Annotated in this window: 55 protein-coding genes and 1 tRNA gene (1 of these 56 running past the window's edge); 25 read left to right on the top strand and 31 right to left on the bottom strand. The window is 62.4% G+C overall.

The window, feature by feature from the left end; all coding sequences use genetic code 11:
- The 7 genes from argB to H7C86_RS26525 all read right to left on the bottom strand — a co-directional run.
- A protein-coding gene (gene argB, locus H7C86_RS26555; protein WP_019748607.1) for an acetylglutamate kinase crosses the window boundary here: on the bottom strand, positions 1–791 show its 5' portion. The gene continues 133 nt to the left of window position 1, outside the view; only the first 791 of its 924 coding nucleotides appear in the window; the start codon lies at positions 789–791; its stop codon lies beyond the left edge, outside the window.
- On the bottom strand, positions 788–1999 hold the full coding sequence (gene argJ, locus H7C86_RS26550; protein ID WP_020907877.1) for a bifunctional glutamate N-acetyltransferase/amino-acid acetyltransferase ArgJ: 1212 nt from the start codon (positions 1997–1999) through the stop codon (positions 788–790). Before argJ ends, argB begins: the two co-directional genes overlap by 4 nt.
- A 59-nt stretch (positions 2000–2058) precedes the next feature.
- Complete coding sequence (argC, locus tag H7C86_RS26545; RefSeq protein WP_019748609.1) at positions 2059–3129, bottom strand: N-acetyl-gamma-glutamyl-phosphate reductase; 1071 nt, start codon at positions 3127–3129, stop codon at positions 2059–2061.
- A 38-nt stretch (positions 3130–3167) separates the two neighbouring features.
- Positions 3168–3629 (bottom strand): hypothetical protein, encoded by a 462-nt coding sequence (locus H7C86_RS26540; protein ID WP_021344370.1) that lies wholly within the window; start codon positions 3627–3629, stop codon positions 3168–3170.
- 131 nt (positions 3630–3760) lie between these two features.
- Positions 3761–4696 (bottom strand): SDR family oxidoreductase, encoded by a 936-nt coding sequence (locus H7C86_RS26535; protein ID WP_182262527.1) that lies wholly within the window; start codon positions 4694–4696, stop codon positions 3761–3763.
- A complete protein-coding gene (locus tag H7C86_RS26530; RefSeq protein WP_182262533.1) occupies positions 4693–5604 on the bottom strand; it encodes a bile acid:sodium symporter family protein in 912 nt (303 codons plus the stop codon). Before H7C86_RS26530 ends, H7C86_RS26535 begins: the two co-directional genes overlap by 4 nt.
- The gene (locus H7C86_RS26525; protein WP_182262526.1) at positions 5604–6923 is read right to left on the bottom strand and encodes an NAD(P)/FAD-dependent oxidoreductase; all 1320 of its coding nucleotides are present in this window, start codon (positions 6921–6923) and stop codon (positions 5604–5606) included. The genes H7C86_RS26530 and H7C86_RS26525 overlap by 1 nt, the downstream gene beginning before the upstream one ends.
- A gap of 56 nt (positions 6924–6979) precedes the next feature.
- On the opposite strand from H7C86_RS26525, the gene H7C86_RS26520 reads away from it, so the two are divergent.
- Positions 6980–8044, top strand: coding sequence for an Lrp/AsnC family transcriptional regulator (locus H7C86_RS26520; protein ID WP_182262525.1), 1065 nt, complete (start codon positions 6980–6982; stop codon positions 8042–8044).
- 58 nt (positions 8045–8102) lie between these two features.
- On the opposite strand, the gene pheT is transcribed toward H7C86_RS26520, so the two are convergent.
- The 6 genes from pheT to infC all read right to left on the bottom strand — a co-directional run bounded on the left by pheT (position 8103) and on the right by infC (position 14128).
- On the bottom strand, positions 8103–10589 hold the full coding sequence (gene pheT / locus H7C86_RS26515) for a phenylalanine--tRNA ligase subunit beta (protein WP_182262524.1): 2487 nt from the start codon (positions 10587–10589) through the stop codon (positions 8103–8105).
- Between the two features lie 60 nt (positions 10590–10649).
- Positions 10650–11720 (bottom strand): phenylalanine--tRNA ligase subunit alpha, encoded by a 1071-nt coding sequence (pheS, locus tag H7C86_RS26510; RefSeq protein WP_047888963.1) that lies wholly within the window; start codon positions 11718–11720, stop codon positions 10650–10652.
- A 170-nt stretch (positions 11721–11890) separates the two neighbouring features.
- A complete protein-coding gene (locus H7C86_RS26505) occupies positions 11891–12721 on the bottom strand; it encodes an RNA methyltransferase (RefSeq protein WP_141488898.1) in 831 nt (276 codons plus the stop codon).
- A 23-nt stretch (positions 12722–12744) separates the two neighbouring features.
- On the bottom strand, positions 12745–13134 hold the full coding sequence (gene rplT / locus H7C86_RS26500) for a 50S ribosomal protein L20 (protein WP_019748616.1): 390 nt from the start codon (positions 13132–13134) through the stop codon (positions 12745–12747).
- A 63-nt stretch (positions 13135–13197) separates the two neighbouring features.
- The gene (rpmI, locus tag H7C86_RS26495; protein WP_003944043.1) at positions 13198–13392 is read right to left on the bottom strand and encodes a 50S ribosomal protein L35; all 195 of its coding nucleotides are present in this window, start codon (positions 13390–13392) and stop codon (positions 13198–13200) included.
- A gap of 43 nt (positions 13393–13435) precedes the next feature.
- Positions 13436–14128, bottom strand: a complete 693-nt coding sequence (gene infC, locus H7C86_RS26490; protein ID WP_003944008.1) for a translation initiation factor IF-3 — start codon at positions 14126–14128, stop codon at positions 13436–13438.
- 370 nt (positions 14129–14498) lie between these two features.
- Here infC and H7C86_RS26485 point away from each other — a divergent pair, with 370 nt between their 5' ends.
- The gene (locus H7C86_RS26485; RefSeq protein ID WP_020907885.1) at positions 14499–14867 is read left to right on the top strand and encodes a DUF1844 domain-containing protein; all 369 of its coding nucleotides are present in this window, start codon (positions 14499–14501) and stop codon (positions 14865–14867) included.
- A 1-nt stretch (position 14868) separates the two neighbouring features.
- Entirely contained in the window at positions 14869–15285 is a 417-nt protein-coding gene (locus tag H7C86_RS26480; RefSeq protein WP_182262523.1) for a DUF1801 domain-containing protein, read from the top strand.
- A gap of 5 nt (positions 15286–15290) precedes the next feature.
- Here H7C86_RS26480 and H7C86_RS26475 read toward each other — a convergent pair whose 3' ends face one another.
- Positions 15291–16001, bottom strand: coding sequence for a YafY family protein (locus tag H7C86_RS26475; RefSeq protein WP_182262522.1), 711 nt, complete (start codon positions 15999–16001; stop codon positions 15291–15293).
- Between the two features lie 80 nt (positions 16002–16081).
- Here H7C86_RS26475 and H7C86_RS26470 point away from each other — a divergent pair, with 80 nt between their 5' ends.
- Positions 16082–16792, top strand: coding sequence for an alpha/beta fold hydrolase (locus tag H7C86_RS26470; RefSeq protein WP_182262521.1), 711 nt, complete (start codon positions 16082–16084; stop codon positions 16790–16792).
- Positions 16793–16864: 72 nt separating this feature from the next.
- On the opposite strand, the gene uvrA is transcribed toward H7C86_RS26470, so the two are convergent.
- Positions 16865–19825, bottom strand: a complete 2961-nt coding sequence (uvrA, locus tag H7C86_RS26465) for an excinuclease ABC subunit UvrA (protein WP_024487477.1) — start codon at positions 19823–19825, stop codon at positions 16865–16867.
- Between the two features lie 174 nt (positions 19826–19999).
- On the opposite strand from uvrA, the gene H7C86_RS26460 reads away from it, so the two are divergent.
- Positions 20000–20686 (top strand): MBL fold metallo-hydrolase, encoded by a 687-nt coding sequence (locus H7C86_RS26460; protein WP_182262520.1) that lies wholly within the window; start codon positions 20000–20002, stop codon positions 20684–20686.
- A gap of 28 nt (positions 20687–20714) precedes the next feature.
- Here H7C86_RS26460 and H7C86_RS26455 read toward each other — a convergent pair whose 3' ends face one another.
- Positions 20715–21179 (bottom strand): DUF2716 domain-containing protein, encoded by a 465-nt coding sequence (locus H7C86_RS26455; protein ID WP_259349301.1) that lies wholly within the window; start codon positions 21177–21179, stop codon positions 20715–20717.
- A gap of 217 nt (positions 21180–21396) precedes the next feature.
- Between H7C86_RS26455 and H7C86_RS26450 the strand changes: the two genes are divergently transcribed.
- From H7C86_RS26450 to H7C86_RS26440, 3 genes are all read left to right on the top strand, one after another.
- On the top strand, positions 21397–22329 hold the full coding sequence (locus tag H7C86_RS26450; RefSeq protein WP_003944048.1) for a DoxX family protein: 933 nt from the start codon (positions 21397–21399) through the stop codon (positions 22327–22329).
- A gap of 132 nt (positions 22330–22461) precedes the next feature.
- A complete protein-coding gene (locus H7C86_RS26445) occupies positions 22462–24744 on the top strand; it encodes an ATP-binding domain-containing protein (protein WP_070797305.1) in 2283 nt (760 codons plus the stop codon).
- Between the two features lie 83 nt (positions 24745–24827).
- Positions 24828–25289 (top strand): DUF732 domain-containing protein, encoded by a 462-nt coding sequence (locus tag H7C86_RS26440; protein WP_020969734.1) that lies wholly within the window; start codon positions 24828–24830, stop codon positions 25287–25289.
- Between the two features lies 1 nt (position 25290).
- Here the strand turns inward: H7C86_RS26440 and H7C86_RS26435 are convergent, their stop codons facing one another.
- The 3 genes from H7C86_RS26435 to uvrB all read right to left on the bottom strand — a co-directional run bounded on the left by H7C86_RS26435 (position 25291) and on the right by uvrB (position 29015).
- Positions 25291–25743 (bottom strand): universal stress protein, encoded by a 453-nt coding sequence (locus tag H7C86_RS26435; RefSeq protein ID WP_019748627.1) that lies wholly within the window; start codon positions 25741–25743, stop codon positions 25291–25293.
- A 188-nt stretch (positions 25744–25931) separates the two neighbouring features.
- The gene (locus H7C86_RS26430) at positions 25932–26807 is read right to left on the bottom strand and encodes an SCO6745 family protein (RefSeq protein ID WP_029538185.1); all 876 of its coding nucleotides are present in this window, start codon (positions 26805–26807) and stop codon (positions 25932–25934) included.
- A 45-nt stretch (positions 26808–26852) separates the two neighbouring features.
- A complete protein-coding gene (gene uvrB / locus H7C86_RS26425; RefSeq protein ID WP_019748629.1) occupies positions 26853–29015 on the bottom strand; it encodes an excinuclease ABC subunit UvrB in 2163 nt (720 codons plus the stop codon).
- An 86-nt stretch (positions 29016–29101) separates the two neighbouring features.
- On the opposite strand from uvrB, the gene H7C86_RS26420 reads away from it, so the two are divergent.
- Positions 29102–29620 carry a DUF402 domain-containing protein gene (locus H7C86_RS26420; protein ID WP_069147187.1) on the top strand — a complete coding sequence of 173 codons (519 nt, stop codon included), beginning with the start codon at positions 29102–29104 and terminating at the stop codon, positions 29618–29620.
- Between the two features lie 4 nt (positions 29621–29624).
- Here H7C86_RS26420 and coaE read toward each other — a convergent pair whose 3' ends face one another.
- A complete protein-coding gene (gene coaE, locus H7C86_RS26415; protein WP_021334024.1) occupies positions 29625–30839 on the bottom strand; it encodes a dephospho-CoA kinase in 1215 nt (404 codons plus the stop codon).
- A gap of 159 nt (positions 30840–30998) precedes the next feature.
- Between coaE and H7C86_RS26410 the strand changes: the two genes are divergently transcribed.
- The gene (locus H7C86_RS26410) at positions 30999–31214 is read left to right on the top strand and encodes a hypothetical protein (protein WP_003944056.1); all 216 of its coding nucleotides are present in this window, start codon (positions 30999–31001) and stop codon (positions 31212–31214) included.
- 173 nt (positions 31215–31387) lie between these two features.
- Here H7C86_RS26410 and rpsA read toward each other — a convergent pair whose 3' ends face one another.
- Positions 31388–32875, bottom strand: coding sequence for a 30S ribosomal protein S1 (gene rpsA, locus H7C86_RS26405; RefSeq protein WP_019748632.1), 1488 nt, complete (start codon positions 32873–32875; stop codon positions 31388–31390).
- Positions 32876–33213: 338 nt separating this feature from the next.
- Here rpsA and H7C86_RS26400 point away from each other — a divergent pair, with 338 nt between their 5' ends.
- Positions 33214–34059 (top strand): class I SAM-dependent methyltransferase, encoded by an 846-nt coding sequence (locus tag H7C86_RS26400; protein ID WP_007728737.1) that lies wholly within the window; start codon positions 33214–33216, stop codon positions 34057–34059.
- A gap of 3 nt (positions 34060–34062) precedes the next feature.
- On the opposite strand, the gene H7C86_RS26395 is transcribed toward H7C86_RS26400, so the two are convergent.
- The 4 genes from H7C86_RS26395 to H7C86_RS26380 form a co-directional block, all read right to left on the bottom strand.
- Positions 34063–34824, bottom strand: coding sequence for an amino acid ABC transporter ATP-binding protein (locus tag H7C86_RS26395; protein WP_019748634.1), 762 nt, complete (start codon positions 34822–34824; stop codon positions 34063–34065).
- On the bottom strand, positions 34821–35777 hold the full coding sequence (locus tag H7C86_RS26390) for an amino acid ABC transporter permease (protein WP_042952004.1): 957 nt from the start codon (positions 35775–35777) through the stop codon (positions 34821–34823). Before H7C86_RS26390 ends, H7C86_RS26395 begins: the two co-directional genes overlap by 4 nt.
- On the bottom strand, positions 35777–36649 hold the full coding sequence (locus H7C86_RS26385) for an ABC transporter substrate-binding protein (RefSeq protein ID WP_024487476.1): 873 nt from the start codon (positions 36647–36649) through the stop codon (positions 35777–35779). Before H7C86_RS26385 ends, H7C86_RS26390 begins: the two co-directional genes overlap by 1 nt.
- Before the next feature lie 206 nt (positions 36650–36855).
- Positions 36856–37953 (bottom strand): isocitrate/isopropylmalate dehydrogenase family protein, encoded by a 1098-nt coding sequence (locus H7C86_RS26380; protein ID WP_021334021.1) that lies wholly within the window; start codon positions 37951–37953, stop codon positions 36856–36858.
- Here H7C86_RS26380 and H7C86_RS26375 point away from each other — a divergent pair.
- Positions 37919–38494 carry a 2'-5' RNA ligase family protein gene (locus tag H7C86_RS26375; protein ID WP_223257901.1) on the top strand — a complete coding sequence of 192 codons (576 nt, stop codon included), beginning with the start codon at positions 37919–37921 and terminating at the stop codon, positions 38492–38494. The two genes, H7C86_RS26380 and H7C86_RS26375, sit on opposite strands and share 35 nt — an antisense overlap.
- Here the strand turns inward: H7C86_RS26375 and H7C86_RS26370 are convergent.
- A complete protein-coding gene (locus tag H7C86_RS26370) occupies positions 38439–39368 on the bottom strand; it encodes a DMT family transporter (RefSeq protein WP_182262519.1) in 930 nt (309 codons plus the stop codon). The genes H7C86_RS26375 and H7C86_RS26370 overlap by 56 nt on opposite strands.
- A gap of 213 nt (positions 39369–39581) precedes the next feature.
- Here H7C86_RS26370 and H7C86_RS26365 point away from each other — a divergent pair, with 213 nt between their 5' ends.
- Both H7C86_RS26365 and trxA read left to right on the top strand, forming a co-directional pair.
- Positions 39582–40577 carry a helix-turn-helix domain-containing protein gene (locus H7C86_RS26365; protein ID WP_182262518.1) on the top strand — a complete coding sequence of 332 codons (996 nt, stop codon included), beginning with the start codon at positions 39582–39584 and terminating at the stop codon, positions 40575–40577.
- Between the two features lie 74 nt (positions 40578–40651).
- A complete protein-coding gene (trxA, locus tag H7C86_RS26360) occupies positions 40652–41023 on the top strand; it encodes a thioredoxin (RefSeq protein ID WP_003944106.1) in 372 nt (123 codons plus the stop codon).
- A gap of 74 nt (positions 41024–41097) precedes the next feature.
- On the opposite strand, the gene polA is transcribed toward trxA, so the two are convergent.
- Positions 41098–43845, bottom strand: a complete 2748-nt coding sequence (polA, locus tag H7C86_RS26355; protein WP_182262517.1) for a DNA polymerase I — start codon at positions 43843–43845, stop codon at positions 41098–41100.
- A gap of 303 nt (positions 43846–44148) precedes the next feature.
- On the opposite strand from polA, the gene H7C86_RS26350 reads away from it, so the two are divergent.
- The 4 genes from H7C86_RS26350 to H7C86_RS26335 are packed head-to-tail and all read left to right on the top strand — an operon-like array spanning position 44149 to position 48278.
- Positions 44149–45459, top strand: a complete 1311-nt coding sequence (locus H7C86_RS26350; RefSeq protein WP_229756989.1) for a branched-chain amino acid ABC transporter permease — start codon at positions 44149–44151, stop codon at positions 45457–45459.
- Positions 45460–45464: 5 nt separating this feature from the next.
- Complete coding sequence (locus tag H7C86_RS26345) at positions 45465–46454, top strand: branched-chain amino acid ABC transporter permease (protein ID WP_003944088.1); 990 nt, start codon at positions 45465–45467, stop codon at positions 46452–46454.
- A complete protein-coding gene (locus H7C86_RS26340; RefSeq protein ID WP_182262516.1) occupies positions 46447–47475 on the top strand; it encodes an ABC transporter ATP-binding protein in 1029 nt (342 codons plus the stop codon). The genes H7C86_RS26345 and H7C86_RS26340 overlap by 8 nt, the downstream gene beginning before the upstream one ends.
- Positions 47472–48278 (top strand): ABC transporter ATP-binding protein, encoded by an 807-nt coding sequence (locus H7C86_RS26335; RefSeq protein WP_007728720.1) that lies wholly within the window; start codon positions 47472–47474, stop codon positions 48276–48278. The genes H7C86_RS26340 and H7C86_RS26335 overlap by 4 nt, the downstream gene beginning before the upstream one ends.
- 56 nt (positions 48279–48334) lie before the next feature.
- Here the strand turns inward: H7C86_RS26335 and H7C86_RS26330 are convergent, their stop codons facing one another.
- Together H7C86_RS26330 and H7C86_RS26325 are read right to left on the bottom strand one after the other, a co-directional pair.
- Positions 48335–49666: an ABC transporter substrate-binding protein gene (locus H7C86_RS26330; RefSeq protein WP_003944031.1), complete on the bottom strand. Its 1332-nt coding sequence runs from the start codon at positions 49664–49666 to the stop codon at positions 48335–48337.
- A gap of 218 nt (positions 49667–49884) precedes the next feature.
- On the bottom strand, positions 49885–50502 hold the full coding sequence (locus tag H7C86_RS26325) for an ANTAR domain-containing response regulator (RefSeq protein WP_003944029.1): 618 nt from the start codon (positions 50500–50502) through the stop codon (positions 49885–49887).
- A 107-nt stretch (positions 50503–50609) separates the two neighbouring features.
- Between H7C86_RS26325 and H7C86_RS26320 the strand changes: the two genes are divergently transcribed.
- Positions 50610–50683, top strand: a tRNA-Leu gene (locus H7C86_RS26320).
- 44 nt (positions 50684–50727) lie between these two features.
- Here H7C86_RS26320 and H7C86_RS26315 read toward each other — a convergent pair.
- Positions 50728–51855, bottom strand: a complete 1128-nt coding sequence (locus tag H7C86_RS26315) for a site-specific integrase (protein WP_182262515.1) — start codon at positions 51853–51855, stop codon at positions 50728–50730.
- The gene (locus tag H7C86_RS26310; RefSeq protein ID WP_182262514.1) at positions 51855–52565 is read right to left on the bottom strand and encodes a helix-turn-helix domain-containing protein; all 711 of its coding nucleotides are present in this window, start codon (positions 52563–52565) and stop codon (positions 51855–51857) included. Before H7C86_RS26310 ends, H7C86_RS26315 begins: the two co-directional genes overlap by 1 nt.
- Before the next feature lie 114 nt (positions 52566–52679).
- Between H7C86_RS26310 and H7C86_RS26305 the strand changes: the two genes are divergently transcribed.
- The 6 genes from H7C86_RS26305 to H7C86_RS26280 all read left to right on the top strand — a co-directional run bounded on the left by H7C86_RS26305 (position 52680) and on the right by H7C86_RS26280 (position 56712).
- Positions 52680–52892 carry an AlpA family transcriptional regulator gene (locus tag H7C86_RS26305; RefSeq protein ID WP_231915199.1) on the top strand — a complete coding sequence of 71 codons (213 nt, stop codon included), beginning with the start codon at positions 52680–52682 and terminating at the stop codon, positions 52890–52892.
- Positions 52893–52981: 89 nt separating this feature from the next.
- Positions 52982–53200, top strand: coding sequence for a hypothetical protein (locus H7C86_RS26300; RefSeq protein WP_182262513.1), 219 nt, complete (start codon positions 52982–52984; stop codon positions 53198–53200).
- Positions 53197–53550, top strand: coding sequence for a hypothetical protein (locus H7C86_RS26295; RefSeq protein ID WP_182262512.1), 354 nt, complete (start codon positions 53197–53199; stop codon positions 53548–53550). Before H7C86_RS26300 ends, H7C86_RS26295 begins: the two co-directional genes overlap by 4 nt.
- A gap of 489 nt (positions 53551–54039) precedes the next feature.
- Positions 54040–54318, top strand: a complete 279-nt coding sequence (locus tag H7C86_RS26290; protein WP_182262511.1) for a hypothetical protein — start codon at positions 54040–54042, stop codon at positions 54316–54318.
- A gap of 122 nt (positions 54319–54440) precedes the next feature.
- Positions 54441–55313 (top strand): bifunctional DNA primase/polymerase, encoded by an 873-nt coding sequence (locus tag H7C86_RS26285; protein ID WP_182262510.1) that lies wholly within the window; start codon positions 54441–54443, stop codon positions 55311–55313.
- A gap of 382 nt (positions 55314–55695) precedes the next feature.
- Positions 55696–56712 carry a DUF3631 domain-containing protein gene (locus tag H7C86_RS26280; RefSeq protein ID WP_182262509.1) on the top strand — a complete coding sequence of 339 codons (1017 nt, stop codon included), beginning with the start codon at positions 55696–55698 and terminating at the stop codon, positions 56710–56712.
- The last annotated feature ends 269 nt before the right edge of the window (positions 56713–56981 follow it).

Genomic DNA, 56981 nt, shown 5'->3' with positions numbered 1-56981 from the left:
ACACCTCCGCGCACCGCGCGAAGGCAGGCCTCCATCTTGGGCACCATGCCGGCATCGAGACTCGGCAACAACTGGGCCAGGGCGTCGGTGTCGATTTCGGTGGCCAGCGAGGATCGGTCCGGCCAATCGGTGTACAGGCCTTCGACGTCGGTGAGGACAACGAGCTTCTCGGCACCGATCGCCTCGGCCAGTGCGGCAGCGGCGGTATCGGCGTTGATGTTGTGGACGACGCCGTCGGCATCGGGCGCGATGGTCGAGACCACCGGAATGCGTCCTGCCGCAATCAGATCGAGTACCGCGTCTGGGTTCACGGTGGTGACGTCTCCGACCAGGCCGATGTCGGTCTGCTCCCCCTCGACCGCAACAGTGCGTCGAGTAGCGGTGAACAGGTGCGCATCTTCACCGGAGATACCGACCGCGTACGGACCGTGCGCGTTGATCAGGCCGACGAGTTCACGGCCCACCTGACCGAAGAGCACCATCCGGACGACGTCCATCACCTCGGGCGTCGTGACCCGGAAACCACCGCGGAACTCACCCTTCATGCCAAGGCGTGCCAGCATCGCGTTGATCTGCGGGCCGCCGCCGTGCACGACGACGGGGTGGATGCCGACAGTCCGCAGGAACGCCATGTCCGCGGCGAAGGCGGTCTTGAGTGTCTCGTCGATCATGGCGTTTCCGCCGTACTTGACCACGACCACCTTGTCTCGGAATCGCTGCAGCCACGGCAGCGCGTCGGCGAGGACATGCGCCTTCTGATGCTCGCTGATCACGGGATACGTCTCGGTCATGACGAGTACGCCGAGTTCTCTTCGACGTACGCGTGCGAGAGGTCCGTGGTGCGAATGCTCACGGACTCGTTGCCGATTCCCAGGTCGATGTCGAGTTCGATGTCGATCCCGCTCAGGTCCACCTCACGCGCTCCCGGAGCGCCGACGCCGTCGATGCAGACGGGACTCCCGTTGAAGGACACACTGATTCGATCGGGATCGAGCTCGATGGGAGCGATACCCACTGCTGCGAGGACGCGGCCCCAGTTCGGATCGGATCCGAACAGTGCCGTCTTGACCAGGCTGTCGCGGGCGATGGTGCGGGCGCCGATCAACGCATCGGACTCGGACGCTGCGCCGCGAACCGTCACCTTGACCCGCTTGGTGACGCCCTCGGCGTCTGCCATCAACTGATCCGCGAGATCGTCGCACACTGCGAAGACCGCGGCGTTGAGTTCGTCCTGGGTCGGTGTGACACCGCTGGCGCCGGAGGCCAACAGGAGCACCGTGTCGTTGGTGGACGTGGCGCCGTCGACGTCGAGGCGATCGAAGCTCAGGTGGGTGGCGGCGCGCAGAGCGGTATCGAGCTGCTCGGCCGTTGCGACAGCATCGGTCGTGACGACGCACAGCATCGTCGCCAGCGCGGGCGCGAGCATGCCTGCACCCTTGGCCATTCCGCCGACGTTCCACTTGTTCGCGTGGTGCAGCGACGCCTGCTTCGGCACGGTATCGGTGGTCATGATCGCGTACGCCGCGTCGGTGCCGCCGGAGATTCCGCCGGCCAGTTCGTGCACTACCTCGGTGACACCGGGGATCAGCTTGTCCATGGGCAAGCGGTCACCGATCAGGCCGGTCGAACAGACGGCGACCTCGATCGCGCCCGTCTCGGTTCCCCAATTGCTCAGTGCCGACGCAACTTCCTCGGCAGTCTTGTGCGCATCCTGGAATCCACCCGCGCCGGTACACGCGTTTGCGCCGCCCGAGTTGAGCACGACCGCGCGCAGCTTGCCCGTCGTCAAAACCTGCTGAGACCACAGCACCGGAGCAGCCTTGACCTTGTTCAGGGTGAAGACACCGGCAGCGGCCAGATCGGGTCCCTCGTTGAGCACCAATGCGAGGTCCGACTTGCCACTCTTCTTGATACCGGCAGCAATTCCGGCACCGCGGAATCCGGCAGGTGCGGTGACGCCCTGTGTGCGGAGCAGCCGTCCCCCGGCGACGTGAACCACGTCTGCAACGGTCGCGTCAGGCTCGGTTGCGTTGTCGATCTGCTGCGGATTGTCGGTGCTCACGGAGCTACTCCCACGGTAGAGAGACCTGCGGTCTCGGGTAGGCCAAGGGCGAGATTCATCGATTGCACCGCGCCACCGGCGGTGCCCTTGGTGAGATTGTCGATTGCCGAGATGACAACGAGCTGACCGGCGTCGGCGTCAACGGTGACCCCGATCTGCACGGCATTGGATCCGATCACGGCACCGGTCTGCGGAAAGACTCCGGCAGGCAGCACGTGAATGAACGGCTCGTCGTTGTATGCCTTTTCGTAGATTTCGCGCGCTTGCTCTTCGGTGGCCGTGGTGGCTGCCGTGCAGGTCGCGAGGATGCCGCGCGGCATGGGCGCGAGGACCGGAGTGAAAGAAACACTGATGTCCTTGCCGCCTGCGGCCGAAAGATTCTGAATGATCTCAGGGGTGTGGCGATGGACACCTCCGACACCGTATGCGCGGACGGAGCCCATGACCTCGGAACCCAGCAGATCGGCCTTCGGCGCCCGGCCGGCGCCCGAAGTGCCACTGACCGCAACCACGTTCACGTGTGAGTCCACGATCCCCGCGGCAACGGCGGGGGCCAGCGCGAGGCTCGCTGCCGTCGGGTAGCAGCCCGGAACGGCAATGCGGGTTGCGCCTACCAATTTCTCACGGGCACCGGGCAATTCAGGAAGACCGTATGGCCAGGTACCGGCATGAGTGCTCTTGTAGTACTTCTCCCAAGCTGCGGGATCCTGCAGCCGGAAGTCCGCGCCGCAGTCGATGATGACCGTCGACTCGGGCAGCAACTTGGCGTACTGAGCCGAATTTCCGTGTGGGAGACCGAGGAAGACGACGTCGTGACCCGAGAGGATTTCGACAGTGGTCTCTTCGAGTACCCGCGAAGAGAGTGGGAGCAAGTGCGGATGATGCTCACCGAGCGTCGAACCGGCGTTGCCACCGGCGGTCAGCGAACCGATCACCAGACTGCCGTCGGCGTAGGACGGGTGCCCGAGGAGCAGACGCAGAACCTCACCACCGGCGTACCCACTGGCGCCGGCAACGGCGACTCTGATCGGCTTGCGTGCGTTCTCGGTCGTACCACCTTCAGTCATGTCACACAGTATGCATCATTGTGCATCGGAATGCATAATTACTTACCCATGGATCGCCGGATCTCCTCGAGCTTGGCTTTTGCGGCCTTCTGGCGCTCGTCCCACTGCTCGTCGACGGATTTTCCGGCAGGACTCTCGTGTGCCAATTCGGCCGAACCTATGGAAGTACCGAAGCGCCCCTCTATCTTCTCCCGAACACGGTCGAAAGTGGGGACTCCCCCTTCGGTGTAGTCGGGTTCGGGAATTCTCGGGTCGGTCGCAAGTACCACCGGGACGTCGATGATCTCGTCGACCTCCACAACGGTGTCGGGCAGTTCGACTTCTTCGGCGTCGGTGATCGTGTTGTCGTCCTCTACACGGTGCGGCTCGAGGCTCGCGGCAGCGGTGTCCACCACGGAAAGAAGGACCGACAAGCTCGGACGACGCTCGACCACTGCGCGAACGACCGCGAGGAAGTCCTTGTCGTCGAGTGCACTGGCGGCCTCGACCACCTGGTGCACGGACCCATCGTGCTCGGACCCATCGTGCTCGGACCCATCATGTTCGGGCCCATCATTTCGTGACACTGTCAGTCCCTTCTCGAAATGCCGACGGACAACTCCGATCCTTCCACGACTGTCTGCCGAAGGGGTCAGCGTGAGGCGAGGTAAGCGGCAAACGCGTCCTCGCTCGAATATTCGGGGACGTACCCGAACTGTTCCTTGAGCCGCCGATTGTCGAGAACGGGTCGGTATTGGAGAAATCCGACGCGCTCCGGACCGTGTTCCGTTACGCCCAATCGCCGTCCGACGCGTAGAACGCCTCGCAACAGCCATGCAGGAAGCGTCACCGTGCTCTTGCCCATCCGGGAAGCCAACTCGTCGACGGTCATTGCGCCGTCGCCCGCGACGTTGAAGATGCCCACTTGGTTTCCGGTCACGGCCTCCGCAAAAGCGCCCGCGACATCGGTGTGCCAGACAAACACGAAGGGGCTGTCGCTCCCGGCAACCTTGAGCAGCTTGCGGCGATCGAACAACGCGGTGATCTGATTGTCGACGCTCTCACCCAAGATCGTGCCGATCCGGAAGACAACTTGTTCCAACTCCGGGTGTTCGACGCGATATTCGGCGAGCATCTCTTCGACCAGGCGTTTGTGGCGACTGTAAGTGAATTCGTCGTTGCCTCGGACAGGTACGTCCTCGGTGATCCACGGTGGGTTGTCGGAGTGGTAGCCGTACGCCGCTCCAGACGAAGACACGACGATCCGTCCAACCCCGTGTTCGACGCAGGCCGCGAGCACGTTTCGTGTCCCGTCGACGTCGACGCGGTACTCCTGCTCTGCTGTCGTGTTCTTGCCGGGATTCACGATGGACGCAAGGTGGATCACGACGTTCGGTCGGTACTGACCGAACACCCGCCCCAATTCTGTGGGGTCGCAGACGTCCGCCCTAACGCGGCGGATGCGATCGTCCGGCGTGTCCTTGACCGTGAGGTCGGCACAGACGACGGTGATGCCCTGCGCGATCAGTGCGTCGATGACAGCGGTACCCAGGAACCCGTTCCCGCCCGTGACGAGTGCGACGGTCATGCCGGTACCGCCTTTCGGGCGCGTCGCTTGGACCAGATCGTCGCCAGAGCCAACCCGGCGATGATGTCCCAGATCCCCCACCAGCCGGCCACGACGGCCATGCCACCGAGCCCGTCGAAGAACGAGAACACCAGGCCAAGCCCCAGTCCGGCATTGCGGATGCCGACCTCGAAAGAGACGGCGCGACGGCTGTATTCGTTCAACCCGGTGACGGCGCCGCAGAAGTATCCCAGTGCGAGGGCAACCGTGTCGTGCAGGAAGACCGCGAGCAGTACCACCCCGATGTAGTCGACGAAGTACGACGCATTCCCTGACACACCCGCGACGATGAAGATCAACAACGCCACCAACGAACCGTTTTTCACCCAAGGCTGCGCTTTCGCGGCGATCTCCGGGAACTTTTGTGCCGCCCAGATGCCGAGAACGAACGGCACGCCGATGATCAGGGCGATTTGCGCGACCATCTCGAGCGCATTCAGATTCACGGACTGCAACAGAGCGTCGGTCTCCGGGCGTCGGCTCCCCCAGAACGCGAGATTGAGCGGCATGAGGAAGATCGCGAAGACGTTCGACACCGCCGTCATGGACACCGAGAGTGCGACGTCGCCGCCCGCCCGGTGAGTCAGGACATTCGAGATATTGCCCGGCGGGCAGCACGCCACCAGGATCATGCCGAGCGCTACCGAGGGAGCGGGCGAGAGAATCAGCGTCAGCAGAAAAGTCACTGCCGGCAGCAGCAGGAACTGGGCAGCGATACCCACCGCCATCGCCTTGGGTTTGGTGAGCGCACGACGGAAGTCGTCGACCGAGGTGTCGAGGGCGATCCCCAGCATGATCGCGGCCAGCACCACGTTGAGGATCATCAACGATCCCGGGTTGAAGTTGAGCACCACGTCGTCGATCGGCATCATTGTCCTCCCTTCGTCAGAGCGGCATCGAGCAGTCCGATGTGCCGCCTGATCGTTGATCGGTAGGCGTCCTTGTTCACGTAGTAGGCCATTCGTCCCAGCTTCAGGTACTTGTATCCCCCGGACAGATCGGGAGGAGGGCCGGCCGCCGCTGCCGAGAATTCGCGCGCCGCGGCGGGGGCTTCGGTGCGTGCGGTGATCAATTTGGCCACCAACTCGGCCTGCTCGTAACGGCCCTGCCACCCGAGACCCGATGCTTCGACCATGCCGAGCACAAAGAGATTGTCGTGACGGCGACTCGCGACGTTGAGGAACAGGTCCGGGGCAGCGCCGGACCAGTCCAGGTCCTCGCGCGCGATGAAGGGATAGTCGAGGTGATACCCCGTGGCGCAGAGAACGAGGTCGTAGTCGGCAGACGATCCGTCGACAAACCGCACGGTCTTCCCCTCGAACCGGTCGACGTCGGCGCGCACGTGCACGTCACCGTGCCCGATGTGGTGCAGGATCAACGAGTTCACGACCGGATGCGATTCGTAGATCTTGTAGTCCGGTGCCGGAAATCCGAACCGCACCGGATCTCCCGTGAACTGCTTGAGTACCAAGGTGTCGACGCGTTGTTTGATCCACGGCGGCAACGGCTTTCCCTGATTCAAGGTGTCCGAGGGTCGTCCGAACAGATACTTGGGGACGAAGTAGTAGCCTCGCCGAACGCTTAAATCGACGCACTCGGCCTGGTGGACGGCATCGACGGCGATGTCGCATCCACTGTTGCCCGCTCCGATGACCAGTACCCGCCTTTCGCGGAAGATCTCGGCGCTGCGGTACTCGCTCGTGTGCATCAACGTGCCGGTGAAGTCGCCCTGGAACGTCGGTATGTTCGGCTTCGACAGCGTTCCGTTCGCGATGATCACGCCTCGATACCGCGCGACTGTCGTCTCACCGCTGCGACTACGCGTGGTGACCTGCCACAGCGAATCGACCGGCGAAACGTCGATGACGGTAGTGCCGAAGGCAAAGTGCCTGCGAAGATCGTGGGTATCGGCGTAGTCGCGGAAATACTCGGCAAGTTCGACGTGGCTCGGGTAGTCGGCAACCGAATCCGCCATCGGGAACTCCGCGAATGCGGTGGTGCCCTTCGACGAAATGAGGTGCGCCGACTCGTAGACGGTGCTGTGCGGGTTGTCGATGTCCCAGAGCCCACCGACGTCGTCGTGGCTCTCGAAGCCGTCGAACGCTATGCCGGCTCGATCGAGGTTTCGCGCGCCGGCCAATCCAGACGGACCCGCTCCGATCAGCGCGTACTTGCCCTCTGTGCTCATGGATCGAGCGTCGCAGATAGTTCGAATCTTGCGGCAATGTGCAGGATAATGACGTTATGAGCGCACTCGATGCCGACAACGATCGCGGGATAGATGAAATCGATCTGAGGATAATCAATGCGCTGCAGCTCGCACCGCGATCGAAGTGGCTTTCGTTGGCCGGCCCACTCGAACTCGACGCCGCGACACTCGCCCGGCGTTGGAATCGACTGGCCGAATCGTCGTTGGCCTGGGTCACGGTTACTCCGGGGCCACAGGTGCTGGGCTCCATCGTCACAGCGATCATCGAAATCGATTGCTCACCAGAACTTCTCGACACCGTCGCGGCACGTCTCACCGTCTTGGCCCACGCCGTGACCATCGAAGTATCAACAGGTAGAGCCGATCTGCTCGTCACAGCCGGTACTGCGGACTTGGCGTCGATGTCGCGCTTCATCTCGGAAGAGATCGCAACGATCGACGGCGTACTCGCGACACGAACCTCGATCATCACACGCTGGTTCACCGAAGGTGGGCGATGGAAACTCAATGCGCTGGCACCGTCCGAGAAGGGTGTGCTGACCACCAGCGAAAACCGTACTGCCGTGCGCGCTCGGTCGACCGGCATTTCCGAACAGGATCGCAAGGTTCTCACGATCCTCGCCTACGACGGGCGCACTCCCATGAAGGAGTTGGCCGACGCGATCGGTGTCAGTCCGGCTGCGTGCAAACGCCAGATCGACCGGCTCACGTCTTCGGGGTTGGTGGCGCTGCGGTGTGAATTTGCCCGGCCGCTGGCCGGGCTTCCCGTGCTCGCCACACTGTGGTGCCGCGTCGAACCCGAACTTCTCGATACTGCGGGCCGATTACTGAGCCGAGCGCCGGAAGTCCGAAACTGTTTCGCGGTGGTGGGCGCCGACAATCTGGTGGTTCAGTTGTGGCTGCATTCTCCTGCAGAACTCGATGCATTCGAAATTCGTCTGCGCAAGGAGATTTCGGGGCTTTACGTCACCGAACGATCCATCGTGCTGCACCTGCGCAAACTGCTCGGTCACGTACTCGATCAGGACGGGCGCAGAACCTCGACTATCGCCCCGGATGTGTGGTTGCCGAGCCGCACCGATTCACCGGAAAACCGATAACACAACAGAGCCCACGACCACAGGGAGTGGACGTGGGCTCTGTGATCAGTTGAGTAGATCAGCCGCGCATCTGCGCACCGACTGCCTTGGAGGCAGCCTCGACCGCGGCATCGCGAGCCGCGCTTGCCTCGTCCTCGGTCAGTGTCCGGTCGACACCACGGAATCGCAACGCGAACGCGAGCGACTTGCGGCCTTCACCGACCTGCTCGCCCTCGAAGACGTCGAAGAGGCGAATGTCTTCGAGAAGTTCGCCGCCGCCGGAACGCAGAGCTTCCTGGACCTTCGCCGCAGGAATATCGCGATCGACAACAACCGCCACGTCCTGGAGCACTGCGGGGAAGGGCGAAATGCGCGGCGCCGGCAGGTTCTCGTCCAACGGCAAAGCGTCGAGGTCGATCTCCAGTGCACAAGTGCGCGCAGGCAATCCCGCACGCTCGAGAACAGCCGGATGCAGTTCGCCCGCATGACCGACTACGTTGCCGTCAACGACAACCTCGGCGCAACGGCCGGGATGCCACGGCAGGTACTGCGCCGCACGCAGTTCCACCTCGACGCCTGCTGCAGCTGCAATGACCCGCACTGCTGCAAAAGTGTCCGAAGCCTCGGCCTGACGGCCAGGACCCCAGGGGCCGCTCGGCTCACGCAAACCACTCAACACTGCAGCGATGTGCACGGGCTGAGCCGGCAACGACGCGATCAGGTTCGCGATCTGCTCGTCCGTCGGGCGACGATCCACCGGCAATGCATCCACCGGCTTGGTATCGGGGCCCGGCAGAACAACCTGCGCGATGCCGTACAGCGAAAGATCACGCTGACCGCGAGAAGCGTTGCGAGCCAGGATCTCCAGCAGACCCGGGAGCAGCGTGGTCGCCAACTCCGGACGATCGGCTTCGAGCGGGTTGAGGACCTTGCTGGTGTTGCGGCGCGGATCATCCGCCTCGAGGCCCCAGACGTCGAAGACGTTGGTGGGCAGAAAGACCGGAGGAAGTACCTCGACGTAACCGGCGTGAGCCACGGCCTTCGACACCGTGCGCTTACGCCGCTGCGACGGAGTCAATCCGCGTCCGGCCGGAGCAGCGGGAAGCACCGACGGGATCTGCTCGAGACCTTCGAGGCGAAGAACTTCCTCGACAAGGTCCGCAGGCTGCACCAGGTCCGGACGCCACGACGGCGGCGTCGCGACCAACTGGCCGTGTCCCTCTTCGCTGACGCCGACCTCGACGTTGCAGCCAACCTGGGTGAGGCGGCGAGCTGCGGTGCCGTTGGGGTACGTGACTCCGGCGACACGATCGGGCAGGTCGATATCCATGCGAATGGCAGCGCGAGGGGCAACATCGCCCACGTCGGTCAGGACCGGCTCGATCCGTCCGCCGGCAATCTCGACCAGCAGAGCGGCTGCGCGGTCGACGGCCGCGAGCGGAATCGCCGGATCGACGACGCGCTCGAAACGCTTACTCGCCTCACTCGGCAGCTTGTGCCGGCGCGCCGTCTTGAAGACTGCGAGCGGATCCCAAGTAGCTCCTTCGAGGAGGATGTCCGTCGTTACCGTTCCCACCTCGGTGGTTGCGCCGCCCATGACGGCAGCCAGCGAGATGACTCCGGAATCGTCGGCGATGACAACGTCTTCGGGATCGAGCGTGCGTTCGACGTCGTCGAGCGTCGTCAGCTTCTCCCCCGCCTTGGCGCGACGGACCACCAGGTCGCCCTGCACCGAGGTCGCATCGAACGCGTGCAGAGGCTGGCCGAGTTCGAGCATCACGTAGTTGGTGACGTCGACGGCCGGCGAGATCGGGCGAACACCCGAGAGCAGAAGTCGACGCTGCAGCCACCACGGGCTCACTGCCTGCGGATCAATACCCGTGATCTTCCGCATCACGAAACGCGAAGCCTTGGACTCCGGTTCGAGGCGCACCGGCCAGGCTTCACCCTCAGCCGGGTGCGCGGGAACCGAAGCGGGATCGGCATATTCGAGATCGAAGCCGCACGCGAGCTCTCGCGTGAGACCGCGGACCGAGAAGCAGTAGCCACGGTCCGGGGTGATGTTCAGTTCGATGATCGTGTCACCGAGACCGAGCAACTCGTTGCCGTCGGCGCCGGGTTCGGCGGTACCAGGCTCGAGCACCAAGATGCCCGAATGGTCTTTGCCGATACCGAGTTCCGAGACGGAGCAGATCATGCCGTCGGACACCTGGCCGTACGTCTTGCGAGTGGCGATTTCGAATCCGCCGGGCAGCACCGCGCCGGGCAGCGCAACGACGACGAGGTCACCCTCGTTGAAATTGCGCGCGCCACAGACGATGCCGCGAGGCTCGGGTTCGCCGACCTCGACCTGGCAGAAGCGGATCGGCTTCTTGAACTCGGTCAGTTCGGTGATGGAGACGACCTTGCCGACGACCAACGGGCCGTCGATCGCCTCGAGTGTGTCGAGTTCCTCGACTTCGAGTCCCACCCGGACGAACCCGGCGTCCAACTCTTCCGGGGTCACCTCCCAGTCCGGAGTTGCCCGCTGCAGGATCTCGGTCAGCCAGGATTGCGCTACTCGCACGTCTGCTCAGCTCTCTCGTTTGTCGATAAGTCTTTGTGAAGGTTCCGCGGACCGGATCGGTCAGCCTGCGACACCGAAGGGCAGCGTGAAACGCACGTCACCTTCGACGATGTCGCGCATGTCCGGGATACCGTTGCGGAACTGCAGGGTCCGCTCGAGGCCCATGCCGAATGCGAAACCCGAGTACTCGTCGGGATCGATACCGCTGGCGCGCAGAACGTTCGGGTTGACCATGCCGCAGCCGCCCCACTCGACCCAGCCTGCGCCGCCCTTCTTGTTCGCGAACCAGACGTCGACCTCGGCCGACGGTTCCGTGAACGGGAAGTAGTTGGGGCGCATACGGGTACGCGTCTCGGGGCCGAAAAGGGCACGAGCGAACGCGTCGAGAGTCCCGCGCAGGTTGGCCATGGTCAGGCCCTTGTCGACGGCCAGGCCTTCGACCTGCGAGAAGACAGGCGTGTGGGTCGCATCGAGTTCATCGGTGCGGAACGTGCGGCCCGGGCACACCACGTAGATCGGCACCTCACGCGAGAGCATGGTGCGGACCTGCACCGGCGAGGTGTGGGTACGCAGCACCTGGCGCGAGTTCTCGGGTGCCAGGTGGAAGGTGTCCTGCATCGTGCGCGCAGGGTGATCCGGCAAGAAGTTGAGTGCGTCGAAGTTGAAGTGCTCGGTCTCCACCTCCGGACCCTCGGCAACTTCCCAACCCATCGCGACGAATACGTCGGCGACCTGCTCGGAAATCAGGCTGATCGGGTGACGCGCCCCGACGGGGTAGCGATCGGAGGGCAGAGTGACGTCGATTGCCTCGGCAACCAACACCGCGGCGTCACGCTCGGCGAGGAGGACCTCACGACGAGCGTCGTACGCGTTGTTGATCCGAGTGCGGAAGATGTTGACGCGCTTACCGGCGTCCGCCTTTTCCTTGCCCGGAAGGCTGCCGAGTCCCCGGCGCGCGAGGGCGATCGGGGACTTGTCCCCCAGGTGCTCCACCTTGACGTGCGCCAGCGCGTCCAGGTCAGCGGCGTCCGCCAGCGCCTTCTCGGCGTTCTCAGCCGCAGCGGTCAACGCCTCTTCGGTGAGTACACTCGCGTCGACCTCCGGCGGTGTCGCGCCCTCATTTTTGGCCACGGCTGTGACGCTCCTGTCGCTTCTCGGTTTACTTCTCGTACTGCGTGCTTCTTGTACTGCTTACTTCTTGTACTGCGAGCGAGCATTCGAACTCGCTCGAGCATTGTCTCTGCTCTTGTATTGTCTCAGGCTTCCGCAAATGGGATTCCGTGAGGTCTTCGCGTGCGTTTTCAGCCGTGATCGGTGGCGCGATTTTGCACCCGCGCGCTTGCGTACAGGCAAATTGCCGCCGCTGTCGCGAGGTTCAAGCTTTCGGCGCGGCCATGGATCGGAATCCTGACCCGATGATCAGCCTGCGCGGCGATCGCCGGATCGAGACCGTGAGCTTCGTTACCGAACAGCCAAGCCGTCGGCTTGCTCAGCAACTCGTCGGCCTCGTCGAGATCGACCTCGCCGTCAGCTGCAGTCGCGAGAATCTGAATGCCGGCTGCGCGAATCTGCTCGATCACCGACACCGTGTCTCGATCGCGGACGACTGGCAGGTGAAAGAGGCTGCCCGCCGACGAACGAACGACCTTGCCGTTGTGCGGATCGACGCTGTCACCGGCGAGGATTGCCGCATCGGCACCCACTGCGTCGGCGATGCGAATGACGGTGCCCGCGTTACCTGGTTCGTTGACCTCGACCGGCACTGCGAGCAGGCGGGTCTCCTGATGGACGGCTGCGCTCAGCGGTACATCCAGTAGATCGCTGACGGCAACGAGACCGGGCGGCGTGACGGTATCGCTCAGAGCTTTGATTGCTCGATCGGTCACAAGAGCAACACGAACTCCAGCGGTCAGCGCCCGATCGATGACGTGCTGATAGCGCTCGGCTGCGTCCTCGGTGTAGAAGAGGTCGTGTACCGGGCGGGCCTCGCCGTGCGAGAGTGCACCGTTCAACAGTTCGGTGACCGAGTTCTCGCCCTCTACGAGGAAACGTCCTGCTTTGCGTCGTTCTGCTGTGCGCAGGAGCTTGACAGCAGAAACGACCCGCGGAGTCCGCTCGGTGAGCGGGTCCACGGGCCGTTGCTGTGATGCGTGAATCAGGCTGCTTCTCCGGCAGGAGCGTTCACGTCAGCCGGCAGAGCGGCCTTCGCGAGTGCGACCAGGCCGGCAAAGGCCTCGGCATCGGAGACAGCGAGCTCGGCCAGGATCTTGCGGTCGACCTCGACCTCTGCCAGACGCAGGCCCTGGATGAGGCGGTTGTACGTGATGTCGTTTGCGCGAGCTGCAGCGTTGATACGCGTGATCCACAGCTTGCGGAACTCGCCCTTGCGCGCACGACGGTCGCGGTACGCGTAGGTGAGCGAGTGGAGCTGCTGCTCCTTGGCCTTGGTGTACAGACGCGAACGCTGTCCACGGTAGCCGCTGGATGCAGCAAGAATTGAACGACGCTTCTTCTGGGCGTTGACCGCCCTCTTTACGCGTGCCACTTGAAAAATCCTGTCAATCTAGGGGCTGAAAGTACGGCCCCGGGTGGTCAGTAAGGGGGCGACTCAGATGCCGAGCATGCGCTTGATGCGCGGAGCGTCGTCAGGGCTGACAACAGCGACACCGTCGAGACGACGGGTAACCCTGCTGGACTTGTGCTCGAGAAGGTGGCGACGGCCGGCCTTCTGGCGCATGAGCTTTCCGCTGCCGGACACCTTGAATCGCTTCGAGGCGCCGCTGTGGCTCTTCATCTTGGGCATGGAGTCCTCAGTTCTTGTTACGTGGTGGATCTTGGGAAATCGACTAGCTGGCCGGAGCCTCGGGAGCGGCATCGCCGGTCGCCGGTGCTTCCGGAGCTGCTTCACTGGAAGCCGGTGCGGCCGGAGCCGGACGCGGAGCAGCCTGAGCCACTGGCGCCTGAGCGCTCTCCTGCGCCTTGACGCGAGTCTTGGCGCCCTTGTGCGGTGCCAGGACCATCGTCATGTTTCGGCCGTCCTGCTTTGCCGAGGTTTCGACGAATCCGAGATCTGCGACGTCTGCTCCCAGACGCTGCAGAAGGCGGTAGCCGAGTTCGGGGCGTGACTGCTCACGTCCGCGGAACATGATCGTGACCTTGACCTTGGAACCGGCTTCGAGGAAGCGAACGACGTTGCGCTTCTTGGTCTCGTAGTCGTGGTCGTCGATCTTGGGTCGGAGCTTCTGCTCCTTGATGACCGTCAGCTGCTGGTTCTTACGTGACTCACGTGCCTTCTGTGCAGCCTCGTACTTGAACTTGCCGTAGTCCATGATCTTGCAGACCGGTGGACGGGCATCAGGAGCTACCTCGACCAGGTCGAGGTCGGCCTCAAGGGCCAAGCGGAGTGCATCTTCAACACGCACGATGCCTACCTGTTCCCCGCCAGGTCCGACCAAACGAACCTCGGGAACGCGGATACGATCGTTGATGCGGGTCTCAGTGCTGATGGGGCCTCCTAGGTTGAACGGTGCGGTCTTCATGACCGCACGCAGCCCGTACCGCCCGCACCCCAACAAAAAAGCCCCGCTGTGATGATTGCTCATCCGCGGGGCCCGATGTCGACCGATCACATAAGATCCAGCTCACGCCGAAACCTATCTCCTCGACTGAGCGAGGAACCTGACGAAGAATTGATCTCCGATAACAGGTGACCGGAACCACTGAACTGCAGTTTCACCTGCCGTGCAGAGGTGGGAGTCGGACTCCACTTGCTGCCCCCGAACAAGTCGGAGGCGGTCGTTGCAACAAGAGTAACAGGTCGCCACAGATGAAAGAAATCGGTGCCGCTCCCAGTGCTGCCGGGAGAGGCCCGATTCAACACCACCACGGCCTGATGGAATCCTTACAACCATGAGTGAGAACTTCGAGGCAGATCAGAACACCGACGGCGCGAACCCCGACGTCCGCGAACTCTCCGAAGTTCCCGCGGTCGAGGTCATCAGCCGCGCCGCAGTGATGCTGATGAGTTCGGCTGCCGAAAAACTCGGCCTCTCCGACGCCGATCCGTCTTCCAGTCCCTATCTGGACCTCGACGAAGCTCGTCGAGTCATCACGGCGCTTGCCGGACTCGTGACTGCGTCGGTCGAATACCTCGGCCCCCACGCCGGACCCATCCGTGAAGGCCTTCAAGCCCTGCAGCGCGCATTCCGTGAGGCCTCCTCGCACCCGGACGAGCCAGGAAAGGGACCGGGCGAGAAGTTCACCGGTCCGGTCTACTGAGTTGGCAACCGCCAACAAAACTCAACCGACGCCCGAGGACGTCGACGCATTCATTTCACGCGTCGACGACCGCAAGCGTGCCGACAGCGTGGAGCCGATCTCCTTGCTGTCGGCCGCGACCGGCGAGCCTGCCGTCATGTGGGGCTCGAGCATCATCGGTTTCGGGGCACGGCACTACCGGTATGCGAGTGGCCACGAAGGTGACACCCCACTGATCGGGTTCTCCCCCAGGGCCACCGCGCTCACGTTGTATTTGTCGCTGAACTTCGACGACTACACCGACACACTGGCGCGCCTCGGCAAGCACAAGATCGGCAAGGGCTGCCTGTACGTCAAACGGCTGAGCGACGTCGACATGGCAGTCCTGACCGAACTGATCGCGGATTCCGTTGCCGCAGCCCGCAACATGATCGACTGAACAGGTCACCTTCGTGGGGCTACAGGCCGAGCGTCTTCGGGCGGTTGGCCGAACAGGGTCGAATCCCGTGGTGTGAAGTGATCGTTCGTGAGCGTGGCCCGACGCATTCGATCGAGTCGAAACCACCGCACCGCGTCGCGCTGGCGACACCAGCCGATGAGAAACCACTGCCCACGGTCCTGCGCCAGAATGTGCGGCTCAACTGCCCGCACCGTCTCCGCACCGTCCCCATCCACGTAGTGCAACGACACGACGCGACTCTGTTCGAGCCCCTGCTCGACGGCCCGCCGGTTCGTGCGCGAATCCGCTACTACCCCGCCGTCGCCGCGAATCCACACACGGCCACCGAGTTCGGCGACCTTACGACGACTCTCCTCGTCCATCACGTCGAGCAGTTTCGCCAGAGCTGCTCGTCCGTCCGGCGCAAACGGGGCGTCACCGGCCGCCGTCAAGGCCAACGCGATTGAAACTGCTTGCGGAACAGTGAAATTGACCGGCGGTAGCGTGGCGCGACCTACGAGTCGGTATCCACCCCCGGGGCCCGAGCGCGCCTCGATCGCCGCGCCCGACATCATCAGAGTCTCGATATCCCGCTTGATCATCCGGGTGGTGACACCGAATTCCTCGGACAATCGGGAACACGTAGCCCCTCGATCGCCCTGTCGCCGAAGCTCTTCGACGAGAGCGTGCAATCTCGCAGCTCGATTCACGTTCACCAGTGTCGCAGATTTCGATACCAAACAGTGACATAATTGGTGACACTCTGTTGTCACCAACCTGATTGCACAGTGAGTCCATGAAAACTCACATCGTTCTTGTTCCCGGATTCTGGCTCGGCTCATGGGCTTGGGACGCAGTCCTCCCCCACCTCGAGCGCTCCGACACCACCCGCGTGACCAGCCTGACGCTGCCCGGACTCGACGCCGTCGATGCAGATAGATCAGCGGTCACCTTCGACGCCCACGTCCGCGCAGTCATCGACGCTGTATCGGATTCAGACGAACGTACGGTCCTGGTCGTGCACAGCGGCGCCGGCCCGGTGGGATACGCGGTAACCGATCGCATCCCGGATCGGGTCGCGCGGATCGTCTACGTCGATTCAGGTCCCATGCCCGACGGCGCGGCGCTGCGACCGGATCTGGCCGCTGACGTCGTCGAGATACCGCTGCCGACGTGGGCAGAACTTGAAGCAGACGGCAGCAGCCTCGAAGGACTCGACGAGAAGGTTCTCGAGGCGTTTCGCGCCAACGCCGTCCCCGAACCGGCCGGGCCGGCGCGTGAGCCAATTGTCCTGACGAACGAAAAGCGCTACCAGGTGCCGTCAACCGTCGTTTGCAGCACGTTCCCGTCCGCGGTGATTGCCCAGATGGCCGACGGAGGTCATCCGATGGCCGCCGAACTGGCGAAACTCCCCGTGACGTACGTCGACCTCCCGACCGGCCATTGGCCGATGTGGTCGCGCCCCGAAGACGTCGCCCAGGTGATCCTCGAGGCCGCCGCTTCCTGATCGACAAAGCAGTGATGCCGGATCGGATTCCGACCCGGCATCACTGACCGACTTCTACTTGTTCACCTTCTACTAGCTCACGGAAGCAGCTTTCTTCCGTGGCGCCGCCTTCTTTGCGGCAACTGCCTTCGTTGCACGCTTCTTGGTGATCGGCTTGGCCTTGACGGGCGCGTGCTGTGCGGTGAGAACCTCACTGAGGAACTTGCCCGTGTAGCTCTCGGGGACCGCGGCAACGTCCTCCGGGGTACCTTGCGCCACAACGGTTCCGCCGCCGGATCCACCTTCGGGCCCCATATCGACGACCCAGTCCGACGTCTTGATCACGTCGAGGTTGTGCTCGATCACGATCACGCTGTTGCCCTTGTCGACCAGACCGTTGATCACGATCAGGAGCTTGCGGATGTCCTCGAAATGCAGACCCGTGGTGGGCTCGTCGAGGATGTACACCGTGCGACCGGTGGACCGCTTCTGCAACTCGGCGGCCAGCTTGACGCGCTGCGCCTCACCACCGGACAGGGTCGGAGCCGGCTGACCCAGTCGGACATAGCCCAGTCCGACGTCGACCAGCGTCTTGAGGTACCGGTGAATAGAGGTCACCGGCTGGAAGAACTCGGCGGCTTCCTCGATGGGCATGTCGAGTACCTCGGCGATCGACTTGCCCTTGTAGTGGACCTCGAGCGTTTCGCGGTTGTACCGAGCGCCGTGGCATACCTCGCAGGGCACGTACACGTCCGGCAGGAAGTTCATCTCGATCTTCAAGGTTCCGTCGCCGGAGCACGCCTCGCAGCGTCCACCCTTGACATTGAACGAGAATCGGCCGGGCTGGTAACCGCGGACTTTCGCTTCCGTGGTGGCCGCGAACAGGGTTCGGATCTTGTCGAACACGCCGGTGTACGTCGCCGCATTCGATCGCGGAGTCCGGCCGATCGGAGACTGATCGACCTGCACGAGCTTGTCCAGCTGATCGAGACCGTTGATTCGTGTGTGACGGCCAGGCACCTGGCGTGCACCGTTGAGCTTGTTCGCCATGACGGTCGCAAGAATGTCGTTGACCAACGTCGACTTGCCCGAACCGGAGACACCGGTGACAGCGGTGAGAACACCCAGCGGGAAACTCACGTCGATGCCGTCGAGATTGTGCTCGCGAGCTCCGACGACCGTGACCTGACGTTTGCGATCCACCGGCCGACGAATGGCCGGAACCTCGATGAAGCTGCGACCCGACAGGTAGGCCCCGGTCAAAGACTCTTCACACGTCAGCAGTTCTTCGTACGGTCCGCTGTGGACGACCTTGCCGCCGTGCTCGCCGGCGTACGGTCCGATGTCGACCACCCAGTCGGATGTACGGATCGTGTCTTCGTCGTGTTCGACGACGATCAGCGTGTTGCCGAGGTCGCGCAGGCGCGTCAGGGTTTCGATCAGTCGCCGGTTGTCACGCTGGTGCAGGCCGATGGACGGCTCGTCGAGTACGTAAAGCACGCCGACCAGTCCGGATCCGATCTGTGTTGCCAAGCGAATTCGCTGGGCTTCGCCACCGGACAACGTGCCCGCGGCTCGCGAGAGGGAAAGGTATTCCAGGCCGACGTCGAGCAGGAAGCCGAGGCGCGCCTGAACTTCCTTGAGGACCTGACCCGCGATTGCCTCTTCACGCGAGCCGAGAGTGAGGCTGTTCAGGAAATCCGCGCAATCGGAGATCGACAGTTCACAGACCTCGGCGATGGACTTACTGCCGAAGTCTCCCGCCGCGATAGTTACCGACAGGATTTCGGGGCGCAGGCGAGCACCACCACACGCCGGGCACGGGGTGTCGCGCATGTACCCGTCGTAGCGTTCCTTCATCTGATCGGATTCGGTCTGCTCGAGGCGGCGATGCAGGAAGGGCATCACACCTTCGAACTCCGCGTAGTAAGAACGGGTACGGCCGTACCGATTCTTGTACCGGACGTGCACCTGCTCCTCACTGCCTTCGAGGATCGCTTTGCGGGCCTTCGCCGGCAACTTGTTCCACGGCGTCTTCATGTCGAAACCGAGGATGTCGCCGAGGCCGGACAGCAGGCGTCCGAAGTACTCGGAACTCTGGCCCATCGACCACGGTGCGATAGCTCCGTCTTCGAGGCTCAGATCAGGGTCCGGAACCACCAGATCCGGGTCGACCTCCTTGCGGATACCGAGGCCGGTGCATTCCGGGCAGGCGCCGTAGGGCGAGTTGAAGGAGAACGAGCGCGGTTCGAGATCGTCGATCGCGAGTGCGTGGCCATTCGGGCAGGCCAGCTTCTCTGAGAAACGACGCTCACGATCAGGTGCATTTTCTTCACGGTCGACGAAGTCGAGGACCACGATGCCTTCGGCCAATCGAAGTGCGGTCTCGACCGAGTCGGTCAGGCGCTGCTTCGAGCTCGCCTTGACCTGCAATCGGTCGACCACTACTTCGATGTCGTGCTTTTCCTGCTTCTTGAGCTTCGGCGGATCGGCCAGCGAATGGACGACTCCGTCGACGCGCACACGCGAGTAGCCCTGGGTGTTGAGCTGATCGAAGAGATCGACGAACTCGCCCTTACGAGTACGCACCACTGGTGCGAGGACCTGGAACTTGATGCCCTCCTCCATCTCGAGCACCTGGTCGACGATCTGCTGCGGGGTCTGACGTGCGATCTTCTCACCACAGACCGGGCAGTGCGCCGAACCTGCGCGGGCATAAAGGAGCCGGAGGTAGTCGTAGACCTCGGTGATCGTGCCCACCGTCGAACGGGGGTTGCGGTTGGTCGACTTCTGGTCGATGGACACCGCCGGCGACAAACCCTCGATGAAATCGACATCGGGCTTGTCCATCTGACCGAGGAACTGACGCGCGTATGCCGAGAGTGACTCGACGTAGCGACGCTGACCTTCGGCAAAGATCGTGTCGAACGCGAGGCTGGACTTGCCGGAGCCGGACAACCCGGTGAAGACGATCAGGCTGTCTCGCGGGAGGTCGAGATCGACTCCTCGCAGATTGTGCTCACGCGCACCCCGCACGATCAGGCGATCCGCCACACCAATTCCCTTCATTGTCAATCGTCCGGGGCCGTCCCCCCGGAGAAGTCTCGAGTGGCCGCGCAAACGCGAGTCCTCGAGCGATCGTCATCGTAGGCCGAGCCACCGACACGTTTTTCTCACCACGCGAGCCCATCGCTCTACCTGCCCCTATTCGAAGGTAGCCTGCGTTTCATGACGAATCAGCCCATCGTGATCGACGACTCCTACACCGGTCAGGTCTCCCCCGATTCTGCCCCTCAGCGGCGCACAGTCGACGGTGCCGTCATCACGAAGATGTCGGTCGGCCCCATGGACAACAACACTTACCTCGTCGTCTGTTCCGCGACCGGGAAATCTCTCCTGATCGATGCGGCCAACGAGGCTGAGAAGATCATTGCGCTCATCGAACAGGAAGCACCTGTTTTCGATTCCATCGTCACCACCCATCAACACGGCGATCACTGGTTGGCTCTGCAGGACGTCCACGCTGCCACCAAGGTGCCGACCGCCGCTCACCCTCTCGACGCGGAGGTCCTTCCCGTCACCCCGGACGTACTCCTCGAAGACGGCGACAAGGTGACAGTTGGCAATCTGAGCCTCGACGTCATCCACCTGTCCGGCCACACGCCCGGTTCCATTGCGTTGGCTCTGACCGAACCGAACAGGCAGGTTCACCTCTTCACCGGCGACTCACTCTTCCCCGGCGGCGTAGGCAAGACCGCCGACCCCGAGAAGTTCACTTCCCTGCTCGACGATGTGGAAAACAAGCTGTTCGGAAGGTACGACGACGCGACTGTCGTCTACCCCGGGCACGGCAAGGACACGACGCTGGGTACCGAGCGCCCGCACCTGGCGGAATGGCGCGAGCGCGGTTGGTGACGTTTCACCTGTTCCGTACTGGACCCCGCTAACCGACTTCCTGACTATCGACCTGTTCACCGTCGACGCGAAGTCGCGGAAGCCAGGTCGACAGAGTCCGGCCGAGTCCTTCGACCATCCGTTCCCCGAACACACACAGCGTGCGTTCCCACGGATGGCCGAAGGTCCCTTCCGTGAAGTCGTCTCGACTGAATATGTAGTAGTCGCCGTTCGGATAGATCGGGACACGCCACTCCGCCAACTCTTTCGCGGCAGCATGCGCCTCCGCGTCGAAGGTGTAGCCCGGATGCTGCCAGTCCAGGACGACAAAGTTGGGATCGTCGTTCCAATCGATGACAAAACAGCGCAACGCTTCGGCGTTGATCGCATCAACTCGAGCGGCCCACGCCCCTGGAGTCGCAGCTGGCACCGCACCCAAATCGAAGACCACGGACGGCGTCGGCTCAGCGATACCTTCGTGGTCACCGCACCATGGTGGTTGATCGGTGTGCATTGTGTGACACCTTCGAACACGCCGTATGCGGATACGCGGTAACGGATACTTCAGAACGGTGTGTCCGGATCGGTGGAGAAGTCATCGACGCAGTACAGCGCGCTTCGGCGACCAGGAATCCGTCAACCGGGTCAGGCGTCGCGGGATCGCCGAACCGGACCAATTCCTTGTGAGATCGCTAGGGTGGAAAACGAACCTACATCGGGAGGCTTGAAACATGCTGGTACGTCGAATTGCTCGTCCACTGCTTTCCACGATCTTCATCGCCGGGGGAATCGATGCTTTGCGCAACCCCGCTCAGCGAGCAGCCAAAGCGTCACCGCTGATCGACAAATCCGTCGAGACGCTGCCAGGAGCAGTGACGCAGAAGGTGCCTGCTGATCCGGAAACACTCGTCAAGATCAACGCCGCCGTCCAGATCGGCGGCGGTGCCCTGCTGGCCACCGGCAAGGCGCCGCGCCTCGCGTCGTTGGTCCTCGCGGGGAGCCTGGTACCGACCACGCTTGCCGGTCACGACTTCTGGAACGAAACCGATCCGTCACTGCGAGCGATGCAGCGGACCAACTTCATCAAGAACGTCAGCCTGCTCGGCGGACTGATGATCGCGTCCGTCGACACCGAGGGCAAGCCGTCGCTCGGCTGGCGTGGCCGCCGCGCCGCGAAGAAGGCTCAGGCGTCTATCGCCGCGGCACTTCCGTTGGTCGCATCGCAGACCGATCACACGAGCGATCGCGTCGAACACGCTCTGTCGGTGGCGTCCGAACGCGGTTCCGAACTTGCCGAAACCGCGAAGGCGCACGGCACGGATTGGCTCGAACTTGCCAAGGAGCGCAGCTCCGAGTTCGCGGAGATCGCGAGCAAGCGTGCCGCTGAATTCGGAGAGGTCGCCAAAGAACGCGGCCCGGACATCCTCGAAGTCGCGCAGAAGCGCGGCTCCGAACTGGCCGAGACCGCACGTGAGCGCAGCGCCGAACTGGCAGAGCTGGCGAGCAAGCGCAGCTCCGAGTTCGCCGAACTCGCGCTCGAAAAGAGCAACGAGTGGGCAGAAACGGCGTCGGAGCAGACCGAGGTGCTGGGTAAGCGTGCCCGAAAGCGCGCCGAGAAGGCGCTCGAAAAGGCTCGCGCCAAGAAGGACGAATTGACGCACTGAGTGCACCGAAAAACACGGTCAGGCCACCTTCGGGTGGCCTGACCTGTATCTATGCGGCAGTTCATCTGGGGGAACTAGACTGTCTTGGCGCTTTTGCAGCGCGTGAATTTCTCATCAAGCCTAGGAGATCCTTTGCCCGACGCGGACCCGTCACTGAACGAGCAAGAGCTCGAGCAGCAGTACGTGACGATGTTGTACTCCCGTCTCGACGATCTTCGAAAGTATGCCCAAACTCGCTTGAGCACGGTCCTCCTCGAGACCGGCGGAACCCCGCAAGCACGCAGTGAACGCGAATCCTTCAATGCCATGTACACCGAGGATCTCGCCAAGTACGACGCAGCCGAGAACGGAATGTGTTTCGGACGCATCGACTTCGACGACGAGCGACGCTACGTCGGCCGACTCGGCATTCTGGACACCGACAACGACTACGAAACGCTACTGCTCGACTGGCGAGCTCCGATGGCACGCCCGTTCTATCTGGCGACGCCCGCGGCACCTGAAGGCGTGAAACGACGACGCCATATCCGCAGTCGGAGCCGAACAGTCACCGGAATCAACGACGAATACCTGGACCTCGACGCTGCCCGAGCCGCCGGCGTGGTGACCGAAGCCGGCGGCGTCGCCGGTGAGAGCGCACTCCTGGACGCTCTGAACGCAGCGCGTACGGGTCAGATGAACGACATCGTCGAGACCATTCAGAGTGAGCAGGATGCCATCATCCGCTCCGAGCACAAAAGCGTTCTGGTGGTCCAGGGCGGTCCGGGTACCGGCAAAACCGCGGTCGCCCTTCACCGTGCCGCGTTCCTGCTCTACACCTACCGCCAGCAACTGGCCAAGGCCGGTGTTCTCATCATCGGGCCGAATGCGACGTTCCTCGACTACATCAGCCAGGTCCTTCCTTCACTCGGTGAGACCGGAGTTCTGCTCTCGACGATCGGGGACCTGTACCCCGGAGTGCGTGCGACTCGTACGGATTCCCTCGCCGCCGGTGAGATCAAGGGTTCCCTCGCGATCCTCGACGTACTCAAGAACGCCGTCCGGGATCGGCAGGAAGTCCCGTCGAAGCCGATCACCCTTCGATTCGACACGTACGACTTGAAGCTGGATCGCAAGACTGTCACGAAGGCTCGCGGACGTGCTCGGTCGTCGCGTCGCCCACACAACCTGGCGCGCCCGATCTTCGTGGCAGCAGTCATCGAGGCGTTGGCACTGCAGATGGCCGAACTCATCGGCGGCAACCTCATCGACGGCGGCTCACTCCTCAGTCGGGACGACATCGCCGACATTCGCGACGAGATGCGTGAGGACGCGGACATCATGTCCGCCATCGGAAAGCTGTGGCCTGAATTGTCGCCGCAGCAAATCCTCGCGGAACTGTGGACCTCTCCGGCAAGGTTGGCCAAGGCAGCGCCGCAACTCGACGACGCCCAACGCGACGAGCTTCTGCAGAGCGTCGGACCGGGTTTCAGTGCGGCAGACGCTCCCCTCCTCGATGAACTGGCCGAGATCCTCGGAGTCGACGATGCCGCGGAACGCGAACGCGCACAACGTGAATGGCGCGCGCAGATCGCCGACGCCCAGGGCGCCCTCGACATCCTCACCGGCTCTGCACCACAGGATCTCGAAGACGAGATGGACCCCGAGATCTTGATGGCGTACGACTTGATCGACGCCAGCCAACTCGCCCAGCGCCACGATCAGGGCCAGCGCCAGACCACGGCAGAACGCGCTGCCGGCGACCGAACCTGGACCTACGGTCACGTGATCGTCGACGAAGCCCAAGAGCTCTCCGAAATGGCGTGGCGAATGTTGATGCGGCGCATACCGAATCGCTGGATGACGTTGGTCGGCGATACAGCTCAGACCGGTGATCCCGCGGGAACCTCGTCCTGGCAGAAGATTCTCGAGCCTTACGTCGCCAAGCGCTGGAAGCTCACTGAACTGACCGTCAACTACCGAACTCCCTCGGAGATCATGGATGTCGCGCACCGTGTGCTCGAAGAGATCGACCCGGAGCAATCCGTGCCCCGGTCGGTACGCGACAGCGGATTCGCGCCGTGGGCACTCAAGACCACGGCCGAAGAATTGGAATCGACCGTGCGCCGTTGCATCGAGTCCGAGTCGCATCCCGGTATCACCGCAGTGATCGCCGGTTCCGAGGTCGTTGCCGATCTGGCGGGCATTGCGAGTGAGACCGTAAGTGTCCTGTCGGTCAAGGACGTCAAGGGACTCGAGTTCGACACCGTGTTGATCGTCGAACCTGCCGACATTCTCGACGAGTCACCACGCGGAATGAACGACCTCTACGTCGCGTTGACCCGCGCTACCCAGAGGCTCGGCATCATTCACGTCGAGTCGCTCCCCGCGGTTCTCGACGGCGTCGCGGCAGCAGAGTTGGCCTTCGATTCGTGAGCCTCACGGAGTAGGTTCGTGCGTGACACCACGAATCGTGGTGTCACCCCATTTTGTGTCGACGACTGAAGGAATGACCCCTCGTGCTTGGCCTGCCCGCAAGTTCCGCCGCACCCATCCGCAAGATCGCTCGCGTGGTGATCGGTGTCGGGATGCTTGCAGCGGTGACAGCTGGTTGTTCAGAGGATGATTCGAGTTCAACGGCTGCTGCAGGAAGCGACGACATCGCTGCCGTTGCTGCCGCACCGACCGAAAAACCGGTAGACGATGCCGAACGGCTGCGGGCGGCGCTCGCGTCTACGGGGGTCAAGCCCGCCTTTTCCGACGACATGTTGCAGGCGCTCGGTGACGGCGTCTGCCAGCAACTCGCGGCCGGCACGGATCGAGCGATGATCATCGCGAATCTGCGGACGGTATCGCTGAACGGCGCGAGCGAACCGATGGTCACCACCGGAAACGACTCGGCCGCATCGACAACGCCCCCCAGCGCCGATCAGCTGGCTGAAGTGTTCGTCGATGCGGCCGAGGCCGACTACTGCCGGTAGGTCAGCGAACGGTGTGCACGATCAGGACATCGGATGTCGCCTTGCGCGCCGCATCGGAAGGCACCGATCCGAGCAGACGCCCGGTCAGTGTGTTCAATCCGCGATTTCCGACGACCAGCAAGTCACCCTTGACCTCGTCGAGCAAAGCGAGAAGCGATTCGACGGGAGCGCCGACGATAGCGCGCTCGACAACATCCTTTGCACCCTGGGCATGTGCGCGCTCACGAGCGGTGCGAAGGATCTCGTAGGTCGGAGCGGAACCGGTGACCTGGTAGGCCTCGTTACCCAACGCATCAGCGGCAGCGCTCACGTCCTTGGGATCAGCCGGGTAGTACGCACACGCGATGACGAGCTGAGCGTCCGAGCCACTGGCAATGGCGGCAGCTCTGTCGACTGCCTTCAGTGACGACTCGGAGCCATCGGTTCCTACGACAACGGTCCGGTAGGCACTCATTCATTCCTCCATGGTTACGGGACGGACGGTACGGCCGGCACCGGGCGCAACGCTGTTGCGCCCGCTCGACAACCGCTGCGCTGACATTAGCGGGATTGTGCCGCGGATAGTGTTATTTGCAGTACACGCCACAAGCCCACAATGAATGTGATTCTTCGTCACAGACACATTTGTGCGGCGGTGACCACTCAGCGAAGTTTGCCGAAGCGGGGCCCGAACAGCGCCGCCGGAAAAACTTCCTGCTCGACCAGGGCGGTACGCCACGGCGTCGCCAATTCCAGCAACCGCTTGGCACCCTCCTCACCCAGCGCATCCCACGGAGCCAAAGCGAGGTCGTCAGTCAGGTCTTCGACGACGTCACGCAGTTCCTGCCCGTCCTCGGTCAGTGCACCGGACGAACGATCCAGCAGTTCGCGGTCCTTCAAACTCTCGACGGCCTCGTCCCACTGTTCCTGCGACCATCCGCGGCGAGTCTGCGCGAACTTACGCTGAAACCCGATTCCCGTCGCGGTGTGCGTGATCAACGCGTCCAGGCCGTTCAATCCCGCGGTCTGAAGAGCCGCAATGTGGCCGTCGCCGCGATACTCACGCAGCAGTGTCAGCGCGTGCCAGAAACGCAGGTGCGGTTCGGTCGGCCAGTCGAGCGACGCCCAACCCGCGTACAGGGGGCGGCCGTCCACTCCGGGGATGTTCTGAGCCGCGATCGACACGAGTTCGGCGGCCTCGGCCATGTCTGCCGATCCTGTCACGTCCGCACCGAACAGGCGGACGTACGCCGCGTCGATTGCCCGATACCGCGCGGCGACAACCTCTGTGGGCCTTGCCAATTCCCAGGCACGTGGGATGACGCTGGCGATCAGTTCGGGATTGAAGTTGAAGAAGGTGGCCGTGACGACAGTCGCCGGTGGAGCGCCGAGCGGTGCTGATCGCCCCGCGAAGTACACCATTCGGCCGGGCTCCAACCCGACGCCGACAAGCTCCTTCTCCGTCTCCGGGACGAAGTACGCCAACGAGTGGAGAAGTTCGAGAGTCCGCGCGGTCTTGCCTGCAGTCTGTGCATCCATACCTGAAACCGTAGCGGTCGAGAGCACGAACCCACGCGAGGCGACCTACTTGAGACCCGCGGCGTCCATCCCTCGGAGCTCCTTCTTCAAATCCGAGATTTCGTCTCGCAATCGCCCAGCCAACTCGAACTGAAGATCGCGCGCAGCGTTCATCATCTGGTCGGTGAGTTCCTTGACCAGATCTGCCAATTCGGCCCGAGGCATCGATTTGGTGTCGCGCCCCTCGTACACACCCGCACTGACCGCACGACCGGCCTCACCCTGCGCACGCCGACCACGCGTCGCATTGCGACCCGAACCACCGACGTCCACGGACGCCGCAGTGTCCTCTGCCTCCTCGTACACCTGATCGAGAATGTCCGCGATCTTCTTGCGTAGAGGTTGTGGGTCGACGCCCATCTTCTCGTTGTAGGCGACCTGCTTCTCGCGCCGCCGCTCGGTTTCCTCGATGGCCTGCGCCATGGATGCGGTGATCTTGTCCGCATACATGTGCACTTGACCGGACACATTTCGAGCCGCTCGACCAATCGTCTGAATGAGGCTGGTGGAGCTACGGAGGAAGCCTTCCTTGTCTGCATCGAGGATCGCGACCAGCGACACCTCGGGGAGGTCGAGTCCCTCACGCAGGAGGTTGATGCCGACCAACACGTCGTACTCGCCCAGGCGGAGCTGCCGGAGCAGCTCGACTCGCCGGAGCGTATCGATATCCGAGTGCAGATACCGGACGCGAATTCCGAGTTCGAGAAGGTAGTCGGTCAGGTCTTCCGACATCTTCTTGGTCAACGTCGTGACCAGCACACGCTCGTCACGTTCGGCACGCTCACGGATCTCGTGAACGAGATCGTCGATCTGCCCCTTGGTGGGTTTGACGATGACCTCGGGATCGATCAATCCGGTCGGGCGAATCACCTGCTCGACGAACTCACCGCCGGACTGACCTAACTCGTACTTACCGGGCGTCGCCGACAGGTAGACGGTCTGACCGATCCGCTTACTGAATTCTTCCCAAGTCAGAGGGCGGTTATCGGTTGCCGACGGTAGCCGGAATCCGAATTCGACCAGGTTGCGCTTGCGCGACATATCGCCCTCGTACATGGCGCCGATCTGCGGAACGGTCACATGTGACTCGTCGATGACCAGCAGGAAATCTTCGGGGAAATAGTCGATCAAAGTTGCGGGGGCAGTTCCGGGGCCACGGCCGTCGATGTGGCGCGAGTAGTTCTCGATGCCGGAGCAGAATCCGACCTGCTTGATCATCTCTAGGTCGTACTGCGTTCGCATGCGCAGACGCTGAGCTTCGAGAAGCTTGCCCTTGCCCTCGAGTTCCGCGAGCCGCTCTTCCAGTTCCGCCTCGATGTCCTTGGCTGCACGCTCCATGCGTTCAGGACCGGCGACGTAGTGCGTCGCCGGGAAGATGCGAACCGTGTCGACCTGGCGAACGATGTCCCCGGTCAGTGGATGTAGGTAGTACAGCGCCTCGATCTCGTCACCGAAGAATTCGATGCGGACCGCCAGCTCTTCGTAGGAAGGAATGATCTCGACCGTGTCGCCGCGCACGCGGAACGAACCTCGCGTGAACGCCATGTCGTTGCGGTTGTACTGAACGTCGACGAGCAGACGGAGGAACGCGTCGCGCGGTACCTCGACACCGACGTCGAGCTGAATCGAGCGATCGAGATACGACTGCGGTGTACCGAGGCCGTAGATGCACGACACCGAGGCCACCACGACCACATCCCGTCGTGACAGAAGGCTGGACGTTGCCGAGTGGCGAAGCCGCTCGACGTCGTCATTGACCGACGAATCCTTCTCGATGTAAGTGTCCGTCTGGGCGATGTACGCCTCGGGTTGGTAGTAGTCGTAGTACGAGACGAAGTACTCGACCGCGTTGTTGGGAAGCATTTCCCGAAGCTCGTTCGCGAGCTGAGCCGCCAAGGTCTTGTTCGGAGCCATCACCAAAGCCGGGCGCTGCAGCTTTTCGATCAACCACGCTGTTGTCGCGGACTTACCGGTACCGGTCGCACCGAGGAGGACAACGTCCTTCTCTCCCTCATTGATCCGTTTTTCAAGCTCGGCGATAGCTGCCGGCTGATCGCCTGCCGGTTCGTACGGGCTGACGACCTCGAAGCGCGCGTCTGAGCGCTCGATGTCACCAACCGGCCGAAACTCGGAATGCGCGACCACGGGATGTTCGGAAGCAAACGCCATGAAACCAGGGTAGGCGCACCCACCGACACAATGCCTGCTCGTCCGCGTTCAGCCGAAAATGCAGTTCGGCGGTAGGTTCTTCGACCATGAGCGAGGAACGTCCCCACATTCACCGGCCGAAGGTCGAAACCTTCGACATCGCAGCTCGCACCAACGTCGATCCCAAGGGTTTCGTTCGCCCGGTCGAGCACTACCGCGAAGAACCGTGGGGGCTGTACATGGCGCGCCACGCCGACCATCCCCGGTTTCACTACCTGGAGTCCTGGATCATTCCCGAACTCGGAATTCGAGCATCGATTTTCCACTTCACACCAGAGCATGTCCGCGACTGGGATTTCTATGTCGACATCGGCGACTTCATCCGCGGCGAGCATGTCTGGACCTCCGAGGACCACTACCTCGACCTGATCGTGCAGACCGGACACAGCATCGAATTGCTCGACGTCGACGAATTGCTCGAGGCGAACACCGCCGGGATTCTCGACCCGAAGACGTCAGAGCGCGCGATGCTGAACGCGGCCCGCGCTATCGACGGCATCGCCGCCCACGGTCACGATCTCGACGCCTGGCTCACCTCGGTGGGCATGCCGGTCACGTGGCGCTGAGCAGTTAGAGGGACCAGCCTGATTTCTCGGCCCACTCCCACGCCCGGTGGAAAGCGGCGTCGAACCACGGCGTCTTGACGCCCAGGTAGGCGTCGATCGCAGCGGCGTAGTCGTCGATGCCTGCGGCACTCTCGGCTGCCTTGACCTTGAGTTCGGCATACTCGGCACGCGCCGACGCATCGGCGCGAAGCCAGTCGCGGAAGAGGATCGCGAACTGCTGACCGGGCCAACCGTCCACCCGAATGTGAATGTTCGCGCGGCGCCCTGGATCGGCACTGCCGTGAATCCGCTTTGCCCACACCGCCGGATCGGTTTCACCACCGAGGTACGACGGTTTCGGGTCGTCGGCGACGATGTGCTCGATCCGGGGGAACCCGGCAGCGGCCAGATCTTCCGCGAGGTCGTCGGCAACGCCGAGGTGCTCGACAGTGATCTGAATGTCGATCACGTCCTTGGCATCGAGACCAGGCACCGCGGTCGATCCGATGTGATCGATACGGCGCGCGCGGTCGCCGGACGCCAGCGACAACCGGCCGATGATCCGTTCGGCCTGTGCCGGCCACGACGGGTCAGCTGGAGCCAGCTCCGGCAGTGCACGTACTACCGTGCGCTCGCGGAGGTTCTTCTCGAAAGGTACAAGTCGATTCGCCCACAGGTCACGGACCACGTCGTCGAGTGAACCCGGCTCTCCGCTGTTGTCGAGCCACACGTCGGCAACCGCACGACGCTGATCGTCATGTGCCTGCGCTGCGATGCGCGCACGAGCGTCGGATTCCGGCATGCCGCGTGAGCCCACCAAACGTCGAACTCGTTCCTCCTCGTCGACGTAGACGATGACGACCAGGTTGAACGCCGGCGCCATCGAACCCTCGACCAATAGCGGAATGTCTTGAACGAGCACTGCATCCGACGGTGCAGACGAGATCTGCTCCATCGTCCGCGCACCGATAAGTGGGTGAAGGATGCCATTGAGAGTTCCGCGTGACGTGTCGTCGGCAAACGCCAACGAGGCCAGCGCGGGGCGGTTGAGGCTGCCGTCCTCGGACAGAATCCCGTCGCCGAATGCGTCGACCAGAGCGGCAAGGCCAGGAGTACCGGGCTCGACCACTTCTCGGGCGATCAGGTCGGCATCGACGATGACGGCTCCCAGTTCGCTGAGGATTTTCGACACTGTCGACTTACCGGCTCCGATGCCTCCAGTGAGGCCTACTCTCAACACACTCGACAGTCTCTCATCTCCGCGCCCGAGAGATTGAGACACGCCTACCGATCGAACACGCCGAGGCGTTCGAGGCTCAAATACCACAATTTCGGTGACCGTGCGGTTATGTTCTAGCGAACGCACCTGTACCTGCACCTTCTCGAGAAAGTGGACGCCATGCGAGCAGATCGCGACCATCACGGTCAGCACCGCCTCGGAATGCCGAACGGCGTGCACTGCATAGAGTTTCCCGAAGTTGCTTTTGCCCTGGCAGAGCACCGTCGTACGTGGTTCACGATGCTCGTGAGCCAAGGCCGACACAGCTTCGCATCGATGCGTAAGCGCACAGCCGAAGCGACCGCCACCTACTGGGTGCCTGCTCCCGCAAACTGAGTTTTTTCACGAAGTAAAAAATGACCGGCAACCCTACGGTGCCGGTCATTTTTGCGTTCACTCACTGAATTCTTCGCGTGCCACTGATACCTGACCGAGAAAGAACCCCGCCCCTGCAAGTGCAGGGACGGGGTTCTTCACAGATCTCGCTTGATCAGATCAAGCGGTAATCCTTATGCGTTGCCCGACAGCTTCTCGCGAAGTGCGGCGAGCTGCGCATCGCTGGCAAGCGATCCGCCAGCGGACTCTGCCGGAGCGGAGCCGGCAGCAGCCGGAGCCTCAGCATCGTCTGCAGCAGCCGTCTCCGAGGAGTAGCCGGCAGCAGCGGTGGCAGCCTCAGCGGCCTCGTCTGCAGCGGTCTTCTCCATCTGAGTGGTGTGCATCTTGTGGCGACGCTCAGCCTCGGCGTAGCGGTTCTCCCACTCTTCGCGCTGCTTGTCGAAGCCCTCGAGCCATTCGTTGGTCTCGGGATCGAAGCCCTCGGGGAAGATGTAGTTGCCCTGCTCGTCGTACGAGTCGGCCATGCCGTACTTGGACGGATCGAACTCGGCGTTGTAATCCTCGTTGGCCTGCTTCAGCGACAGCGAGATACGACGACGCTCGAGGTCGATGTCGATGACCTTGACGAGTGCATCGTCGCCGACGCCGACAACCTGGTCCGGAACCTCGACGTGGCGCTCAGCGAGCTCCGAGATGTGAACGAGGCCTTCGATTCCCTCTTCGACGCGCACGAATGCACCGAACGGAACCAGCTTCGTGACCTTGCCGGGCACGATCTGGCCGATGGCGTGCGTGCGGGCGAACTGACGCCACGGATCTTCCTGCGTTGCCTTGAGCGACAGGGAGACGCGCTCGCGGTCCAGGTCGACGTCGAGAACCTCGACGGTGACCTCGGTGCCGACCTCGACAACCTCGGACGGGTGATCGATGTGCTTCCAAGACAGCTCGGAAACGTGAACCAGACCGTCTACGCCGCCCAGGTCCACGAATGCACCGAAGTTGACGATGGAGGACACGACGCCCTTGCGGACCTGGCCCTTCTGGAGCTGGTGCAGGAATTCGCTGCGAACCTCGGACTGAGTCTGCTCGAGCCATGCGCGGCGCGACAGGACCACGTTGTTGCGGTTCTTGTCGAGCTCGATGATCTTGGCCTCGATCTCCTTGCCGACGTACGGCTGGAGGTCGCGGACGCGACGCATTTCGACGAGCGAAGCGGGGAGGAAGCCACGAAGACCGATGTCAAGGATGAGGCCGCCCTTGACGACCTCGATGACGGTGCCCTTGACGGCCTCGTCCTTCTCCTTGAGCTCCTCGATGGTGCCCCAGGCACGCTCGTACTGAGCGCGCTTCTTCGACAGGATCAGTCGACCTTCTTTGTCCTCCTTGGTGAGGACGAGAGCCTCGACCGCATCTCCCACGGAGACGACCTCGTTGGGGTCGACGTCGTGCTTGATGGAGAGCTCACGAGAAGGGATGACACCTTCGGTCTTGTAACCGATGTCGAGCAGAACCTCGTCGCGGTCGACCTTGACGATGGTTCCTTCGACGATGTCACCATCGTTGAAGTACTTGATCGTGGCATCGATGGCGGCGAGGAAGTCCTCGGCGGAGCCAATGTCGTTAATGGCAACCTGCGGCGAGGTGACGGTTGTGGAGGGCATATGTTGAATTGCTCCGGACGAGTTGTGGTCGGTTGATGGATTTTGTCGGACGAGATGCGCAACTGTGGCGTACAAATGTTGGAAGTACTTTTGTGAAGTACTAGATCGAAGTACCCAGCTGCATCAATAACGAACAACCGAATACCGGATCACATCCCACACCACGGAAGCGCACCGCGAGCTCCCTCGGTCCAACTGATTCCGAGACCTTGGTAAAGATCCCGTATAGACAATCAGTCGGATGACAGACACTCGCGTGAGTAAGACTACGCGTCGGCTATCTTGCCGGGCAAACCCGGGTACCCTGCGCCCGCATCGCCCGTTCTACTGTGTTGTTCATGTCTGACGAGCGCCATGCCGCCGCCAATTCCATTCTCGGCACCAGCGGTGTCGGCCGGGTCCGTGTCGATTCCAGTGCCAGCGACCGTGCCAGCCGTGCGTGGTGGGACGCCGACGCCGACGATTACCACCGAACCCACGGCGAGTTTCTGGGCGTGAACAGCGCGGAAGGTGAATTCGTCTGGTGCCCCGAAGGGCTGCACGAGGGCGATCACCACTTACTCGGCGACATAGTCGACAAAGACATATTGGAAGTGGGTTGCGGCTCGGCGCCGTGTGCCCGATGGCTCGCCGGACACGGTGCTCGGGCCGTCGGTCTCGACATCTCGATGGGGATGCTCGCCCGCGGGCAGGACGCGATGAATGCCGGCGGACCGGCAGTCCCGTTGATTCAGGCAAGTGCGGAACTCCTGCCATTTGCCGACGAGAGTTTCGACATCGTCTGTTCTGCGTTCGGCGCCGTCCCGTTCGTTGCCGATTCGCAGCGAGTGATGAACGAAGTCGCCCGGGTTCTGCGTCCCGGCGGATCGTGGGTCTTTGCCGTCAACCATCCGATCCGATGGATCTTCCCCGACGATCCCGGGCCGAAGGGCTTGACCGCGACCCTCCCCTACTTCGACCGCACCCCGTATGTCGAGGTCGATGACAACGGAGTCCCCACCTACGTCGAGCATCACCGCACCATCGGCGACCGGGTTCGTGAGATCGTCGCGGCCGGACTTCAGGTGCGCGACATCATCGAGCCCGAATGGCCGGAGTGGTTGGACCGCGAATGGGGACAGTGGAGTCCCCTGCGCGGCCAACTCTTTCCGGGCACTGCAATTTTCAGCGCCGTCAAACCCTGACGGCTACAGCAGCTTCGACAGGAACGCCTTGGTCCGATCGTGCTGCGGATTGGCCAGGAGTTCCCGGGGCTCGCCTGCCTCGACCACAACTCCCCCGTCCATGAACACCAACTGATCTGCGACCTCGCGGGCGAAACCCATCTCGTGGGTGACGACCACCATCGTCATGCCTTCTTTGGCCAATTGCTTCATCACAGTGAGAACTTCACCGACGAGTTCGGGGTCGAGCGCGGACGTCGGCTCGTCGAACAGCATGAGCTTCGGGTCCATCGCGAGAGCGCGGGCGATGGCAACTCTTTGCTGCTGACCACCCGACAACTGGGCCGGGTAGGCGTTGGCTTTGGCGCTCAACCCGACCTGATCGAGGAGGTCCTTCGCTCGTTCGACAGCCTTCTTCTTACTGACGCGCTTCACCTGCGTCGGCGCTTCGATGATGTTCTCGAGAGCGGTGCGGTGCGGGAACAGGTTGAAGTGCTGAAACACCATCCCGATGTCGCGGCGTTGTTTGGCCGCTGCTCGCGGGTGGAGTTCGTACAGTTTGCCGTTCTTCTCCGAGTAACCCACCAGGTCGCCGTCGACGTACAGTCGGCCGGCGTTGACCTGCTCGAGGTGATTGATGCAGCGCAAGAACGTCGACTTGCCCGACCCGGACGGACCGACCAGGCAGAGGACCTGGCCAGGGTCGATTTCGAGCGAAATCCCTTTCAGAACCTCCAGTGCGCCGAAGTTCTTACAAACTCGGTCTGCTTTCACCATGGGTGTCATTTGCGTTCTCCTCCGGGGGTATCCGGAAGCGTTTCCACTACCGTAGCTTTTCCTTGCGCGTCGGCCAGTGCCTGAAGCTGGCGTGTGGTCAGTGCTCGGGTTGCGCCCTTCGAATAGTGACGCTCGACGTAGTACTGCCCGATCATGAGCAGACTCGTGATCGCGAGGTACCACGTTGCCGCCACCATCAACAGGGGAATCGGCTCGAAGTTGGCGCCCGAGATATCGCGCGCTCGACCGTACAACTCGAAGCTGTAAGGGACCGCCGTCACGAGCGAGGTGGTCTTGAGCATGCTGATGACTTCGTTACCGGTCGGCGGAATGATGACGCGCATCGCCTGCGGTAGAACGGTTCGGCGCATCGTCTGACTCCACGTCATACCCAATGCAACAGATGCTTCGGTCTGGCCCTCGTTGACCGAACTCACGCCGGCACGGACGATCTCGGCCATGTATGCAGCCTCGTTCAGTGCCAAACCGATCACCGCAAACAGAAACGCTGCCTGCAAGTCCTGGAGATTGATGTGCGCAAACTGATGTACGAAGGGAATACCGAGATCGATGCTCTTGTAGATCGACGGGAACAGGCCCCAGAAGACCAACTGCACGTAGACAGGGGTTCCTCGAAAGATCCACAGATAGCCCCAGGCCGCGGCACGAAGCACCGGGTTGGGAGAAAGTCGCATGACTGCCAAAATCACACCGAGGACGATCGCGATCACCATTGCCAGCACCGTCAGCTGGATCGTTGTCCACGCACCAGCGGAGATCCGTTTGTCGAACAGATACTGACCGTAAGTCCCCCATGCAAAGGCTTCGTTGGTCGCCGCGCCGTAAACGAACAGTCCGAAGAGGACCACGACGACGACCGCGGCAATCCAACGACCAGGTCTGCGTAGTGGAATCGCCTTGATCGGCACCGGATCGCCGGTCTGAGTTGTTGTCATGTTCATCAGCTTTCCGCGCCGTTGATCTTGGATACTTCGATGACGCCGGCCTCGACACTCCAGGTCTGCGCGATCTGTTGATAGACGCCGTTGTCGATCAGGTACTGCATTGCCTGCTGCAGAGCGGGCCCAAGGGCGGAACCCTTCACGATCGGCCAGCCGTACGGCGCCGAATCAAAGGGTTCTCCGGCAGCTTCCATCCGGCCCTTGCTCCGTTTGATCGCATAGCCGGTCACTGGCGAATCAGCGGACAGCGCGTCGACTCGACCGAGGATGAGCGCGTTGGCCGCGTCGTCCTGGCTGTCGTACTTGATCTTGTCGATCGGGGGCTTGCCCTCGGCCACGCATGCCTCGCTCTTGGCAGGCACCTCGTCGATGTCCTCGGTGGTCGTGGTCTGCACCGCCACCCGAAGCCCGCATGCGTTGTTCGGATCGACTGGCTTGTCCGGCCGTTGCGCCCACTGGATACCTGCGCTGTAGTACGTGACGAAGTCGACCGTCTTCTCGCGTTCCTTGGAGTCGGTGAACGAAGACATGCCGAGGTCGTAGCTTCCCGACTGGATAGCGGGGATGATCTTGTCGAAGTCGGCTTGGTTGAAGACAGCTTCGACACCGAGCACGGCGGCAACGGCATTCATCAGGTCGACGTCGAAACCGACGATGTTGCCGTCCGCGTCCTTGAATTCGTTTGGCGCGTACGGAATGTTGACGCCGACCTGCAGCTTGCCCGAATCCGTGACCTTGGACGGCAGAAGTGCGGCGATCTCGGGCACCTTCTGGACATCAAGTGGCGGCCCTTCCGGAACGAGACCCTCGTTGTTGGTGACACATCCGCCGCACAGTGCGACGATCAAGCCCACCAACAGGACTCGCACCACGTTGGTGCGGATACGCCCGCCACTGCTCGAGCCATAACCCACGCCACGTGGCCTTGGTGCCCGTGCGTTTTCATCGACCACGACTCTGCTCTCCACTCGTCGATCGCCGCACTTGCAACGTCCATCCGAAATTCAGTCGAACGGTAGGTTACGGCAGGAGTTCCACCGTCGCCGACTTCGCAAGATTCCGGCCTGTCGTACAAGAATCAGCGACGCAGAGTGTGTGCGTACACGACTTCGGAAAATTCGCTGGTCGATGCCAAACCGCCGAGGTCCGCGGTCGCGATACCCGACGCGATGGTCGTGCGAACCGCGTCTGAAATGCGGCGTGCCGCCGCAGACAACAACCGATCTCCCCGCGCATCACCGAGCCAGTCGAGCATCATCGCACTCGAGAGGAACAGTGCCGTCGGGTTCGCCCGGTTCTTCCCGGCGATGTCGGGTGCTGCACCGTGCGCAGCCTGAGCCATGACCTGCGTCTCGGAAGCGTTGATCGACGGCGCGGTTCCGAGTGAACCGGACAGCTCACCCGCCAGATCCGACAAAATGTCGCCGAACATGTTTTCGGTCACCACGACGTCGAAGTCTCCGCCGCGTCGAACGAGGTGCGCCGCCATCGCGTCGACGTGCTCGTCGTCGACGACTACGTGGGGGTACTCCGCGGCGACGGTTCTGCAGGCGTCGCGGAAGAGGCCGGTGGTCAGTGTCAGGACGTTGGCCTTGTGGACGATCGTGACGTGATTGCGCCGACGCGACGCCAACGCGAAGGCAGTGCGTGCGATCCGTTCGCATGCAGCGCGGGTGAACACACCGACGGCCAGGGCGATGTCTGGCGTCGGCATGAATTCGCCGCTGCCGACTGCCATGTTCCGATCCGCGTACAACCCCTCGGTGTTCTCGCGGACGATCACCAGATCCATGTCGGGGACCATCGCCTTGACGCCGGGGAACGCTGCTGCCGGTCGGATATTCGCGAACAACTCGAACTTTTTCCGGATGACGCCGCCGGGGGTGAGTTGTCCGCGAAACCTCTCGGGATACGACGCGCTGTCATGGGGTCCGAGGATCCATCCTTGCAGCTGCCCCAACGCATCGATGGTTTCGTCGGGAATTGGCGTGCCGTGAGTGTCGATGGCCGTACTCCCGAGCGGAAGCTCGACCCACTCGACGGGCGGAGCATGAACCGATGACAGCGCCGCATCCACGATCTGCCGTGTCGCCGGGACGATTTCGTGGCCGATTCCGTCGCCGTGCATGAGTCCCAGCCGCATGGCCGGAGTACCGATTGCGCTCGCACCTGTCATCAGGCAATCATTGCTCACCATGGTCCAGTCGGTGGAATTGCTCCTCGATCCGGTGAGTGAGTCGGCAGTGCGAGCACAATGGCAGCTTCTCGCCGACGCCGGATTACCGAGTCAGGCCTCTCATCACAGCCCGTCCAACCGTCCGCACATCACGCTGTTCGTCGCCCGTGAGATCCCCGCGGAGATCGACGAACTGTTGGTGCGGCGCTTCTCGGCCCCGGACTTCGAGGTCCGGCTGGGTGGCTACGTCGTGTTCGGCGGCAAGCAGATGGTCTTGGCGCGCTCGGTTGTTCCTTCGCGTGCACTCCTTCACCTGCACCGAGAAATAGCCGAGTCAACAGTTGGCTCGACGGCACTTCCCGCCCACGTCGAGCCCGGCGCGTGGACGCCTCATGTGACGCTCGCCCGACGCGTCGAACCTGCACGTCTGGGTGAAGCCATCGCCCTGCTGGGCACCGACGTGATTCAAGGACGCAGCGGCGGGATCAGGCGCTGGGACGGCGAACAGAAGACGGAATGGTTACTGACACCGCCGGTGTGACAGAGCGGGTTGCACGTCGGGTCACCAGGATTCCCGCGATCACCGCCAGCGCACCAACCGGCTGATTCCAGCCAACGCTTTCGTCCAAGACTATTGCGCCGAGAGCGACGCCCACCACTGGACTGAGATAAGTGACGGTGGACGCCGCAGTCGGCCCCCACCCCTGAACGACGTTGGTGTTCCAGATGAATGCGAGCCCGGTCCCCAGTGCGCCCAGAGCGATCATCGACAGGACAACTGCCGGCGTGAGGTGCATCGGCGTGTTTGCGACGACCGGAGAGGCCAGAACCATCACGAAAGCACCGATACTGATCTGCACAAGCGCGACCGTACGAGTGTCGACGTCGAGAGGAAGCACGAAACGCCTGAGGTAGACAAACGAAATCCCGTACGACGCAGTCGCTCCCAGGCAAGCGACCTGAGCACTCACACTTCCGCCAACGCCGAGATTCCACGGCGCCAACACGATCAGCACCCCACCGAATCCGAGAAGCAACCCCAGCGACTTGTATCGCGTCAGCGTCTCCCCCGGCAGAAAGGCAAGGGAGACAGCCATAGTCATCAGTGGCGTGGTGGCGTTGTAGATGCTCGCGAGTCCCGAGGACATGTTTTGCTCCGCCCAACTGAACAGCAGCCACGGAACGATGCATTGCGTCGCTGCGAGAAAAGCCAGGTGCTTCCAGACACGAAATTCCCTCGGTAGGCCGATCCGGCTGACCGCTGACACGAGAACCAGCGCGAGCGCACCGAAGACCAAGCGCCACAGAACTACCTGCGTGAAGGACAGACCTTCGAGCCCGATCTTCATGAAGAGGAAACTGGCTCCCCACACCACCGCAGCTGCGGTGTATTGAAAGGCCAGACTTGCCCTCAAAGGGTGAAGTCTCCGTGCGGACTGACGTCGTGACGAGTGTCGGGCGTTCGGCCGGCAAGAGCTAGTACGTTCAGGACCAGTAGGACCAAGAGGCTGACGACGATGATTGCCATGTGTCCAGCCTGACGGAATGTCCCACGTGGCAGTAGTGGCAGAAAAGCCAGACTTGGACGATTTTCTGCCACTTTCCCGTTTTTCTGTCACACTCGAAAGATGCTCGCGAAAGTGGTGGTCCCACTGATGCCGATGACCGAGGCGTTCGAACTCGGCGTGGCATGTGAAGTCTTCGGCTTCGACCGATCCGACGACGGCCTCCCCACGTACGACTTCTCGCTGATCGCCGCAGTTCCGGGCCCGATCCGAACGCGGTTCGGTTACAACATCGATGTTCCGTACAACCTCGATTCTCTCGACGACGCCGACCTCATCGTCGTTTCCGCCGGCGGAACCTACGACGCCGGCGACGCGTACATGTGCTCACCGAGTCCCGATTCGAGTGTCGATCCCCTGCTGGTCAAACTCAACGAGGCCGTAGCCCGGGGCGCCAAGGTGGCGAGCCTGTGCACCGGAGCGTTTGTCCTCGGCGCGGCTGGACTACTGGACGGAAGGCGATGCACGACGCATTGGCGGCACGCAGAGAGGCTTGCCCAGACGTATCCGGAAGCCAAGGTCGATCCGGACGTGTTGTACGTGGACGAAGATCCGGTGTTCACCAGCGCAGGCACCGCGGCAGGAATCGATCTGTGCCTGCACATCGTGCGAAAGGAACAGGGTTCTCGTGTCGCCAACGGCATCGCGAGAAGGATGGTGGTGCCACCCCACCGTGACGGTGGGCAGGCCCAGTACGTCGCCACTCCCCTCACCTCGACGCCGAGTGCAACCCTTGCCCCACTCCTCGACTGGATGACGGAGCATCTCGCCCTCGACCTCACTGTCGGAATGGTCGCGGCCCGAGCGAACATGTCCGCTCGCACATTTGCCCGCCGTTTCCAAGCGGAAACGGGAACAACTCCCGCCCGCTGGCTCAGCGATCAGCGAGTACTGGCCGCCCAGCAACTCCTGGAGAATTCGGACCTCTCCGTCGATGTCATCGCGGAACGCGTCGGTTTCGGCGGCGGCGCCGTGCTTCGCCAGCACTTCATCCGGCTTCGCTGCACCACGCCCCAGGCCTACCGCCGGACGTTTCGGGCGACCGAGAACGCAAGCTGAAATCGGCTCAGGGAAGAATCAGCGGTTCCGGGGCGTTGCACACACCAACAGCCCGCACAATGGAAAGGACCCCTGTGGCCACCCAGACACTCACCCAGCAGAACTTCGACGAAACGATCAACGGCAGCGACGTCGTCCTCGTGGACTTCTGGGCCTCCTGGTGCGGCCCGTGCCGCCAGTTCGCACCGACGTTCGAAGCCTCTTCGGAGAAGCACGCCGACGTCGTTCACGCCAAGGTCGACACCGAGGCCGAGCAGGGAATCGCAGCGGCCGCCAACATCCGCTCCATCCCCACGATCATGGCCTTCCGCGAAGGCGTACTCGTGTTCAACCAGGCCGGCGCTCTTCCCGCCGCTCAGCTCGAAGAGCTCGTCACTCAGGTCAAGGCACTCGACATGGACGAGGTCCGCAAGCAGATCGCAGAGCAGACCGCATCAGCTGAATAGCGAAAAGAGCGCGCTCCGAATCGAATTCGATTCGGAGCGCGCTCTTTTCGTAGCCAGACTGTCTTGACGCCGACTCAGTGAGCCGCGCTGTCCCAGCTTCGACCGGTTCCCACCGAAACATCCAGGGGTACCGACAACTCGATGGCTGTGGCCATCTTGTCCTTGACCAGTGCGGTGACTTCCTCCAACTCGGAGGCGACCACTTCGAGCACCAATTCGTCGTGCACCTGCAACAGCATGCGCGACTTCAATCCGGCTTCGGCGAGAGCCTTCTGAACATTGATCATCGCGACCTTGATGATGTCGGCTGCGGTGCCCTGGATCGGCGCATTCAGGGCAGCACGTTCGGCCACCTCACGACGCTGACGGTTGTCGCTGTTGAGGTCCGGCAGGTAGCGACGACGACCGTAGAGCGTCGAGGTGTAGCCGTCCTTACGTGCCTGCTCGACCACCGCGTGGAGGTAATCCCGCACGCCGCCGAAACGAGCGAAGTACGCATCCATCTGCTGCTTCGCTTCTTCGGTCGAAATCTTCAACTGCGACGCCAATCCGTAGGCACTGAGCCCGTAGGCCAGACCGTAGGACATCGCCTTGACCCGGCGACGCAGTTCAGGAGTTACCTCTTCGATCGGTACACCGAATGCGCGCGAGCCGACAAAGCTGTGCAGGTCCTCACCGGTGTTGAATGCCTCGATCAGCCCCTCGTCGCCTGACACGTGCGCCATGATGCGCATTTCGATCTGGCTGTAGTCGGCAGTGAGCAGAACGTCGAACCCCTGCCCGACTACGAATCCGTCGCGAATCTCGCGCCCCGCGTCGTTTCGCACCGGGATGTTCTGCAAGTTCGGATCGGTCGACGACAGACGTCCGGTCGCGGCGACCGTCTGGTTGAACGTCGTGTGAATGCGTCCGTCTTCGGCCACGGCCTTGAGAAGACCGTCGACGGTCACCTTCATACGCGTCGCATCACGATGCGCGAGAAGGTGTTCGAGGAACGGGTGTCCTGTCTTGTCGAACAGACCCTGCAACGCCTCGGCGTCGGTGGTGTAGCCCGTCTTCGTCTTCTTCGTCTTGGGCATGTCGAGTTCTTCGAACAAAACCACCTGCAGCTGCTTCGGCGAACCCAGGTTGATCTGCTTGTCGATCACCTCGTACGCGGAGTTTGCGGCGTCGGCGACCTGGGAGGCGAAACGGCTCTGAAGATCGTGCAGATGCGCGCTGTCGACGGCAATGCCGGTGGCCTCGATCTGAGCGAGCTCGATCGTCAACGGCAGTTCCATGTCGGAGAGGAGCGACTTGGACTCGATCGACTCCAACTCGGTGTCCAGTGCAGCTGCCAAGTCGAGAACGGCCTGAGCGCTGAGCATCGCGGTCTCGGCTGCTTCGGCATCGAGCTGTTCGGTGTCGTCGAGCAGTGAAAGCTGTTCCTGGCCGGATGTTTCGGCGCGCAGTTCACGCTTGAGGTAGCGGAGCGAGAGGTCGTCGAGATTGAAGCTGCGCTGGCCCGGCCGGACGAGATATGCGGCCAGAGCAGTGTCGCTGGTCAGTCCACCGAGCGTCCAACCACGCCCACGCAGAGCATGGATCGCCCACTTGGCTTCGTGCAGCGCCTTCGGCTGCGATGCATCGGCGAGCCAATCACCGAGAGCTGCTTCGTCTTCCGGTGTTGCCGTCGACGCCGCGATGTATGCACATTCACCGTCGGAGGCCGCGATCGCGAGTGCAGTGACGTCGCCGGCAAACGGAGTTCTGGTTCCGAGCACCGTGACGCCGTGACGCTCACCGGTTCGCGCGTGGGCGTCGAGCCACGCGGCAACCGCACCCGGGGCAAGTGCGTCGCCGCTGACCTCGAACCCTTCCTCTGCTTCGGGCTCGGACGACGACAGGGTCGCGAACAGTCGATCGCGGAGAACCTTGAACTCGAGATCGTCGAACAACGCATGAATCTTCTCGCGGTCCCACGGGGCCAACACCAACTGCTCGGGCGTGTACAGCAACGGAACGTCGCGAACCATCTCGGTGAGCTGACGATTGAGCAGGACGTTTGCAAGGTTCTCGCGTAGCGAGTCGCCTACCTTGCCGCGGACCTTGTCCACGTTGTCTACCAGTCCCTGCAGGTCGCCGTACTCACGGATCCACTTGGTAGCGGTTTTCTCGCCGACGCCGGGGATACCGGGGAGGTTGTCACTCGGGTCGCCGCGCAGGGCAGCAAAATCCGGATACTGCGACGGAGTGAGGCTGTACTTCTCCTCGACGGCCGTCGGCGTGAATCGGGTGAGCTCCGAGACACCCTTCTTCGGGTAGAGCACAGTGACGTTGTCGGTCACCAGCTGCAGCGAGTCGCGGTCGCCGGTCACGACGAGAACCCGGTATCCGAGTGCCTCCGCCTGCGTGGTCAACGTGGCAATCACGTCGTCGGCCTCGAAACCTTCCTCGGCCATGACCGGGATGCCCAGCGCGCCGAGAACGTCCTTGGTGATGTCGATCTGGCCCTTGAATTCGTCCGGAGCCTTCGCGCGCTGCGCCTTGTATTCGGGGAACAGGTCGGCGCGAAACGTCTGACGCGACACGTCGAAAGCCGCGGCCAAGTGGGTGGGCTGCTCGTCACGAAGAAGGTTGATCAACATCGACGTGAAGCCGTACACCGCGTTGGTGGCCTGCCCACTGTGTGTCTTGAAGTTCTCTGCAGGCAGCGCATAGAAGGCGCGAAATGCCAACGAATGCCCGTCGAGAAGCATCAGAAGAGGGCGATCGTCCGCCTTGCCGGTGGTGCCGGCTGAAGCGGTGGACGTGCTGGACCGAGTTGTGGTTGCGGGGCTCACGGTTCATCAGTCTAGGGATCGCGACCGACATCGACGCCTTCGCCGTTGTTTACGCAGGAACAGACACAAGAATCAGACAATTGATGCAGCCTTCGGCCTTCGATACGGAACCGAAACATCCCGGAAATCTCAGAACCCCATCTGAAGCGAACGGAGCCGTTAGAGTCCGGAAATCGCAGCAACGAAACAATCCCTGTGCTGCGCGGCACCTTTGTCCAGACGCGCTATTCCCGACCCGCTCGGAGGACGTACGTGGCCCCACCCGTAGTGAAACGGCAGACCCTCGCGACACTCAGCCGACTACTGGCCTTTGCATTACTGACGTTCTTCGCATTACTCAGCCTGGCCGGAACTGCTTCGGCTCAGGAACCGACCACTTCCCCTACACCGCCGACCCCGACAGCACCCGCAACACCGACAGCACCGGTTCCCGACAACGCTGTCCCCGTCAGCGGCAATCTCAACAACGGCGGCACACGCCTCGAGGGCGTCACCGTCCGTGCGCTCGATTCTTCCGGTACGGAAGTCGCCACCGGAGAATCGGCATCGAACGGCCGTTGGGAACTGGCCGTGGCACCGGGCACCTACACCTTCGAGATCGTTGCCGACACACTTCCCGACGGGGTCAGTGTGCAAGCCGCTGTCGAACGCGAGGTGGTGGCCGGCCGCGCGAACACCGTGATCTTCTCGTTCGGCGAGGTACGTACCGCCTCGAATGTCAGCTTCGGCGAGAAGCTGATCCGCACGACGGTCGACGGTCTGCGGTTCGGCCTCGTGATCGCGATCGCCGGTGTGGGTTTGAGCCTGATCTACGGCACCACTGGCCTGACCAACTTCGCTCACGGCGAGATGGTGACGTTAGGAGCCGTTGCTGCCTGGGTGATCAACACGTCCTTCGGCGTTCCGCTGATTCCCGCCACGATCCTCGCGATCTTCGTCGGCATCGGCATCGGCCTGCTGACCAACGGAATCGTCTGGAAACCACTGCGTAAGCGCAAGACCGGGTTGATCGCGCAATTGGTGGTCTCGATCGGTCTCGCGATTTCATTGCGCTACTTGATCCTGATCTTCTTCTCCGACCGCGCCGAACCGTTCGACGACTACCAGGGCCAGGTCGAGAAGAACTGGGGCCCGATCGCACTGACCGACGCCAACGCGATAGTCATGATCGTCAGTCTTGTCGTCCTGGTCGGCGTCGCACTGCTTCTGCAGAAGACTCGCATCGGAAAGGCCATGCGTGCCGTCTCCGACAATCGTGACCTCGCCGCTTCGTCCGGTATCAACGTCGAGCGCGTGATCATGTTCGTCTGGGGTCTCGGCGGCGGACTGGCCGCCCTAGGCGGTGTGCTGTTCGGTATCTCCGAACTCGGCGGACGCGTCCAGTGGGAAATGGGCTTCAAACTGTTGCTGCTCATGTTCGCCGGAATCACCCTCGGTGGTCTGGGAACCGCGTACGGGGCGCTACTCGGCTGCGTCATCGTGGGACTTCTGGTCCAACTCTCGACGCTCATCATCAACCCCGATCTCAAATACATCGGCGGACTTCTCGTCTTGATCGTGATCCTCGTGGTTCGCCCCCAGGGCATCCTCGGATCCAGACAAAGGATCGGGTGACGAACATGGACATCATGGGAGCTTTCCAGGTTTCCTTCGCCCAGTTGATCGGGCCGTCGGCAATCTTCTACGCACTGCTGGCAATCGGGCTGAACCTGCACTTCGGCTACGCCGGACTGCTCAACTTCGGTCAGATCGGTTTTGCCCTCCTCGGCGGCTACGGCGTCGGCATCATGACCGTGACCTACGACCAGCCGTTGTGGCTCGGCATCCTCGTCGGACTTACCGCAGCCGGGCTCCTCGCGCTCGTGCTCGGTATCCCGACGCTGCGTCTGCGCGCCGACTATCTCGCCATCGTGACCATCGCCGCTTCGGAGATCCTGCGTCTGATCTTCCGCTCGACCGCGTCGGATTCGGTGACCGGTTCCACCAATGGCCTGTTCGGTTTCGCAGACCCGTTCACCGCACTGAGCCCCTTCGACTCGGCCAAGCAGTACTCATTTCTCGGCGTGAAGTTCTACGGAGACGACCTCTGGTCGATGGTCGTGGGGTGGACGCTGGTCTTGATCTTGTGCGGATTTGTCTACCTGTTGACGCACAGTCCGTGGGGGCGCGTCCTCAAGGCGGTTCGCGAAGACGAGGACGCAGCGCGATCGTTGGGCAAGAACGTCTTCGTGTACAAGATGCAGGCGCTGGTTCTCGGCGGTGTGATCGGTGGTCTGGCCGGTGTGTTCAACGCTTTGCAGACCAAGTCCATCAACCCGGACTTCTACTCGACCGCGCAGACGTTCTTCGCGTTCGGCGCACTGATTCTGGGCGGGGCGGCAACGGTATTCGGCCCGGTGGTCGGCGCAATGTTGTTCTGGTTCCTCCTCGCCATCCCTGATGCCTTGCTGCGTCAGGCGATCTCCGGCGAAAATCCGCTGCTTTCACTCACGGAACAGCAAGTCGGGGCCACCAGATATGTCCTGCTCGGATTGATGATTGCTCTCCTGATGGTCTTCAGACCGCAGGGAATACTGGGTAACAAGCGGGAGGTGCAACTCAATGCTTGACGCCGATACCAGAGCACAGATCTTTGCCGACGTTCCTCACCTTCCCGGATCGGCGAAACCCGACCCGGTACTGGTCGCTGACAACGTCTCGCGGACGTTCGGCGGTCTCAAGGCCGTCGACGTCGATCACCTCGAGATTCAACGAGGGTGCATCACGGGTCTGATCGGTCCAAACGGTGCCGGAAAAACGACGCTCTTCAACCTCCTCACCGGATTCGACCGGCCGGACACCGGTACGTGGTCGATGGACGGTCAATCGCTGGGCCGCATGTATCCCCAGCAGGTAGCCAGGAAAGGAGTGGTACGGACGTTCCAGTTGACCAAGGCGCTCTCCAAACTCACCGTGCTGGACAACGTACGTCTCGGTGCCACCGGCCAACGAGGTGAACGCATTTTTGCATCCCTCGTTCCGTGGATCTGGAAAGGCCAGGAACGCGAGATCACCGAACGCGCCAACGAACTCCTCGCACGATTCAAACTCGACACCAAGGCAGACGACCTCGCCGGTTCACTCTCCGGTGGGCAGCGCAAACTGCTCGAAATGGCTCGCGCACTCATGACCTCGCCCTCGGTGGTGATGCTCGACGAACCGATGGCGGGGGTCAATCCTGCTCTGACGCAAAGCCTGCTCGGACACATCAAATCATTGCGCGACGACGGAATGACGGTCGTGTTCGTCGAGCACGACATGGACGTGATCCGAGATATCAGCGATTGGGTGGTGGTCATGGCGCAGGGCAGCGTCATCGCCGAATCCACCCCGGACGAACTCTCGTCCAACACAGCCGTCGTCGACGCATATCTGGGCAGCCACCATGACCAGGCCCTCGAGTTCGACGACAACGGAAATCCGGTGGGCGAGACGGCCGTTCTGGCCGCCGCCCTGGCTGAAGCCGAGGTCGAAACCCTCGAGTCGGGCGGGGACCTGTCGGAACCCGACGTCGACAACCTTCCGGCCGATCTCGCCGCGACGCTGGAATCGAGTCCCGAGGAACCGCGCGGAAGGCACGAGAAGCCATGAGCGAGAACCACGCACGTTCACTGACGCCTGCAGAGTTCGCCGCGACGGCCGAGGAGCATCAGCGACTGTCAGCAGGTGCCCTGCTCCGCGCCGACAGCCTCGTCGCGGGCTACATTCCCGGCGTCAACATCCTGCGTGAATGCAACTTCTTCCTGAAGGAAGGGGAAATCGTCGGGATCATCGGACCGAACGGCGCAGGCAAATCGACACTCCTGAAATCACTGTTCGGACTGATACCGGTACGCGAAGGGTCGGTCACCCTACGCGAGGACAACATCACGTCTGCGCCCGCTCACGTCCTCGTTCAGAAGGGAGTCGGGTACGTCCCTCAGACACAGAACGTCTTTCAGACTCTGACCATCGAAGAAAACCTCGAAATGGGCATTTATCTGCGGCCCAAGGCATTCGCGGAACGATTCGCCTTCGTGAGTGAACTGTTCCCTCTTCTGAGTGAACGACGAAAGGTGAAGGCCGGCGCACTCTCCGGCGGCGAACGCCAGATGGTCGCGATGGGCCGGGCCCTGATGATGGATCCGTCGGTGCTGCTGCTCGACGAACCGTCCGCGGGCCTGTCCCCCATGTTCCAGGACGAGGTGTTCATCCGCTGCAAGAAGATCAATGCTGCGGGTGTCTCGGTCATCATGGTCGAGCAGAACGCGCGCCGCTGCCTTCAGATCTGCGACCGCGGCTACGTACTCGATCAGGGTAAGAACGCGTACACCGACACCGGCGCCAATCTGATGAACGACCCCAAGGTGATCGAGTTGTACTTGGGAACGCTCGCTGGCAGCAAAGAGAAGTAGAACAGACACGAGAATGGGCCAGGGTCTCTCGACCCTGGCCCATTCTCGTTGGCTGCTTACTTGCCCACGACCACGAATCCTTCTGTGGTCAGCGTGTTCTCAGGGCCGAACTTGAGCTTTCCGTACGAACCGATGGACGGTTCTCCCGAATCGTTGAAGTCCAACTCACCGGTGATGCCGTCGTAGTCGATGTCGGTTCCCGCCTTCACCAACGGCAGGCACTCGACGTAGGACGTGCACTTGGTGCCACCTTCGGTGACGCTGTTGATGTTGGCTGCGATGTCGGTACCGGCCGTCGACTTCGCCTGCTCGGCAGCGAGCGCTGAGATCACCACCGCGTCGTACGACTCTCCGGCGTAGTTGAAGTCGATCAGAGAGGGGTTCACAGCCTTCAAACGATCCTGGAAGGCAGCCCCGACGTCCGTCAGGGGCGTGGTTCCCTGCATGGTGTCGAGCAACGGCTTCGCCACGGATTCGCCGAGCGCGTTACCCATGTTGCCGTCGACGCCGTACATCGCCATTCCGTCCGACGGGCCGATGCCCACTTCGTGCATGCGCGTGATGATCTTCGCCGACTCCTCGAAGCCCACCAATGCCACTGCATCCGGATTGAAGTTCTTGACTTGATCGACTTCGGAGTTGAACGACTGCGCGTTCGGGTCGTAGATGATCTTCTCGATCTGATCGGAGGGGACGCCCGAATCGATCAGATTCTTTTCGATGTTGTCCGCCAGACCCGTCCCGTACGGGTCGTTGAGGGCCATGATCGCTACGCGCTGACCACCGTCGTCCGAAATGAGCTGTGCGACGGCCTGAGCCTGTAGTACGTCCGTCGGAGCGGTGCGGAAGTACATGCCCTTGTCGGGGTAGCAGACGAATTGGTCCGAGGTGTTGGCAGGCGAGAACATCACGACGCCTGCGCTGGCGATCTTGTCGATCACCTTGAGCGAGACCGAAGACGACGCGGCGCCGACGATGACCTGAGTGCCTGCAGCCAATTCGCGGTCGACGGTGGTGTTGGCGGTGTCCGTTGTGGTGTCACCCGAATCGCCGGGAATCAGCTGGACCGGTTGGCCGAGAACGCCTCCGGCAGCATTGACGTCGTTGACTCCCAGCTGGGTGCCCGCGACCATCGGCGGCCCGAGGAACGACAAGCTGCCGGTGTCAGGAAGAAGCGTGCCGATACGCAGCGCTTCCGTGGACGGGGTGGCGCCGGCTTTGGCCTGCTCCGGGGTGCAATCAGTCGTGACGGATGTCGTCGCGGCAGAAGCGCCGGACGTAGAGCCACTCGAAGACGAGTCATCCGACTTGTCCGAGCTACAGCCTGCAAGTGCCAGTGATGCCGCGCCGAGAACTGCAGCAGTACGCACAAGTGTTCGTCTAGCCATCCCACGCTCCTAAGATCAGCCGGTGCTCGCGCCACCCGAACTGGCGCTCGCTGTGGGATCAGACGCTAGACCTTGGAACCGTTTCGCGATCCTTCAAGAAAGCCCTGTGACCTGACTGTTATCTGAAGGCGCACAGTGTTTACACGGCTGTAGCGCTGCGCGACGTTTCGACGGTCGACGCAGCCACTCAGTGCAGCCGGATAACCCCGACACTTTGCTCAAGCGTCCGGTTCACCGCCCAGAGTTTCCAGTACGACCTGTGCGACCGCCTTCATCGTGGAGCGCCGATCCATCGCGGCGCGCTGAATCCACTTGAACGCCTCAGGTTCGGTGAGCGCTTGGCGAACCATCAGAACACTCTTGGCTCGCTCGATCAGCTTGCGTGCTTCGAGCCGGTCGGAAAGATCAGCGACCTCACGCTCGAGCGCCGTCACCTCGCGGAAACGACTGACCGCCAATTCGACAGCGGGAACGAGGTCACTGATCGAGAACGGCTTGACCAAGTAAGCCATGGCGCCGGCATCGCGTGCGCGCTCGACCAACTCGCGCTGACTGAACGCTGTGAGAATGACAACAGGAGCGATCCGCTTGGCGGCAATCTCCGAAGCGGCGTCGATGCCGTCTCTCCTGGGCATCTTCACGTCCATGATGACCAGATCAGGCTTGAGCGACTCGGCCAACTCCACCGCAACCTGCCCGTCACCGGCCTCACCGACGACGTCGTAGCCCTCTTCGCGGAGCATCTCGACCAGATCCATGCGGATCAACGCCTCGTCTTCAGCGACGACAACACGACGGGGTGCGAGCTGATTGCCTTGCGGCTGCGGCGAATTCATGGCCACCATCCTCCTCCATCGAACCGCCCCGACACGAGACGCGAACGATTAGAGGGTACCGGTGTTTGACATTGAAATCGCATCTTCTAATGTAGTCATCGCAACAAGCCCTCGTATCCCAATTGGCAGAGGAAACGGATTCAAAACCCGTCCAGTGTGAGTTCGAGTCTCACCGAGGGCACAACGAGACAAACATCAAAACCCCCTGGAGACAGGGGGTTTTGGTCATCCTAGAGCGGCTTCCGGTGAATCTTCTGGACACGCTTTGGACACAGACTCCGCCGCCGCCGCGTCCAAGGCGTCTGCGAGGTCTCCCAGTTGGTCGGCGAACAGGTGGCCGTACCGGTCCATCGTCAGCGTCGCCGACGCGTGTCCTAGCTGAGCTTGGATCGCCTTCGGATTCGCCCCAGCCGCAATCATCAACGAGGCCGCCGTGTGGCGCAGCGCGTGAACACTAATCTGCGGGAAATTTGGGTCGTCTGCCTGGCACCGTTCCACCGCACCGGACCACCACGACTTCCCCGAGGGCAACGTCATGTGGCCGCCTCGCACGTTCGGGAAGACGATGTCATCCCTCCCCTTACCCTCGCACTGCCTCGCGAGTGCCTCCGCGACCAAACGAGGTACCGCAATGGTGCGTTGGGCGTGAGACTTGGGCGAGCCCAACTCGACTCGTCCAGCCACAGTGACCGCGTTCTCGACAACGCGAACCCGTCGGCGCAACAGGTCCAGGTGACGAACCCTCAACCCTGCCGCTTCACCGAACCGCAGTCCGCCGAACCCGAGGAGCAACACGAGACCTCGACGCTCCCCCGCCTGCTCCGCCAACGCTTGCAGTTGCGTCATCGTCAGGTAAGTCTGCTCACCTCGTTTCCGTCGCGGCAGTTTCACCCCGCGAGCGGGGTTGACCACTAGCAGTCGATCCGCGACCGCATCATCCAAGATCGACGCGAGGACACCGAAGCAGCGCGTGATGGTCACAGGACCGCTGTCCACCGACATATCTGCCACCCATTGTTGGACATGGGTCCGCTTGACGCGCCCAACCGGGGTTTGACCCCACTTCGGTTGGACGTGGTTGTCCCACGCCGATTTCACGACGCGGGCAGACGAGGGCTTGAGGTGCGCCTGCCGCCCGAGCCACTCAACGCCCAACTCTCCGATAGTCGCTCGCCCTGCGCTCTGTAGTACGAACGCCCCTGTCTGCTTGTCCACCTCGACTCGCGCCGCGTAGGCGTTCGCGTCCCGCTTCGTCTTGAACCCGCGCTTGCGGGTCGTCTGATGGTCCGGTGTTCGGTAGCGGACCTCGTACCGGGTTCCAGCCTTGGTCGCATACTCAGAAACGGTCGCCATTACTTGGACTCCAGGGCGGCCGAGAGCTGAGCGCGCAGGTCTCGTGAAATCTGGCCTCGCCGCTGGTTGTTCGCGTCAGGCTCGAGTGCTGCCAGCCGCTCCCGCTCGTCGGCGAGTGAATGACCCCACAGCCGCAGCGCTGCCGCCATCAGCTCCGCCATCTCAACGTCGAATGCCTTAGCTGCGCGCTTGTCCGCCAGCGCCGCGCCGTCCGCCGCGTCGAAGACCGCGTTCAGTTCGGCATCCGTAGTAACCCTCAGATCCGCCTTCGCCTCGGCAACCCCCGGCCACCCGTTCGCCCGCGCCCGGTCGGTCAACGTCTCGTGCACCTCATGTTGCTGTGCGGTCTCGACGCCCGCCCAGGGTGCGCGGTCGTCGCCCTCGAACCGGACGGGCGCACCTTCCAGGGCTCGTGCGAGCGCGGCCGACGAGACCGCGAGGCCGCCCGTCAGCTCCACGAAATCATCAGTGGCGACCAGGTCCACCAGTCGCACAGCGCCCCCTGTCACCTCCCCTAGAGCGTCTGCCAAGCCAAGAACCGTAGGCATCGTTGGGTTGATGCGGCCGCCCTCCATGTCTCCGACACGTCCTGTGCTCCAAGGCATTCCGCGCGCACGCACGGCTCGCGCGAGCTGCTCCATTGTCGCCCCTGCTTCCAGGCGCAACCTTCTTGCGTTAACACCGATCACGTTGGCTAAGTCTGTCGTCATTCGCTCACCGTATACGAAGTCGCGCCGCTTGACACGCGGTGGCACGAGATGCTTCTATATTCTCGTGTTACTTCTTAATAAGTGAAATTCATCGACACGAGATAGGAGACGAGCGTGAGCCCCACCGAGATTCCACGATTGTTGTCAGCGAAGGAGGCAGCCGACGTGCTGCTCACGAGCGAAGGAGCGCTGGCCGCGCTGCGGTATCGAGGCGCAGGTCCGAAGTTCAGGAAGCTAGGCCATCGAGTCGCGTACGCGGTCCAGGACCTGCGGGACTACATCGACTCCGACATTCGTACGGGAACGGCCGCCGACGCGACGGCCTGAATACGAAAACGCCCCCAGTGCGCCAACACCGGGGGCGAATCCAACCACCAACCCGAGCGCGTAGCTCGGACCGAAAGGGAAATCAACGCATGCTTATTCAATCAAGCACCCCCGAGAACGCGCAACCAAGCCCCGACGCCCCCGTTCGCGCCAAGTTCGCGCCGACGGATGGATCAGTCTCGATTGGCCGTCAATCTGGCCCACGTTTTGTCATGCGTGATGTGGACGACGTCCATTCCCTAATTGACGGCCTGCAGTCTGCTGTCCGCGAGATGGCTCGCCACCAGGAAGCCGAGGCCACGGCATGAAAATTCCGGCCAGCCAGAGGACCGAACGCCGGGACACGACCCGGCCGGTCGGCGAGCATCGTCGTTCGGCAGACGGTACGACACCGAGCAGTGGAGGCCACCAGACGAGCGTCACCGCTAAGCAGATGGAAGCTCTCGGCGCGCTGCTGCGACTCATCGACGAACGTTACTCCTCCGGAACCGCTTCCGAGTTGGTCTATTTCAAAGGTGTTCGAGTCTCGCTCCACGTACGAAACAGCCAGTCGCCCGACGGAATACTGCTCCGCATCAGCTCGACCTACGGTGCCGAAGTTCTCGAGCTGGTCCCGGCAGTGTCCCAGCAGTTCGACGCGGAAACCTTGGACAGCTAAAGCGTCCAAGACACCATCGACCAGGCACGCGACTGGCTCGACCGCGAGGTGCGCAGGGTTGTTCCTGCAGTGCAGCAAGCCAAGGTACAACTGCTCACCAAGCAGCTCGTAGACGCTGAACAGACGCGGCAGAGCGCCAACGCCTCAGTGTGGAATCGGCCGACCACTACGGAGGCCACCGAATGACCGCCCAGGAGCGATTCGAGCTGAAGGCGACCGGGTGGGCGTTCCTCGTCTACCTGCTGATCTGGGGCGCGCTCGTCTTCTGACCGCGTGACCCCTGACACCAGTAATCCATGACGCGCCCAGCGGACCCCGCCCCCATTCGGGTACCCGCTGGGCGCGTTCGTTCACTCGGAATCCCAACGAGCGCCCACGAGGACCCGTCTCCGGAATCTGTTGTCGCCGAGTGTTTTTCTCCCTCTTGACCTCCCTCAATTCCGACTGGCCTCGACCAAAATAGTAATACTTCTCCGGCAGGGACATCACATGATTTCGTTTCCTATGAGCAACCAAGAACCTAGACACGACGAGGCCGCAGAGGCCCCGGTACAGCGACCGAAACCCGGAACTCCCGAGCATCAGGAGTGGGTCCGCGCCAAGGCTCGCGAGAGGGCTAAGAAGCGATCGCGACGGCTCATGGCCGACCCTGCAACTGCGGCCGTCGAACGCGAACGTCGTCGGCTCCGCAGCATGGAAGCGCGGCATCGCCGAGCAGTCGGAATCCTGCCTCTACCTACTGGTCAACGCGTCCCGAAAGAGCAGTGACCCCGAACAGCAGTCCGCCCCAATTGCTGGCAGGCAACCGGGGCGAACGGAGCGCGCACGTACACGCTGAACACGACAACCCCAGCGTAACACGCGCTCCTCAGAACAAATGAGGAGCAATAGTGAAATCCGCAGCACAACAAGCCAAATCAACACCCCGCCCCATAGCGCCCCCTGCTGGCCCGTTCGCTGACCACGCCCTCGCGCTGGCCGCTGACGGCTGGTCCGTCTTCCCTCTCGTCCCGCGAGACAAGATCCCCTTCGCGGGGTTTCGTTGGACCCACGAAGCGACCACCGACCGGGCGCAGATCGAACAGTGGACCCGCACCTACGGAAAGGCCAACATCGGCCTCCGTCCGGACTTGGGAATGCTCGTTGTGGACATCGACTCCGCAGCTCTCCTCGCCCCGTGGATGAACGAGCGCGGCCTCTCGTTGCCACCGACACGTGTCGTCCGCACCAATCGCGGAAGCCACTACTATTACGCGCACTCATCGGAACGTCCTCTACTGGCCACGATTCCGGGCGTGGACCTCAAGACCTCGAAGGGGTATGTCCTGGCTCCGGGGTCCGTCCACAAATCCGGCCGCATCTACCGCGTGTGGCGAGACCTCCCCATCGCCGAACTTCCGGCCGAATGGCTGGAGCATATTCAACGCCCGGAGCCGAAACCCCGTCCTCCCGTGGTCACGAGGCCAGGAGGAGCTTCCGTGGGAACACCTGGTCTTCAACTCGTCCGACTGCTCGCGGTTAAGCGGCCAGGCGACGGACGCCGCAGTTACTACCAGTGGTGCGTCGGCGCAGCGTACCGGGACTATGGCGGCTCGCCTGACCTCGTGAACCGACTCCGCGACATGGCAGTACAAATCGGACTCGACCCGGCCGACGTGGACCGAATCGCGGCCTGGACTGCGGATCAATACCCCAATACAAATGACTCTCTCCCTCCGGTCGATGGGGTCTCCAACCTGGATCGGAGCACACTCAATGCCTAAGCTCGGCGAATTCGAGGGCGACCTCAGCAGCATGAAACCGAGGATCATCGACCCCCGACTGGAAGCGTGCGTGACGCCTGCGACGCCGGCTGGGACGGCCGCTGGGACAGGTACCCGTCCCACCTCCGACAACGCTCCATCGCAGGTCAGAGCATATGAAAAAGCGAATGGGACGGGTGGGACGGGTTCGAGGGGGGTAGACCAAAAGACCCCTGATTCAGCGCCGCTCGGATCAATTCTCGATGACACCGAGAAGCTGATCCGCAGGTGGATTACCTACACCCACGAGGCCCATTACGTCACCAACGCTCTGTGGGTCGCCGCAACTCACCTCATTGACGAGTCGAACTACGCCCCGCCATTGGTTCTGAACGCTCCTCGCATGAACTCCGGCAAGACCACGGTCCAGGACATCACCCGGATGATGTCTCGAGACTCCCTCGCCGCTAGCAACGTGACAGGCGCAGCCCTGTTTCGACTGATCGACGCGAAACACCCGACGATCTTCATTGACGAGGCCGACAACTCGAACCTCGACGCGGAAGGTGGTGAGGTCTTTCGCGCCGTCATGACCTCCGGCTTCAAGCGCGGCGCGTCGTCCAACTTCATTCGTTCCGTTCAGGGCAAAGGCGACTTCGTGCCGAAGGTCTATAACGTGTTTGGGTTGGTCTGCATCGCGGGCAACGGCAAATTCGCTCCGGAAACGGTGCTGTCTCGCGGGTTCGTGATTCCGCTTCTCCCCCGCACAGCAGCCGAAGAGGCCGTCGCAGAAGAGTTTGACGAGGAATACCACGAGGGCTTGTTGGATGAAGTACGCGGACGATTCGACACCTTCGTTGCCGCAATGGAACCGGGCACAGTTCGCGGTCGAGAGGTCGAATGCACTGTTGGTGGTCGCAACGCACAGAAGTGGCGGTTTTTGCTCCGGATCGCGGACCTTGCCGGGGGCGAGTGGCCTAGACGAACACGGGAAGCCGCCGAGTACCTGTGCGGTGTCGGCAAAGAATCGAAGGAATACGCCAACGAGGCCACGTTGTTATTGCGGGATCTTCGGACGGTATTCGTCTACCTGCTCGCGACAGACGATCCGCAGAACCCCGACGCGAAACTGCGGGAAGGGATTCCGACTCGAACACTCCTGTCGTACCTGCATCAGCCCGACCACCCGGACTTCACCCGTCCACTCGTGAACTCGAAGGGCGAGTTGGTCGAACTGCCTCCGGTCGATCCGTGTTGGGCATCGAAGTCCGACGAGTTGGACGACAACCGTTTGACTCGAATTCTGCGGGAGTCCTTCGCGATTCACTCGAGCAAGAAGCGGAACATGTACCCGGACGGTAAGCAGCTCCGGGGCTACGCAGTCGCAGACTTGGTGGACCTCTTCGGCAGGTTCCTGTGACCTCCTTTTGGTCTAACCCCGGAAACCCGTCCCATACGTCCCATTTTGGTTTCTCACCCCCTCTGACCGGCCACGGAGCACTACTGAGGACCGGGACGGGTAGCCGTCCCAACGACACGTCCCAGACGCACAAAGCGTCCCCAGCGGGACGCCTGGACGGGAGCGCACTAGACGTCGATGCACTAACGCCCTCTCGCGGCTCGCTCTCGAAAGCCAAAGCGGAGGCGTTCCCACGCCGCACGGGCACCGAAACCGTCGGAACGCCCGCG

This window comes from Rhodococcus sp. UFZ-B548 (genome assembly GCF_903819475.1).
Lineage (GTDB): Bacteria > Actinomycetota > Actinomycetes > Mycobacteriales > Mycobacteriaceae > Rhodococcus_F > Rhodococcus_F erythropolis.
Note: the sequence above shows the minus strand (reverse complement) of the source record. Positions and strands in the feature narration are given on the sequence as shown.

What these genes read in the sequence shown, in the direction of transcription:
- argC (WP_019748609.1), bottom strand. Translation starts at nt 3,129, where the DNA reads ATGACTGAAGGTGGTACGACCGAGAACGCACGCAAGCCGATCAGAGTC.
- H7C86_RS26535 (WP_182262527.1), bottom strand. Translation starts at nt 4,696, where the DNA reads ATGACCGTCGCACTCGTCACGGGCGGGAACGGGTTCCTGGGTACCGCT.
- H7C86_RS26530 (WP_182262533.1), bottom strand. Translation starts at nt 5,604, where the DNA reads ATGCCGATCGACGACGTGGTGCTCAACTTCAACCCGGGATCGTTGATG.
- H7C86_RS26525 (WP_182262526.1), bottom strand. Translation starts at nt 6,923, where the DNA reads ATGAGCACAGAGGGCAAGTACGCGCTGATCGGAGCGGGTCCGTCTGGA.
- H7C86_RS26520 (WP_182262525.1), top strand. Translation starts at nt 6,980, where the DNA reads ATGAGCGCACTCGATGCCGACAACGATCGCGGGATAGATGAAATCGAT.
- rpmI (WP_003944043.1), bottom strand. Translation starts at nt 13,392, where the DNA reads ATGCCCAAGATGAAGAGCCACAGCGGCGCCTCGAAGCGATTCAAGGTG.
- infC (WP_003944008.1), bottom strand. Translation starts at nt 14,128, where the DNA reads ATGAAGACCGCACCGTTCAACCTAGGAGGCCCCATCAGCACTGAGACC.
- H7C86_RS26485 (WP_020907885.1), top strand. Translation starts at nt 14,499, where the DNA reads ATGAGTGAGAACTTCGAGGCAGATCAGAACACCGACGGCGCGAACCCC.
- H7C86_RS26470 (WP_182262521.1), top strand. Translation starts at nt 16,082, where the DNA reads ATGAAAACTCACATCGTTCTTGTTCCCGGATTCTGGCTCGGCTCATGG.
- H7C86_RS26460 (WP_182262520.1), top strand. Translation starts at nt 20,000, where the DNA reads ATGACGAATCAGCCCATCGTGATCGACGACTCCTACACCGGTCAGGTC.
- H7C86_RS26455 (WP_259349301.1), bottom strand. Translation starts at nt 21,179, where the DNA reads ATGCACACCGATCAACCACCATGGTGCGGTGACCACGAAGGTATCGCT.
- H7C86_RS26450 (WP_003944048.1), top strand. Translation starts at nt 21,397, where the DNA reads ATGCTGGTACGTCGAATTGCTCGTCCACTGCTTTCCACGATCTTCATC.
- H7C86_RS26435 (WP_019748627.1), bottom strand. Translation starts at nt 25,743, where the DNA reads ATGAGTGCCTACCGGACCGTTGTCGTAGGAACCGATGGCTCCGAGTCG.
- H7C86_RS26430 (WP_029538185.1), bottom strand. Translation starts at nt 26,807, where the DNA reads ATGGATGCACAGACTGCAGGCAAGACCGCGCGGACTCTCGAACTTCTC.
- uvrB (WP_019748629.1), bottom strand. Translation starts at nt 29,015, where the DNA reads ATGGCGTTTGCTTCCGAACATCCCGTGGTCGCGCATTCCGAGTTTCGG.
- H7C86_RS26420 (WP_069147187.1), top strand. Translation starts at nt 29,102, where the DNA reads ATGAGCGAGGAACGTCCCCACATTCACCGGCCGAAGGTCGAAACCTTC.
- H7C86_RS26410 (WP_003944056.1), top strand. Translation starts at nt 30,999, where the DNA reads ATGCGAGCAGATCGCGACCATCACGGTCAGCACCGCCTCGGAATGCCG.
- rpsA (WP_019748632.1), bottom strand. Translation starts at nt 32,875, where the DNA reads ATGCCCTCCACAACCGTCACCTCGCCGCAGGTTGCCATTAACGACATT.
- H7C86_RS26400 (WP_007728737.1), top strand. Translation starts at nt 33,214, where the DNA reads ATGTCTGACGAGCGCCATGCCGCCGCCAATTCCATTCTCGGCACCAGC.
- H7C86_RS26395 (WP_019748634.1), bottom strand. Translation starts at nt 34,824, where the DNA reads ATGACACCCATGGTGAAAGCAGACCGAGTTTGTAAGAACTTCGGCGCA.
- H7C86_RS26390 (WP_042952004.1), bottom strand. Translation starts at nt 35,777, where the DNA reads ATGAACATGACAACAACTCAGACCGGCGATCCGGTGCCGATCAAGGCG.
- H7C86_RS26375 (WP_223257901.1), top strand. Translation starts at nt 37,919, where the DNA reads ATGGCCGGAGTACCGATTGCGCTCGCACCTGTCATCAGGCAATCATTG.
- H7C86_RS26380 (WP_021334021.1), bottom strand. Translation starts at nt 37,953, where the DNA reads ATGACAGGTGCGAGCGCAATCGGTACTCCGGCCATGCGGCTGGGACTC.
- H7C86_RS26365 (WP_182262518.1), top strand. Translation starts at nt 39,582, where the DNA reads ATGCTCGCGAAAGTGGTGGTCCCACTGATGCCGATGACCGAGGCGTTC.
- H7C86_RS26345 (WP_003944088.1), top strand. Translation starts at nt 45,465, where the DNA reads ATGGACATCATGGGAGCTTTCCAGGTTTCCTTCGCCCAGTTGATCGGG.
- H7C86_RS26340 (WP_182262516.1), top strand. Translation starts at nt 46,447, where the DNA reads ATGCTTGACGCCGATACCAGAGCACAGATCTTTGCCGACGTTCCTCAC.
- H7C86_RS26335 (WP_007728720.1), top strand. Translation starts at nt 47,472, where the DNA reads ATGAGCGAGAACCACGCACGTTCACTGACGCCTGCAGAGTTCGCCGCG.
- H7C86_RS26330 (WP_003944031.1), bottom strand. Translation starts at nt 49,666, where the DNA reads ATGGCTAGACGAACACTTGTGCGTACTGCTGCAGTTCTCGGCGCGGCA.
- H7C86_RS26325 (WP_003944029.1), bottom strand. Translation starts at nt 50,502, where the DNA reads ATGAATTCGCCGCAGCCGCAAGGCAATCAGCTCGCACCCCGTCGTGTT.
- H7C86_RS26315 (WP_182262515.1), bottom strand. Translation starts at nt 51,855, where the DNA reads ATGGCGACCGTTTCTGAGTATGCGACCAAGGCTGGAACCCGGTACGAG.
- H7C86_RS26310 (WP_182262514.1), bottom strand. Translation starts at nt 52,565, where the DNA reads ATGACGACAGACTTAGCCAACGTGATCGGTGTTAACGCAAGAAGGTTG.
- H7C86_RS26300 (WP_182262513.1), top strand. Translation starts at nt 52,982, where the DNA reads ATGCTTATTCAATCAAGCACCCCCGAGAACGCGCAACCAAGCCCCGAC.
- H7C86_RS26295 (WP_182262512.1), top strand. Translation starts at nt 53,197, where the DNA reads ATGAAAATTCCGGCCAGCCAGAGGACCGAACGCCGGGACACGACCCGG.
- H7C86_RS26290 (WP_182262511.1), top strand. Translation starts at nt 54,040, where the DNA reads ATGATTTCGTTTCCTATGAGCAACCAAGAACCTAGACACGACGAGGCC.
- H7C86_RS26280 (WP_182262509.1), top strand. Translation starts at nt 55,696, where the DNA reads ATGAACTCCGGCAAGACCACGGTCCAGGACATCACCCGGATGATGTCT.